This window comes from Pseudomonas sp. Sample_21 (assembly GCF_004307525.1).
Classification (GTDB): domain Bacteria; phylum Pseudomonadota; class Gammaproteobacteria; order Pseudomonadales; family Pseudomonadaceae; genus Aquipseudomonas; species Aquipseudomonas atacamensis.
The window spans coordinates 174,505-226,756 of sequence record NZ_RCNZ01000036.1; the positions used below are offsets into that span (position 1 = coordinate 174,505).

The 52,252-nt window shown below is 61.4% G+C and carries 36 protein-coding genes (1 of these 36 cut by a window edge); 25 read left to right on the top strand and 11 right to left on the bottom strand.

All coding sequences use genetic code 11. The features are described from left to right. From malQ to D8U71_RS05405, 11 genes are all read left to right on the top strand, one after another. Positions 1-1,022 carry the 3' portion of a 4-alpha-glucanotransferase gene (gene malQ, locus D8U71_RS05355; RefSeq protein WP_122692629.1) on the top strand. It extends 1,057 nt beyond the left edge of the window, so only the last 1,022 of its 2,079 coding nucleotides appear in the window; its start codon lies off the left edge, out of view; it ends in the stop codon at positions 1,020-1,022. Beyond that, positions 1,019-3,793 carry a malto-oligosyltrehalose synthase gene (locus D8U71_RS05360; protein WP_130887325.1) on the top strand — a complete coding sequence of 925 codons (2,775 nt, stop codon included), beginning with the start codon at positions 1,019-1,021 and terminating at the stop codon, positions 3,791-3,793. The genes malQ and D8U71_RS05360 overlap by 4 nt, the downstream gene beginning before the upstream one ends. A gap of 21 nt (positions 3,794-3,814) precedes the next feature. Continuing rightward, the gene (locus D8U71_RS05365) at positions 3,815-4,153 is read left to right on the top strand and encodes a DUF2934 domain-containing protein (RefSeq protein ID WP_130887326.1); all 339 of its coding nucleotides are present in this window, start codon (positions 3,815-3,817) and stop codon (positions 4,151-4,153) included. Between the two features lie 239 nt (positions 4,154-4,392). Then, positions 4,393-6,552: a glycogen debranching protein GlgX gene (gene glgX, locus D8U71_RS05370; RefSeq protein WP_041480983.1), complete on the top strand. Its 2,160-nt coding sequence runs from the start codon at positions 4,393-4,395 to the stop codon at positions 6,550-6,552. Position 6,553: 1 nt separating this feature from the next. Then, positions 6,554-7,552, top strand: coding sequence for an acyl-CoA dehydrogenase (locus tag D8U71_RS05375; protein WP_130887327.1), 999 nt, complete (start codon positions 6,554-6,556; stop codon positions 7,550-7,552). Further along, positions 7,549-8,307: a PIG-L family deacetylase gene (locus D8U71_RS05380; protein ID WP_130887328.1), complete on the top strand. Its 759-nt coding sequence runs from the start codon at positions 7,549-7,551 to the stop codon at positions 8,305-8,307. Before D8U71_RS05375 ends, D8U71_RS05380 begins: the two co-directional genes overlap by 4 nt. After that, a complete protein-coding gene (locus tag D8U71_RS05385) occupies positions 8,304-8,903 on the top strand; it encodes an SAM-dependent methyltransferase (protein ID WP_125916202.1) in 600 nt (199 codons plus the stop codon). The genes D8U71_RS05380 and D8U71_RS05385 overlap by 4 nt, the downstream gene beginning before the upstream one ends. Beyond that, a complete protein-coding gene (locus D8U71_RS05390) occupies positions 8,900-9,559 on the top strand; it encodes a glycosyltransferase (RefSeq protein ID WP_130887329.1) in 660 nt (219 codons plus the stop codon). Before D8U71_RS05385 ends, D8U71_RS05390 begins: the two co-directional genes overlap by 4 nt. Positions 9,560-9,737: 178 nt before the next feature. Beyond that, positions 9,738-10,496, top strand: a complete 759-nt coding sequence (locus D8U71_RS05395; RefSeq protein WP_016774638.1) for a PIG-L family deacetylase — start codon at positions 9,738-9,740, stop codon at positions 10,494-10,496. A 198-nt stretch (positions 10,497-10,694) separates the two neighbouring features. Beyond that, a complete protein-coding gene (locus D8U71_RS05400; protein WP_016774637.1) occupies positions 10,695-11,477 on the top strand; it encodes an endonuclease/exonuclease/phosphatase family protein in 783 nt (260 codons plus the stop codon). Between the two features lie 379 nt (positions 11,478-11,856). Then, positions 11,857-12,909, top strand: a complete 1,053-nt coding sequence (locus tag D8U71_RS05405) for an autotransporter outer membrane beta-barrel domain-containing protein (protein ID WP_130887330.1) — start codon at positions 11,857-11,859, stop codon at positions 12,907-12,909. Between the two features lie 129 nt (positions 12,910-13,038). Here D8U71_RS05405 and glgB read toward each other — a convergent pair whose 3' ends face one another. The 3 genes from glgB to D8U71_RS05425 form a co-directional block, all read right to left on the bottom strand. Next, on the bottom strand, positions 13,039-15,270 hold the full coding sequence (glgB, locus tag D8U71_RS05415) for a 1,4-alpha-glucan branching protein GlgB (RefSeq protein WP_016774635.1): 2,232 nt from the start codon (positions 15,268-15,270) through the stop codon (positions 13,039-13,041). Between the two features lie 2 nt (positions 15,271-15,272). Continuing rightward, positions 15,273-18,614, bottom strand: coding sequence for a maltose alpha-D-glucosyltransferase (gene treS, locus D8U71_RS05420; RefSeq protein WP_130887331.1), 3,342 nt, complete (start codon positions 18,612-18,614; stop codon positions 15,273-15,275). A gap of 186 nt (positions 18,615-18,800) precedes the next feature. Continuing rightward, a complete protein-coding gene (locus tag D8U71_RS05425) occupies positions 18,801-20,798 on the bottom strand; it encodes an alpha-1,4-glucan--maltose-1-phosphate maltosyltransferase (protein WP_122704404.1) in 1,998 nt (665 codons plus the stop codon). A gap of 217 nt (positions 20,799-21,015) precedes the next feature. Here D8U71_RS05425 and D8U71_RS28330 point away from each other — a divergent pair, with 217 nt between their 5' ends. Next, positions 21,016-21,174 (top strand): hypothetical protein, encoded by a 159-nt coding sequence (locus tag D8U71_RS28330; RefSeq protein WP_163012245.1) that lies wholly within the window; start codon positions 21,016-21,018, stop codon positions 21,172-21,174. 167 nt (positions 21,175-21,341) lie between these two features. On the opposite strand, the gene D8U71_RS05430 is transcribed toward D8U71_RS28330, so the two are convergent. Then, complete coding sequence (locus tag D8U71_RS05430) at positions 21,342-21,854, bottom strand: MgtC/SapB family protein (protein WP_016774631.1); 513 nt, start codon at positions 21,852-21,854, stop codon at positions 21,342-21,344. 123 nt (positions 21,855-21,977) lie between these two features. On the opposite strand from D8U71_RS05430, the gene D8U71_RS05435 reads away from it, so the two are divergent. From D8U71_RS05435 to mapR, 3 genes are all read left to right on the top strand, one after another. Next, positions 21,978-22,226 (top strand): DUF3203 family protein, encoded by a 249-nt coding sequence (locus D8U71_RS05435; RefSeq protein WP_130887332.1) that lies wholly within the window; start codon positions 21,978-21,980, stop codon positions 22,224-22,226. 195 nt (positions 22,227-22,421) lie between these two features. Next, positions 22,422-23,852: a cytochrome c oxidase accessory protein CcoG gene (ccoG, locus tag D8U71_RS05440; protein WP_130887333.1), complete on the top strand. Its 1,431-nt coding sequence runs from the start codon at positions 22,422-22,424 to the stop codon at positions 23,850-23,852. Positions 23,853-24,090: 238 nt separating this feature from the next. Then, the gene (gene mapR / locus D8U71_RS05445; protein ID WP_130887334.1) at positions 24,091-25,500 is read left to right on the top strand and encodes a GntR family transcriptional regulator MpaR; all 1,410 of its coding nucleotides are present in this window, start codon (positions 24,091-24,093) and stop codon (positions 25,498-25,500) included. Positions 25,501-25,631: 131 nt separating this feature from the next. On the opposite strand, the gene D8U71_RS05455 is transcribed toward mapR, so the two are convergent. The 7 genes from D8U71_RS05455 to tpx all read right to left on the bottom strand — a co-directional run bounded on the left by D8U71_RS05455 (position 25,632) and on the right by tpx (position 38,671). Continuing rightward, the gene (locus D8U71_RS05455) at positions 25,632-26,378 is read right to left on the bottom strand and encodes an SDR family oxidoreductase (RefSeq protein WP_130887336.1); all 747 of its coding nucleotides are present in this window, start codon (positions 26,376-26,378) and stop codon (positions 25,632-25,634) included. Positions 26,379-26,497: 119 nt separating this feature from the next. Beyond that, positions 26,498-28,579 carry an EAL domain-containing protein gene (locus D8U71_RS05460; protein WP_024012869.1) on the bottom strand — a complete coding sequence of 694 codons (2,082 nt, stop codon included), beginning with the start codon at positions 28,577-28,579 and terminating at the stop codon, positions 26,498-26,500. 301 nt (positions 28,580-28,880) lie between these two features. After that, positions 28,881-30,350, bottom strand: a complete 1,470-nt coding sequence (locus tag D8U71_RS05465; protein ID WP_122507276.1) for an efflux transporter outer membrane subunit — start codon at positions 30,348-30,350, stop codon at positions 28,881-28,883. Continuing rightward, entirely contained in the window at positions 30,347-33,454 is a 3,108-nt protein-coding gene (locus D8U71_RS05470) for an efflux RND transporter permease subunit (protein ID WP_130887337.1), read from the bottom strand. The genes D8U71_RS05465 and D8U71_RS05470 overlap by 4 nt, the downstream gene beginning before the upstream one ends. 139 nt (positions 33,455-33,593) lie before the next feature. Further along, positions 33,594-36,695, bottom strand: a complete 3,102-nt coding sequence (locus tag D8U71_RS05475) for an MdtB/MuxB family multidrug efflux RND transporter permease subunit (RefSeq protein WP_122507275.1) — start codon at positions 36,693-36,695, stop codon at positions 33,594-33,596. Then, positions 36,692-37,996: an MdtA/MuxA family multidrug efflux RND transporter periplasmic adaptor subunit gene (locus D8U71_RS05480; RefSeq protein ID WP_130887338.1), complete on the bottom strand. Its 1,305-nt coding sequence runs from the start codon at positions 37,994-37,996 to the stop codon at positions 36,692-36,694. The genes D8U71_RS05475 and D8U71_RS05480 overlap by 4 nt, the downstream gene beginning before the upstream one ends. Positions 37,997-38,170: 174 nt before the next feature. Further along, entirely contained in the window at positions 38,171-38,671 is a 501-nt protein-coding gene (gene tpx, locus D8U71_RS05485) for a thiol peroxidase (protein ID WP_071172346.1), read from the bottom strand. A gap of 513 nt (positions 38,672-39,184) precedes the next feature. Between tpx and D8U71_RS05490 the strand changes: the two genes are divergently transcribed. The 10 genes from D8U71_RS05490 (at position 39,185) to D8U71_RS05535 (ending at position 52,083) form a co-directional block, all read left to right on the top strand. Continuing rightward, the gene (locus D8U71_RS05490) at positions 39,185-40,135 is read left to right on the top strand and encodes a transporter (protein ID WP_130887339.1); all 951 of its coding nucleotides are present in this window, start codon (positions 39,185-39,187) and stop codon (positions 40,133-40,135) included. 22 nt (positions 40,136-40,157) lie between these two features. Beyond that, a complete protein-coding gene (locus tag D8U71_RS05495) occupies positions 40,158-41,138 on the top strand; it encodes a MoxR family ATPase (RefSeq protein ID WP_016774619.1) in 981 nt (326 codons plus the stop codon). After that, positions 41,135-42,070 (top strand): DUF58 domain-containing protein, encoded by a 936-nt coding sequence (locus tag D8U71_RS05500; RefSeq protein ID WP_016774618.1) that lies wholly within the window; start codon positions 41,135-41,137, stop codon positions 42,068-42,070. The genes D8U71_RS05495 and D8U71_RS05500 overlap by 4 nt, the downstream gene beginning before the upstream one ends. Beyond that, complete coding sequence (locus D8U71_RS05505) at positions 42,067-42,666, top strand: DUF4381 domain-containing protein (RefSeq protein ID WP_130887340.1); 600 nt, start codon at positions 42,067-42,069, stop codon at positions 42,664-42,666. Before D8U71_RS05500 ends, D8U71_RS05505 begins: the two co-directional genes overlap by 4 nt. Next, the gene (locus tag D8U71_RS05510; RefSeq protein ID WP_016774616.1) at positions 42,653-43,645 is read left to right on the top strand and encodes a VWA domain-containing protein; all 993 of its coding nucleotides are present in this window, start codon (positions 42,653-42,655) and stop codon (positions 43,643-43,645) included. The genes D8U71_RS05505 and D8U71_RS05510 overlap by 14 nt, the downstream gene beginning before the upstream one ends. Before the next feature lies 1 nt (position 43,646). Then, positions 43,647-45,227, top strand: a complete 1,581-nt coding sequence (locus D8U71_RS05515; RefSeq protein ID WP_130887341.1) for a VWA domain-containing protein — start codon at positions 43,647-43,649, stop codon at positions 45,225-45,227. Then, positions 45,224-46,666 carry a BatD family protein gene (locus D8U71_RS05520; protein ID WP_130887342.1) on the top strand — a complete coding sequence of 481 codons (1,443 nt, stop codon included), beginning with the start codon at positions 45,224-45,226 and terminating at the stop codon, positions 46,664-46,666. The genes D8U71_RS05515 and D8U71_RS05520 overlap by 4 nt, the downstream gene beginning before the upstream one ends. After that, positions 46,663-47,685: an HAD family hydrolase gene (locus D8U71_RS05525; RefSeq protein WP_016774613.1), complete on the top strand. Its 1,023-nt coding sequence runs from the start codon at positions 46,663-46,665 to the stop codon at positions 47,683-47,685. The genes D8U71_RS05520 and D8U71_RS05525 overlap by 4 nt, the downstream gene beginning before the upstream one ends. 70 nt (positions 47,686-47,755) lie before the next feature. Further along, complete coding sequence (locus tag D8U71_RS05530) at positions 47,756-49,330, top strand: arylsulfatase (protein WP_024012862.1); 1,575 nt, start codon at positions 47,756-47,758, stop codon at positions 49,328-49,330. Between the two features lie 248 nt (positions 49,331-49,578). Beyond that, complete coding sequence (locus D8U71_RS05535) at positions 49,579-52,083, top strand: fused MFS/spermidine synthase (RefSeq protein ID WP_130887343.1); 2,505 nt, start codon at positions 49,579-49,581, stop codon at positions 52,081-52,083. Positions 52,084-52,252: the final 169 nt, after the last annotated feature.

Here is a 52,252-nt window from a genome sequence, read left to right on the forward strand (position 1 = left end):
AATGGCTGATCCATCGCTGCCTCGAACGAGCGCAAACTGCTGCGCGCAGTGCCGGCATGGGCATCGGTCTGATCGCCGACCTCGCCGTCGGCGCTGACGGTGCCGGCAGTCAGGCCTGGAGTTTTCAGGATGAATTGCTCGCCTCGCTGACCGTGGGCGCGCCGCCGGACATCCTCAATCGCAGCGGCCAGGGTTGGGGCATTTCCGCGTTCTCGCCTGAAGGGCTGATCCGTAACGGTTTCCGTGCCTTCATCGACATGCTGCGCGCCAACTTCGCCCACGCCGGTGGCTTGCGTATCGACCATGTCATGGGCCTGCAACGCCTGTGGGTGATTCCCAACGGCGCCGCTCCGGCGGATGGCGCCTATCTGTATTACCCGTTCGACGACATGTTGCGCCTGCTGACCCTGGAATCCCATCGGCATCAGGCCATCGTGCTCGGCGAAGACCTCGGCACCGTGCCGGAAGGCCTGCGGGAAAAACTTGCCGCGCGGTCAATCCTGGGCATGCGCGTGCTGTTGTTCGAACAGGATAACACCCGCTTCAAACCGATTCTCGACTGGCCGGATGATGCCCTGGCGACCACCAGCACCCATGACCTGCCGACGCTCAACGGTTGGTGGCATGGCCGCGATATCGACTGGAACGCACGACTTGGGCTGGTCGATGCCAACGGCGAAATCGACTGGCGTCGGCATCGCGAGCGTGAACGCGAAGGCCTGCGCGATGCACTGCGCCAGGATCCGCAGAATTTCCGCGAAGAGTCCCACGAAGCCGATCAAGTGGTCGATGCCAGTGTGCGTTTCCTCGGCCACACCCGCGCGCCGCTGGTGCTGCTGCCGCTGGAAGATGCCTTGGGTATCGATGAACAGCCGAATCTGCCTGGCACCACCGATTCACATCCGAACTGGTCGCGACGTTTGCCCGGTCCCAGCGAAGCGTTGCTGGACGGCCCCGATGCCGCCCGCCGCCTGGAACTGCTGGCCTGCGCGCGCCTTCAAGCCTCTGAGCGTGACCAATGAATCAACAGCAAATCCAGCCACTGCGCGCCACCTTGCGCCTGCAATTTCATAAAGGTTTTACCCTCGAACAAGCGGTGCCATTGGTGCCGTACTTTGCCCGCCTCGGCATCAGCCATATCTATGCCTCGCCATTGCTGGCGGCGCGCGCCGGTTCCATGCATGGCTACGACGTGGTCGACCCGACCCAGGTCAATCCGGAACTGGGCGGCGAGCCGGCGTTGCGCCAACTGGTCAGCACCCTGCGTGAACACAACATGGGCCTGATCCTCGACATCGTTTCCAACCACATGGCCGTGGGCGGCAATGACAACCCGTGGTGGCTCGACTTGCTCGAATGGGGACGCCTGAGCCCGTACGGCGAATTCTTCGACATTCAGTGGCACTCGCCGGACCCGTTGATGGAAGGCCAGTTGCTGCTGCCGTTCCTTGGCAGTGATTACGGCGTGGCGTTGCAGGAAGGCACGCTTAAGCTCAAATTCAACGCGCAGACCGGTACTTTTTACGTTGAGCACTACGATCACCACTTCCCGATCTGCCCGAACAACTATGGCGAGCTGCTCAAGTCCGACGACACGCTGAAGTCTCTGGCAGATCGCTTCAGCACACTCAGCTACCAGACCGACGCACATTCGCTGGCGATGCCGCTCAAGCAGGAGTTGCGCGAGCTGGCCAGCGATCCGCGTGTTCTGGCGACTATCGAAGGCAACCTCGCACAGTACGATTCCACCACCGAGGAAGGCTTCCACAAGCTCCACGAGTTACTGGAACGGCAGAGTTATCGCCTGGCCAGTTGGCGCACGGCGGCGGACGACATCAACTGGCGGCGCTTCTTCGACATCAACGAGCTTGGCGGCCTGCGCGTCGAGCGTCCGGCGGTGTTCGAAGCGACCCACGGCAAAATTTTCCAATTGGTCGAAGAAGGTCTGGTCGACGGCTTGCGCATCGACCACATCGACGGCCTCGCCGACCCGCGTGGCTACTGCCGCAAATTGCGCCGTCGCCTTGATCACTTGGCGCCGGGACGTCACCTGCCGATCTATGTCGAGAAGATCCTCGGCGAGGGCGAAACCCTGCGCCGCGACTGGAGCGTCGACGGCACCACCGGTTACGAGTTCATGAACCAGCTGTCGCTGCTGCAACACGACCCGGACGGCGAACACGTGCTTGGCGAACTCTGGCAGCGCCGCACCGAGCGCCCGGCAGCGTTCATGGAAGAAGCGCAACTGGCCCGCCAGCAGATCCTCAACGGCTCGCTGGCCAGCGACTTTGAAAGTGTCGCGCAGGCCCTGCATCAAGTCGCGCGAGATGACCTGATGACCCGCGACCTGACCTTGGGTGCGATTCGCCGCGTGCTGCATGCGCTGATCGTGCACTTCCCGGTTTATCGCACTTACATCAGCGCCATGGGCCGGTCCGAGCAGGACGAAGCGATTTTCCAGCACGCCATGGACGGTGCGCGGCAAACCCTCAGCGAAGCCGACTGGCCAGTGCTCGACTCGGTCGCCAGCTGGCTCGGCGGCACGCCTTGGCGCCGCAAGCCACGGGGGCGCTCGCGCAAGATCCTCAAGCATGCCTGCGTGCGTTTCCAGCAACTGACTTCGCCGGCAGCAGCCAAAGCCGTGGAAGATACCGCGCTGTATCGTTCGGCGGTGCTGCTGTCGCGCAATGATGTCGGTTACAACACCGAGCAATTCAGCGCGCCGGTCAGCGAGTTCCATGAAGTCAATCAACAGCGCATGGCCGAGTTTCCTGACAACCTGCTCGCGACTGCCACCCATGACCACAAGCGCGGCGAAGACACCCGTGCCCGGCTGGCCGTGCTCAGCGAACGCAGCCATTGGTACGCCGATCAGGTCGAACTGTGGCGCGCCCTCGCCCGCCCGGTGCGCATCGAAGATGACGCGCCTTCCGCTGGCGACGAACTGATCCTCTATCAGGCATTGCTCGGCAGTTGGCCGCTGGACCTGCAGGACGAAGACCAGGCCGGTTTCGCCGATTACGCCAAGCGCATCTGGCAGTGGCAACAGAAAGCCCTGCGCGAAGCCAAGCTGCAAAGCAGCTGGAGCGCGCCGAACGAAGCGTATGAAAACGCGGCCCAGGCTTTCACGGAGAAGCTGCTGACCGGTGAAGAAGGCGAGTTGCTGCGTGCGGCGCTGAGCAAGACCGTCAACAGCATCGCCGCTGCCGGCGCGCTCAACGGGCTGGCGCAAACCTTGCTGCGCATGACCGTGCCGGGTGTGCCGGATCTGTACCAGGGCAACGAGTACTGGGACTTCAGTCTGGTCGACCCGGACAACCGCCGGCCGGTGGATTACGCCGCCCGCGAGCAAGCGTTGCAGGCATCCGTGCCGGGTACCGAACTGCTTAAGGAATGGCGTGACGGGCGCATCAAACAGGCGCTGATCAGTGAGGTGTTGAACCTGCGCAAGGAACACAGCGAGCTGTTCCGTCGAGGCGATTACCAGCCATTGGAGGTGCTGGGCAGTCAGGCGCACAACGTCTTGGCATTCGCGCGTGAACACGACGGCGTGCGGGCCATCGTGGTAGTGCCGGTGCGTTGCGCGACGTTGCTGGAAAACAGTGCCATCCCGCAGGTCGATGCGCTGCGCTGGGGCGATACGCGGGTGGTTTTACCGTCTGCCGCTTCGGATGCAAACCTGAAGGGACTTTTTGCCAGCAGCGTAGTCACACAAAACAGGGAGCTGAATGTCAGCGAAGCGCTGGGGGATGTCCCGGTCAATCTCTTTATCCAACACTTAACACAAGCATGAGTTCAGTTCAGGAGCATTGCGATGAGCACCGACGATAAACGCATTCGCGAATTCGCCTATCAGATCTGGGAGTCGGAAGGGAAACCTGAAGGCCACGAAGAACGTCATTGGGAAATGGCGCGCAAGCTGGCCGAGGCCGAAGCGCTGGCACCCAAGAAGCCACCGAAAGCGGCGGGCAGCAAAGTGGCTGGCAAGACTACAGGCGCAGCAGCGAAAAGCACCGACGGCAAAACACCGGCAACCGCCAAAGCCAAACCGGCAGCGAAAGCCAAGCCGGCGGCCACGCCCAAAGTAGTCCCGCCGGGCGAAAAGGCTACCGAGAAAAAGCCGCGAGCAGCGAAGAAGCCTCCGGCGAACTGACCCGATCCATTTTTGAACTGAATGACTGTGTGGCGAGCGTGCTCGCCACAAGGGGTTCTTGCGCCCCGAAGAAAGTCCCTTATTGGGAACAACACACAACCCTGTGGGAGCGAGCCTGCTCGCGAAAGCGCTAGGTCAGTTGGTGAAAATGTCGAATGTACCGACGCTTTCGCGAGCAGGCTCGCTCCCACAAGGAAATCTCATTGCCTGAACTGTCCCGTTTTTTTGCAGGAGCAATCATGACCCGTCCAAAGAAAGCCGAACCCGCTGCGCACGCCGAGCCGTCGAGAATCAGGGAAGGCCTGCCCTTCCCACTCGGTGCGACCTGGGATGGTCTGGGGGTGAACTTTGCTCTGTTTTCCGCCAACGCCACCAAGGTCGAGCTGTGCATTTTCGACGATGCCGGCGAGGTCGAACTCGAACGCATCGAGCTGCCGGAATACACCGATGAGATCTACCACGGCTACCTGCCGGATGCGCACCCTGGCTTGATCTACGGCTACCGCGTTTATGGTCCTTATGACCCGGCCAATGGTCACCGCTTCAACCACAACAAACTGCTGATCGACCCGTACGCCAAGCAATTGGTCGGCGAACTGAAATGGTCGGAGGCGCTGTTCGGCTACACCATCGGCCACCCCGACGCCGACCTCAGTTTCGACGAGCGTGACAGCGCGCCATTCGTGCCCAAGTGCAAGGTCATCGACCCGGCGCACACCTGGGGCAACGACCATCGCGTCAGCGTGCCGTGGGACAAGACCATCATCTATGAAACCCACGTGCGCGGCATCAGCATGCGTCACCCGTCGGTGCCGGAAAACCTGCGTGGCACTTTCGGCGGTCTGATGGTCGACGACGTGCTCGAGCACATTCGCAAGCTCGGTGTGTCTTCTGTCGAACTGCTGCCGATCCATGCTTTCGTCAACGATCAGCATCTGCTGCAAAAGGGCATGACCAACTACTGGGGCTACAACAGCATTGCGTTCTTCGCCCCGGACCCGCGTTATCTGGCCAGTGGCAAGATTGCCGAATTCAAGGAAATGGTCGCGCATCTGCACGATGCCAACCTCGAAGTCATTCTCGACGTGGTCTACAACCACACCGCCGAAGGCAACGAGCAAGGCCCGACCCTGTCGATGCGCGGTATCGACAACGCCTCCTACTACCGCTTGATGCCGGACGACAAGCGCTACTACATCAACGATTCCGGCACCGGTAACACGCTCGACCTGAGCCACCCGTGCGTGCTGCAAATGGTCACTGACTCGCTGCGCTACTGGGCCAGTGAGATGCACGTCGATGGCTTCCGCTTCGACTTGGCAACCATTCTTGGCCGCTACCACGATGGTTTCGACGAGCGCCACAGCTTCCTCGTCGCCTGCCGTCAGGACCCGGTGCTGCGTCAGGTGAAAATGATCGCCGAACCTTGGGACTGCGGCCCCGGCGGCTATCAGGTCGGCAACTTTCCGCCGGGCTGGGTCGAATGGAACGACAAGTTCCGCGACACCGTGCGTGCGTTCTGGAAAGGTGACGACGCTCAGCTTGCCGATTTCGCCAGCCGCATGACCGCTTCCGGTGAGATGTTCAACCAGCGCGGGCGCCGGCCGTATTCGTCGGTGAACTTCATCACCGCCCACGACGGTTTCACCCTCAACGATCTGGTCTCGTACAACGACAAGCACAACGAAGCCAACGACGAGAACAACCAGGACGGCAGTAACAACAACCTGTCGTGGAACCACGGCGTCGAAGGTCCGACCGACGATCCGGAAATCAACGCTTTGCGCCATCGGCAGATGCGCAACTTCTTCGCCACCCTGCTGCTGGCCCAGGGCACACCGATGATCGTTGCCGGTGACGAGTTCGCCCGCACCCAGGACGGCAACAACAACGCCTATTGCCAGGACAGCGAGATCGGCTGGGTCAATTGGGATCTGAGCGAGGACGGCAAGGCCCTGCTCAAGTTCGTCAAACGCCTGATCAAGCTGCGCCTGACTTATCCGATCCTGCGTCGCGGACGCTTCCTGGTCGGCGAGTACAACGAAGACATCGGCGTCAAGGACGTGACCTGGCTGGCACCGGACGCCACCGAGATGACCACCGAGCACTGGCACGATGCGCACAACCGCTGCCTCGGCATGCTGCTCGACGGACGCGCGCAGGAAACCGGCATCCGCCGCAAAGGTGCCGACGCGACCCTGTTGCTGGTGGTCAACGCACACCACGACATCGTCAACTTCACCCTGCCGGAAGTGCCGGACGGCGGCTTCTGGACCTGCATGATCGACACCAATCAGCCGTCGATTCGCGGCCAGGAGCGCTTTGAATTCGGCCATGAATATTCGGTGACCGGGCGTTCGTTGCTGTTGTTTGAACTGCAACGTGACGAAGAAGATTGATATGGACTTTCAACATTATCTGGCCCGCCGTCCGCCAGATTACCCCGACACCAACGCCCTCGGCCGTTGCCTGAGGGCGATGGTCGAGGCCGGTCTCGACCGCTTGCCGTTACCCGGCAGCGGTCACACGCTGGAGCGCTTTCAGCGTCTCTCGGAAGTCGGTGGACACGATTTAGGCCTGTGCAAACTCTATGAAGGCCACACGGATGCGCTGGCGATCATCGAGCAATTGGGCGGTACGCCAACCCCGGGCAGCACGTGGGGCATGTGGGCCGCCGAACCGCCGCAGGCACGGGTGAAAGTCACGCCGGCCGGGCATATGGTGACGCTGAACGGGCGCAAGGCCTGGTGCTCTGGCGCTGCGGTGCTCAGCCACGCCTTGCTTACCGCATGGGACGCGGACGGTCAGCAGCAATTGGTTGCAGTCGCACTCGATCAACCTGGCGTGACCATCACCGATCAAGGCTGGCAAGCGGTGGGCATGGCGGCCACCGGCAGCGTTGAAGTGCTGTTCGACAACGCCGAAGCGCAGGCCATCGGCAACCCCGGTGATTACCTGCAACGACCGGGGTTCTGGCAGGGCGGGATCGGTATCGCGGCTTGCTGGTACGGCGCTTCACGGCGGATTGCCGAAGGGCTGCGTCAGCATTGCGCGCAACGCGATGAACCGCACGCCCTCGCCCATCTCGGTGCGACTGACACAGCACTGCAAGCGGCAGCCGATGTGTTGCGCTTCAGCGCGCTGCAAATCGATGCGCAGCCCGAGGCCGACGCTGAATTGCTCGCCCGCCGTGCCCGCGCCGTGGTCGAACAGTCTGCCGAACAGGTGATGCGCGAAGTCGGCCGGGCGCTGGGTGCCGGGCCGTTCTGTCAGGATCGGCATTTCGCCAGGTTGAGTGCCGACCTGCCGGTATTTCTGCGCCAGAGTCATGCCGAACGCGACCTTGCTGCATTGGGCCAGCAGATTGCTGGTCAGTCCTGCGAGGTCTGGGCGTTATGAAAGCCAACCCGATCGTTGGCCAGGGCACTTCATTGCAGCAATGGCAGGCTTCGCGGCGTCTGGCCGAGCTGCCCGCCATCGACATTCTTGACTTGGTACCGTTGGGCTCGCGAGCGGTGATCATCGCGCCGCACCCGGATGACGAAGTGCTCGGGTGCGGCGGCATCATGCAGTTGCTGGCGGCAGCCGGACGGCCGTTGCAGTTGATTTCGGTCACCGATGGCAGCGCCAGTCACCCCGGCTCGCAGCGCTGGACAGTCGAGCGATTGAGCGTGGTGCGCCCGCAGGAATCAGCCGAAGCCCTGCGGCGCCTCGGCTTGCCGATGCACAGTCTGAAATGGCTGCGCGGCGGTTTTACCGATACTCAAGTGGCGGCGCAGGAAACCGAGTTGAGCGAATTCATCGCCGGTTATCTGCATGCCAGTGACGTGGTTTTCACGACCTGGCGCCAGGACGGTCACAGCGATCACGAGGCCGTCGGCCGCGCCAGTGTCGAAGCGGCGCGACGCGTTGGTGCGACCTGCCATGAACTTCCGGTCTGGACCTGGCACTGGGCAACCCCGGAAGACGCCACGGTGCCATGGGAGCGGGCGCGCAAGATCCTCCTTTCACCGACGCAAATCGCACGAAAACGCCACGCCGCGCACGCGTTCGCCAGCCAGTTGGAAGGCGACCGCGACGTCGGCCTCGGGCCGGTGCTCGCGCCCTATGTGCTCGATCGTTTGCTGCAACCTTTTGAAGTGGTGTTCCTGTGAGCGTCGATGACCGCTATTTCGACGGCCTGTTCGCGGGCAATGACGACCCATGGGCGTTCCGCCAGCGCTGGTACGAACAGCGCAAGCGCGCGATCACCCTCGCCGCCCTGCCCCGCCCGCGCTACAGGTCGGTGTTCGAACCGGGCTGCGCCAACGGCGAACTGAGTGCAGAGCTGGCCCCGCGCTGCGACCGCCTGTTGTGTTGTGACACGGCGAGCGCGGCGGTGAAGCTGGCGCGCACTCGCTTAAGCATTTTCGAGCATGCCGAAGTCCGTCAGGGCCGCCTTCCGGCTGAATGGCCGGAGGAAAAATTCGACCTGATTGTATTCAGCGAAATCGGCTACTACCTCGACGAAAAAGATCTGACAGAAATGATTCGCCGGATCAGTGAGTCACTGACCGCCGACGGCCAATTGCTGGCCTGCCACTGGCGCCCGCCGATCGAGGGCTGCCCGCTGAATGCACGGCAGGTCCACGATCAGATCCACGATCAATTGGCTTTGCCGCGTCTGGTGCTGCATCAGGAAGCGGATTTCATTCTCGAACTGTGGAGCCGCGAGCCACGCTCGGTGGCGGCCCTGGAGGGCTTGCGTTGATCGGTATTGTGATTCCGGCGCACAACGAAGAGGCGCTGCTTGATGAATGCCTGCGTGCAGCGTTGCGCGCCAGCCAGCATGCACAACTGGGCGGCGAGCCGGTGGAAATACTGGTGGTGCTCGACAGTTGCAGCGATGGCTCGGCGCAGATCGTCAGCGCTTATCCAGTGCTCAGCTTGCAGATCGATGCGCGCAACGTTGGCGAAGCCCGCGCCACCGGTGCGCGCCTGTTGCTCGAGCGCGGTGCCCGCTGGATCGCCTGCACCGACGCCGACAGCCGCGTCGCCGATGACTGGCTGGCGGCGCAACTGGGGCTGGAGGCTGATGCTGTGTGCGGCACGGTCACTGTCGAGCACTGGCACGAATCGATTGATGAGGCGGCGCAGATTCGCTATCACCGCCATTATCAGGCCCGCGATGGCCATCGACACATTCACGGCGCCAACCTCGGTGTCAGCGCCGAGGCTTATCGCCTGGCCGGCGGTTTCAAGCCGCTGACCTGTGACGAGGATGTGCAACTGGTGCGTGCGCTGGAGCGCAGCGGCGCCAATATCGCCTGGAGTCACCGACCGCAGGTGCACACCAGCGCCCGTCTCGACAGTCGGGCCAAGGGCGGGTTCGGTGACTTTCTGCGCAATCTGGCACAGCTGGAATAAAAAATTACGGATCAGATTGATCTGTGACGCGACGAATCGGCTGTCTTGAGCAATACTCTGCCTCGCAGTAATCCAAGGGTTGGAGCACTGCACCGTTGCTATTCATTTGCCTTCACAGGCCGCGATCAGCGTTGGCTGCTCACGACTGAGGGCGAAATACCACAAGGACGTCGCACTCATGAAATCGTCATTGCTCAACGAACACGGCCTGCCGGCACAGATCTGGAACAGCGCGCCGCAACTCGACAATATTCCCGTCATCAACACCCACAGCCTGGTACCCGCCGGCGCCCGCGCCGTGGTCATCGCCCCGCATCCGGGCGATGAAGTAGTCACTTGCGGCGGTCTGCTGCAACTGCTCTCCAGCCTTGGCCATCCTCTGCAATTGCTCTCGATTACCGACGGTAGCGCCAGCCACCCCGGCTCGCGCCAGTGGTCGGAACAACGTCTGAGCGTGTTCCGCCCGCAGGAAAGCGTCGAAGCCCTGCGCCGCCTCGGCCTGCCCATGCACAGCCTGAAGTGGGTGCGCGGCGGCTTTACTGACAATGCTCTGAGTGATCAGCAAAGCCAGCTCACCGAGTTCATCGGCCGTTACCTGCGACCGGGCGACGTAGTGTTCAGTACCTGGCGCAAGGATGGCCCGCCGGACCATGAAGTGGTTGGCCGGGCCAGTTTCGACGCGGCGCAGAAAGCCGGGGCGACCTACCACGATGTGCCGGTGTGGGCCTGGCACTGGCCGGAGCGCGAGCAGCAAATGATTCCCTGGGAACGCGCGCGCAAGCTGCGTCTCGACACCTGGACAGTCGCGCGCAAGAGCCACGCCACCCATGCTTACGCCAGCCAGCTCAAGGGCGAACCGGCCATCGGCATCGCCCCGCTGCTGCCGCCGGTGCTGCTGGAGCGGATGCGCTTGCCGTATGAAATCGTCTTCTTCTGAACGGCGGAAGCTCAACATACCTGTGGGAGCGAGCCTGCTCGCGAAAGCGGTGTGTCATGTGTCAGATGTATTGAATGTGATGAAGTCTTCGCGAGCAGGCTCGCTCCCACATTGGCCCAGCAGTGAATCATCGTAAGGAACTGCCACCCCCTCAAACCAGTCGCATGAACAGGCATGGCCCAATTCAGAGGAGTGAACGTGTCCAGCGATCCCAAGCGTCAAGCGGTCGACGCGCCAGTCATTCATCGCCTGCGGGTACTCACGGTCAACACCCACAAGGGCTTCACCGCGCTGAATCGGCGGTTCGTTCTCCCGGAGCTGCGCGAAGCGATGCGCAGTACCTCGGCCGATCTGGTGTTTCTGCAGGAAGTGGTGGGTGAGCACGAACGCCACTCCAGTCGTTACAACGACTGGCCGCAGACGTCGCAGTACGAATTCCTCGCCGACAGTATGTGGAGCGATTTTGCCTACGGGCGCAACGCCGTTTACCCGGATGGCCACCACGGCAACGCGCTGCTGTCGAAATACCCGATCCGCGAATATCGCAACCTTGACGTGTCGATCACCGGGCCTGAACGGCGCGGGCTGTTGCACTGCATTCTTGATGTCCCCGGGCATGCCGAGGTGCATGCGATCTGTGTGCATTTGAGTCTGCTGGAAAGCCATCGGCAATTGCAGTTGCAACTGCTCTGTCAGCTGCTTGAATCTCTACCCGACGATGCGCCGGTGATCATCGCCGGCGATTTCAATGACTGGCAGTTGCAAGGCAACGCCGCCCTCGCCCGTCGCGATTATCTGCATGAAGCCTTTGAGCGCCATCATGGGCGCCCGGCGAAAACCTATCCCGCGCGGTTTCCCTTGCTGAGGCTTGACCGGATCTACCTGCGCAATGCCAGTAGCCACGATCCAAGGATTCTTGGCAACAAGCCGTGGACGCATCTTTCGGATCACCTGCCGTTAGCAGTTGAAGTACACCTGTAGCTGCGTTTTTGACAGCAATTAAATGACAGGCCTTCCCGGCAACCAACGCTCGGAAGGACCTTTCGTCGGCGGCAAAAAACCGTCAGCCGCCTGCTTCCCAAGCGTTTTTCCATGCAAACAACCACTTAGTTATGTGCAGAAAAACAAACGCTTGCAAAGGCTGATTTAAGCACGCCATTCATCGTGCATTTTCTTGACGCGCAGGCGTCACTCTTCTTATCTCTACCTTACTACCCCCGGAATCACTACTGGGGCTGACCTTCCGGCACTCGCGAAATCGAGCAGCCGCGGTTCGCCCCGCTCTATTCGGTCGCCCCTCGTTCGGGGTAGGAGAGGCGCCAAACACGAGATGACGCATGCGCTTGCAAGGTAGACCTCCATGAAAACTTCACTGACCCCACACGAACTGAAAATCACTCTTTGCACAGTGTCAGGTTCACTGCTGCTGTGCTCGTCCATGGAGGCGCATGCGGGATCTGCGGCGGACGAACCCGCGTGGTATCACGCCGACGTACCGGTGCTGACCCTGCCAGCAACCGTGATAACACCCGGACCGCTGCCATTGAGTCAGCAGAGTTCGCGCCTGATCACTGAGGATCTTGCCCCATCTGCCTGGGACGAGCTGTACGGCAAAAGCGCTCGGCAAGCACAGACCGACGCACTTTCATCCGGTTATGCGATGGCCGCTGGTGAGTTCAAAGGTCCGGCCGTAGTCACGTTGAAAAGCGCTAACGGGACCACTCAGACCCTTGGTCTTATAGGTGGCGACAATCAGGTCCAGCTGAATGCCGATGGTGCGCTGACCCGACGTGCCCTCGCCGACCGCAACACTGACAGCCTCAACCTGCAAGGCCAGAGCCTCGGCGCCTATTACAGTCTGGTGGGTGCGCAAGGCTGGCACGTCGACCTGTCGGCCAGCGGCGGTCGGGTCAGCGGCTTCAGTCGCACTGCGCAAGGTAATCGGCAAGCCACCGAAGGCAATGCGATGACCTTTTCCGTCGAAGGCGGTTACCCGATCGGCTTGAGTGAAAACTGGGTGGTCGAGCCGCAGGCACAACTGATCAACCAGCGCATCAGTCTCGACGCTCCGTACGCCGGCTCGGGCAATGCCTCTTCCATCGACCTGACCGCGTGGAGTGGCCGCGTCGGTGCGCGATTGAAAGGCAGTTATGACTTGAACGGGTTGCCTGTCGAACCCTACGTGCGCACCAACCTTTGGCACACCGTTTACACCGGCAGCACGGTGACGCTCGATCAGGTCGACAAGATCAGCAGCAGCCGCAAGTCTTCAACAGTGGAATTGGGTTTGGGTCTGGTGGCGCGGGTCACACCGGCGGTAAACCTGTACATGAGCGCCGATTACAGCAGCGATGTGGATGACAATGACTTGAACGGGATCATCGGCAGCCTCGGCGTGCGGATGCGCTGGTGATCTGCTGATCACTGAAAAACCTTGTGGGAGCTGGCTTGCCAGCGATGGCGGCATCTCAGTCAACAGAGATGCTGAATGTGACGGCCTCATCGCGGGCAAGCCCGCTCCCACAGTTTTACTGTTCCTGGATCAGCCCTGCGGCTTGAGAATCAACACCGCCAACGGCGGAAGATTCAGTTCCAGCGACAACGATTGACCATGACTCGGTACTTCATCGGTCAATGCCCCGCCGCCATTGCCATAGTTGGAGCCGGCGTAAATGTCGGCGTCACTGTTGAACAGCTCGGTCCAGCGTCCGGCAAACGGCACGCCGACCCGATACGACTGGCGCGGTACCGGTGTGAAGTTGGCGACGACCAAAACCGGCGAGCCGTCCTTGCTCCAGCGTAGCCACGCGTAAACGCTGTTGATCGCATCATCGCCAATCAACCACTGGAAGCCTTGCGGCGCGTCGTCCTGATCGTGCAGCGCCGGCTCTTCGCGATACAGCCGGTTGAGATCGCCCACCAGTTTCTGCACACCTTTGTGCTCGGAGTACTGCAGCAGGTACCAGTCCAGTTGCTGATCGTGGTTCCACTCGCGCCACTGGCCAAACTCGCAGCCCATGAACAACAGCTTCTTGCCCGGATGCGTCCACATGAAGCTCAGATAGGCGCGCAGGTTGGCGAACTTCTGCCAGCGGTCGCCGGGCATCTTGTCGATCAGCGAGTGCTTGCCGTGCACCACTTCGTCGTGGGAAATCGGCAGGATGAAGCGTTCCGACCAGGCATAGACCAGACCAAAGCTCAACTCGTTGTGGTGATGGGCGCGGTACACCGGGTCCTGCTGGATGTAGTGCAGCGAATCGTGCATCCAGCCCATGTTCCATTTGTAGGAAAAGCCCAGGCCGCCCTGCTGGGTGCTCTGGCTGACGCCCGGCCATGCGGTGGACTCTTCGGCAATCACCAGCGCACCCGGCGCTTCCAGTTCAACCACGTCGTTCAAATGACGCAGGAAGTCGATGGCCTCCAGGTTCTCGCGACCACCGTGACGATTCGGTACCCACTCGCCCGCTTTACGTGAATAGTCGCGATATAGCATCGAGGCCACGGCATCGACACGCAGGCCGTCGATGTGGAAGTGTTTCAGCCAGTGCAGCGCCGAGGCCAGCATGTAACCGTGCACTTCCGTGCGACCGAGGTTGTAGATCAGCGTGTCCCAATCCTGATGGAAGCCTTCCAGCGGATTGCCGTATTCGTACAGCGCGGTGCCGTCGAACTGCGCCAGACCGTGGGTATCGGTGGGGAAATGCGCCGGCACCCAGTCGAGAATCACCCCGATGTCGGCCTGGTGACAGGCGTTGACGAACGCGGCGAACTGATCCGGTGTGCCGTAACGTGCGCTCGGCGCGAACTGCGAAAGCAACTGGTAACCCCAGGAACCACCGAACGGGTGCTCCATGATCGGCATCAATTCGATGTGGGTGAATCCCAGCTCTTTCACATAAGGAATCAGCCGCTCGGCCAGTTCCGGCCAGGTGTACTGGCGCGCGACTTCGCCGAGATCATCCAGCTCGCACTGCCAGGAGCCGGCGTGCAACTCGTAGATCGACAGAGGCTTGGATCGCTGCTGGCGATCCTGACGGGAATTCATCCACTCGTGATCCTGCCAGTCGATCTGTAATGGCGAGGCGACTTTCGAGGCGGTATCCGGCGGCAGGCTGGTGGCCAGCGCCATCGGGTCGGCCTTGAGCGGCAGAATGCCGTGGGCGCCAAGGATTTCGTACTTGTACAACTCCCCCGCTTGCAAACGCGGAATGAACAACTCCCACACGCCCGAAGGATGGCGCAGGCGCATCGGGTGACGACGACCGTCCCAGACGTTGAAATCGCCAACCACCGAGACACGGCGGGCATTCGGCGCCCACACGGCAAAGCGCACGCCGTCAACGCCATCAACGGTTTTCAGCTGTGCACCGAGGCAAGCGCTGAGGTCACGATGATTGCCTTCGGCAAACAGATACAAATCCATTTCCCCGAGCAGCTGACCAAAGCTGTACGGATCTTCGGCGACCTGCTCGCCACCGGCCCAACGCGTGCGCAACAGGTACGGTCGCGCCTGATCGAAATGGCCGACAAACAGCCCCGGCGTCTCGGTCATCTCCAGCGGGCCAAGCTCTTCGCCGCTGTCCTTGTCCAGCACCGCCACACTCAGCGCACCCGGCAGATAAGCGCGGATGAATTGCCCACCAGCGCCATCGCCGTGCGGGCCGAGAATGGAAAACGGGTCCTGATGTTCGGCGCGTACCAAGGCATCAATGTCGCGTGCCGAGGGTAACAATGCTTCCTTTACCACACCCTGTTCCTTGTTCGAGAAACTCATGACTACTCTCCACCAAGATCGGAAAAGGGTTTAAGCCCTGTCAATAATCCATACAAGCCGTGCAATGGCACGGGCAGCCACGTTGGGCGGTTTTCCGCCTCGTAGGCCACTTCATAAGCGGCTTTTTCCAGGCCAAACAACGCCAGCGCGGCGTCGGCACCCTGAGGATCCTGCCAGGCATGCTCAAGACTAGCTGCTGCCTCGCGGTATGCCTGGACAAATGCCTCGCGTGCTTCGCGCAGATAACGCTCGGCGACACGTTTACGCGCCGCTTCGGCTTCGACGCTGTTGTCGACGTTGTGCACATTGATGGTCATCGCCGCAGCGTAATCAAACGAACGCAGTACGCCGCTGACATCCTTGTACGGGCTGTGCTTGCCGCGACGCTCACTCAACGGCCGCGCCGGTTCGCCCTCGAAGTCGATCAAGTAGGCATCGCCCTTGATCACCAGCACCTGACCCAAATGCAAGTCGCCATGCACCCGGATGCGCAAGCCGCCAGTGGCTTTCTTCGCCAGATCCTGCACATGGGCAAGAATGGTTTTCTTCTCGTCGAGCAGACGCTTGACCAGTTTCTGGTCCGCCGCGTTCAACTCGCCTTGATGCTGCTTGAGCAGTTTCAAGGCATGTTCGACCTGGGCGGTGACATCCTTGGCCGTCGCGGCCATGTCCTTGCTCGACGATACTTGCGGCGCAAAGTCCGCGTTGTCGGTTGGCGCAGCGAGCACCTGATGCATCTCGCCCAGACGTTGGCCGAGCATGCCGGCGAAGTCCTTCAGCTCGCCGAGCGCGTTGTAATGCTGCTCCTGCTCGGACATGGCGTCGGCCAGTTCATCGCGCAACGCCCGTTCGAGGTTGTTCTGCGTCCATTCCCACGCGTCGCCCTGATTGCTCAGGTAGCCCTGGGCGATCATCAGCAAGTTGTCTTCACCCTGCGCGTCGCGGCGAATCACCGAACCCAGCAGTGGCGAGATATTGGCAAACCCGGCCTCGGTCAGGTAAGCGCTCATCTCCAGTTCCGGGTGTACGCCAGAAGCGACTTTGCGTATCAGCTTAAGCACCAGGCTGTTGCCGACAACCACGGAGCTGTTCGATTGCTCGGCCGACAGGTAGCGCACATCCGACTCGGCGCCGAGGCCGAGCTTTTCCAGATGATCTGTCTGTTCGAAACGGATTTCGCCTTCGATCGACTCCAGTATGGTGTTGTTCTGCATGCCTTGCAGAACGGCGCGGACGAAGGTTTCCAGACTGAACGCATCGGTAATCAGGCCGACCTGACGCACACGGCGTACACGCGATAGCGCCAATTGCTGCGGCAACGGCGGGCCGACATGGTCTTCGGCAATGAAGCCGAACGGCAGTTGATAACGGTTGGTCTGGCCACCGCTGGTGACTTCGATTTCGCTGAGCAGCACTGGATGCTGGGCATCACCGAAACGCACGCCGTAAGCCAGATTGACCTTCTCGATCGCCGCGTCCTTGCCGGCGAACCAGCGACGGTTCTGCAGCCAGCTCGGCAGAATGCTTTGCTCCAGCGTCGTACGCGACGGCGCTTCGAGCAATTCTTCCATGCGTTTTTTCAGCACCAGCGTGGTGAAGTCCGGCAGGCTCTGCGCCGGCTCGACGTGCCAGCTCGGCATCTGGTTCTCCGCTGCCAGCGCGAACCAATAGAAGCCGTACGGCGCCAGGGTCAGAAGGAAATTCAACTGACCGATCGGCGGGAACGCGTTACCGCCGAGCATTTCCACCGGCACCATGCCGACGTACGCCGACAGATCCAGCTCCACCGCTTGCGCACTTCGCGAGACGTTGGCCACGCACAGGATGATTTCGTGCTTGCCATCGACATCGGTGTATTCGCGGGTATAAGCCAGCACGCGACGGTTGGCCGGCGAGAGCATTTTCAACGTGCCACGGCCGAACGCTTTCGATTGCTTGCGCACGGCCAGCAGGCGCCGCGTCCAGTTCAACAGCGAATGCGGATCGCCGGACTGGGTTTCGACGTTGACCGACTGATAGCCATACTGCGGGTCCATGATCGGCGGCAGTACCAGACTGGCCGGATCGGCGCGGGAGAAACCGCCGTTGCGGTCGATCGACCACTGCATCGGCGTACGCACGCCGTCGCGGTCGCCGAGGTAGATGTTGTCGCCCATACCGATTTCGTCGCCGTAATACAGAGTCGGCGTGCCGGGCATCGACAGCAGCAGGCTGTTGAGCAGTTCGATGCGGCGACGGTCGCGTTCCATCAACGGTGCGAGACGACGGCGAATACCGAGGTTGATCCGCGCGCGACGGTCAGCCGCGTAATAATTCCACAGGTAATCGCGCTCACGGTCGGTGACCATTTCCAGGGTCAGCTCATCGTGGTTGCGCAGGAAAATCGCCCACTGGCAATTCGCCGGAATTTCCGGGGTCTGCCGGAGAATGTCGGTAATCGGGAAGCGATCTTCCTGCGCCAGCGCCATGTACATGCGCGGCATCAGCGGGAAGTGGAAGGCCATGTGGCATTCGTCGCCATTGACCCCAGCGGCATCGGTGTCACCGAAATACAGCTGAGTGTCTTCCGGCCACTGATTGGCCTCGGCCAGCAGCATCCGGTCGGGGTAGTTGGCGTCGATCTCGGCACGGATCTGCTTGAGGACGTCGTGGGTCTCGGGCAGGTTTTCGTTGTTGGTGCCGTCGCGCTCGATCAGGTACGGAATCGCGTCAAGGCGCAGGCCGTCGATGCCCATGTCCAGCCAGTAGCGCATCACCGACAACACGGCTTTCATCACTTGCGGGTTATCGAAGTTCAGGTCCGGCTGGTGCGAGTAGAAGCGGTGCCAGAAGTACTGACCGGCGACCGGGTCCCAGGTCCAGTTGGACTTCTCGGTGTCGAGGAAGATGATCCGCGTGCCGTCGTATTTCTGGTCGTCATCGGACCAGACGTAGAAATCCCGCGCCGCCGAACCCGGCTTGGCTTTACGCGCACGCTGAAACCACGGGTGCTGGTCGGAGGTGTGGTTGATGACCAGCTCGGTAATCACCCGCAGACCGCGCTTGTGCGCTTCGGCAATGAAGCGCTTGGCGTCGGCCATGGTCCCGTAGTCGCTGTGCACGCCACGGTATTCGGCGATGTCGTAGCCGTCGTCGCGACGTGGCGAGGGATAGAACGGCAGCAGCCAGATGGTATTGACGCCCAGGTCGGCAATGTAATCGAGTTTGGCGATAAGCCCGGGAAAGTCGCCGATCCCGTCATTGTTGGAGTCGAAAAACGATTTGACGTGAACCTGATAGATCACCGCGTCCTTGTACCAGAGCGGGTCTTTGATGAAGGCGGCTGCCTTGGGTTTCTTCGCCATGTGGAACTCCTGAAAAATTCTCTGATACACCGAGGGACTCGCAGTGGTGAGCCCCTGTGGCGAGGGGATTTATCCCCGTTCGGCTGCGCAGCAGTCGCAAATTGTTAACGCGGTGCAGCTTGAAAAAAGGGGCCGCTGCGCGCCCCAACGGGGATAAATCCCCTCGCCACGGAGGCGGTGCCAATGTTACGAAGCTGAAATCCGCCAAATCCCGAACGGCTGATACGCCGGGTCAATGCGCATGAACTGATATTTGCCGTGCCAGTCCCAGCGATGGCCGTTCATCAAGTCTTCGCCATGGGTGGTGGCGTCGTCCGGCAGGCCCATTTCCCACAGCGGCAATTCGAAATTCGCTTCCTGCACGTTATGCGGATCGAGGCTGACCGCGACCAGAATGAAATTGCTGCCATCGGCGCTGCGCTTGCCGAAGTACAGAATGTTGTCGTTCCAGGCGTTGTAGATTTTCAGCCCCAGATGCGTGTGCAGCGCCGGGTTCTGCCGGCGGATGCGGTTGAGCTGAGCGATCTCGGCAATGATGTTGCCCGGCGCGGTGAAGTCGCGGACACGGATCTCGTATTTCTCGGAATCCAGATACTCCTCTTTGCCCGGCACCGGCGCCGATTCGCACAATTCGAAACCGGAATACATGCCCCACAGGCCCGAGCCCATCGTTGCCAAGGCAGCGCGAATGAGGAAACCGGGACGCCCCGACTCATGCAAAAACGCCGGGTTGATGTCCGGGGTATTGACGAAGAAATTCGGCCGGTAGCATTCGCGCCACGGCGACTGGTTCAGCTCGGTGAAGTATTCCGCCAGCTCGGCCTTGGTATTGCGCCAGGTGAAATAGGTGTAGCTCTGCGAATACCCGACCTTGCCCAGACGCGCCATCATCGCCGGAGTGGTGAAGGCCTCGGCGAGGAAGATCACTTCCGGATACAGCGTGCGAACATCGGCGATCAGCCATTGCCAGAACGGCAGCGGTTTGGTGTGCGGGTTGTCAACGCGGAAGATTTTCACGCCTTCCTTGACCCAGCCGACGACGATGTCGCGCAACTCGACCCACAGGCTCGGAATCGCGTCCGGCGCATAGAAGTCGACGTTGACGATATCCTGGTATTTCTTCGGCGGATTTTCGGCGTATTTGATCGTGCCGTCCGGGCGCCAGTTGAACCAGCCCGGATGCTCCTTGAGCCACGGGTGATCCTGAGAACACTGGATGGCGAAATCGAGAGCGATTTCCAGGCCATGGTCGGCGGCGGCGGCCACCAGGCGGCGGAAATCTTCACGGGTGCCGAGTTGCGAATGTATCGCCTCGTGACCACCCTCCTCGCTGCCGATCGCGTACGGGCTGCCGGGATCGTCCGGGCCAGCGGTCAGGGAATTGTTGCGGCCCTTGCGGTGGGCGCGGCCGATGGGGTGAATCGGCGTGAAGTACAGCACGTCGAAGCCCATGTCCTGAATCATCGGCAGACGCGAGTGCACGTCGTTGAAAGTGCCGTGACGCTGGGGATCGTCGGTGATCGAGCGTGGAAACAGCTCATACCAACTGGCGAACTCGGCGAGTTCGCGCTCGACGTCCATGGGGAATTCGGCGCTGATGCTCAGATAGGCGCGGTGATCGGCCTGAGCCATCAGCTCTGCACTGCGCGAGTGCAGAAACAGCGCAACCTGCTCGGTTTCGAGCAGGCCGGACAATTCATGGTGCAGCGCGGCGAGCTGCTCGCTGAGCTGCCCTTCGCTGCGTTCGGCGGCCTGTTGCACCATCGTGCGGCCTTCCTGCAACTCCAGAGAAACCGGCACAGCCGCGCTGTGCTTCTTTTCCAGTTCGTACTGGAAGCTGGCGAAATGGTCGATCCACGCTTCGATGCAATACAGGTAGCGGCCCTGCTCCTCAGGGCGGAACTGGCCTTGCCAGGTGTTATTGCCCTGATCGGACATGACCTCGGTCTGCCAGGTTTCCTGGCCTTCCTCGCGCCAGCGGATGCGCACGGCGAGCTTGTCATGGCCGTCGGCAAAGACTTTGCTGGTCACCACCACTTCGCGTCCGGCAATCGATTTGGCGGCGAACTGGCCGCCGTCGAGAGTCGGCATGGTGTTTTCGATGACGATACGTGGTAGCAGCAACGCCTGCGACAGCGGCATGTGCGGGTTGTAACTCAGCTCTGAAGGTCTTTCAGCAGTCATTGAGCATCTCTCCTTAACGCCCCAAGGACGCTCTTGTGCCGGAACAGTATTCGCGACAAAGCGCCGGCCCTGTCATGAACTCACTTAGGTTCCGAGCAACCGGCGCGGGGAAAAGTTCAGATGAAATTAACAAGACAAACCTGCGGATCGAATTTGTCGTGGCCGGGTCAACTCACTTAAGCACGTCCCACGCCATGTGCCATACGGAGGTCACCTGATGAGCATCCCGATCCCGGCGGAAACGCCCGATCCGAACATCGACAAACCCACCCTGCCGGATACCGAACCGCCACCGGTGCCCGAGCAAGAGCCGCCAGGCACCACGCCACCACCGAAAGAAGAGCCACCGAGCACGATGCCGCCGGTGATCGTCTGACCCCTGCCCCCTGATCGTTCCCACGCTCCGCGTCTGATCTGATCGTTCCCACGCGCAGCAAAGGAATGCAGCCCGGGACGCTCTGCGTCCCATCCAGAGCCGAACGCGGAGCGTCCGTTGAAGCATTCCCACGCGGAGCGTGGGAACGATCATCAGCCGGCGGGGAGTCAGAGGTGGTCGTTCTTGTCGACATCCTTTTCGAACACCCTCACCACGTACGGCATCACGCTGAAGATCGCCAGTGCCAGAATGGTACTGAGCAATGCCGTCGCTTCCTTGCCCAGCCCCGCCGCCACGCCGATCGCTGCCGTCATCCATAAACCCGCCGCCGTGGTCAGGCCTTTGACATGGGCCTCGTCGCCCTGTTGATTTTTCAGAATGGTGCCGGCGCCGAGAAAGCCGATCCCGGCAATCACGCCCTGCAATACGCGACTCATCGCATCGGATTCTGCGCCCGAGGTCTGTGGCACCAATACGAATAGCGCAGCACCCAATGCCACCAGCATGTGCGTGCGCACGCCCGCTGCCTTGCCTTTATGCTCGCGCTCGAAACCGAGTATCCCGCCGAGAATCGCCGCCATCACCAGGCGTACGGTGATTCGGGTCATTTGCGAGGCATCACCGATATCGGCGAACTCGGCTTGCATCGTGGCCCACACTTCATCCCACCAGTCTTCCATCGTGCCTCCCTTGTTATTGGCTTGATAAGCGATGGACAACAGCGACCATTAATCGGTTGCGCAGAACGATCGGCGCGCTGCGCTTCCTAATATGCAGACCTCCCTGGAACAAGGACTGCCGCCATGCCCGTTCGAATCGATGAATCCAACCCCGAGCAGAAAGTGTGTTTTTTTACCGTCGAGCATGGTGAGGAAATTCGCATCTGCGACACCCTCCAAGTCCTGACCGATAGCGACAAAGCCATGTCGTTCGTGGAAATCGAAGGCAAACGCACTTACATCACCGAAGCAGAAGCCGATGCCTTGACCGTCGCCGGGGCCAAGGACGGGCGCAAACATCTGAAGGCCGATGACAGTGATTCGGTGGTTTGATTGACCTCGATCAACACCCGACGCAGACGCCTGCAATAGGCGTTTGCGCCGCGCCTGGCAGGTTGCTTCAAGTTGTCGCAGGCACTGCGCCAAACCTCATCTGATCCGCTTTTTATTGCCAAACCTGAGTCTGTTCTGCAAACAGATCGCCGCTCATAGTGCATCGGCCTGATGGAGGCTGATGAGCGAACGAACATGAGCGAGCAAATCCCCGTCCGAACCGTAGAAGCATCGCCAACGATAAAAAGCGTACCCGCGCGCCCACTGAAAGCGACCGCCGGATCCACCGACAAGCAGATCCACACTCGCAGTTTCACCGGCCTGTTCCGCAACCTGCGTATGAGCGGTGCCGGACTTCTGTTTGTGCTGTTCTTCGGCACCGTGTGGCTGAACTGGGGCGGTCGGCAGGCCGTACTTTGGGATCTGGCGGAAAGCAAATTCCACATCTTTGGCGCGACGTTCTGGCCGCAGGATTTCATTCTGCTCTCGGCCCTGCTGATCATTGCTGCGTTCGGACTCTTCGCCATCACCGTGTTTGCCGGTCGCGTCTGGTGCGGTTACACCTGCCCGCAGAGTTCGTGGACGTGGATCTTCATGTGGTGCGAGAAGATCACCGAAGGCGAGCGCAACCAGCGGATCAAACTGCAAGCGGCGCCATGGAGCCTGAACAAACTGGCGCGGCGTGCCGCCAAACACACGCTGTGGCTGGCAGTCAGCGTGATCACCGGCCTGACCTTCGTCGGCTATTTCACCCCGATCCGGCCGCTGGCCGAAGAACTGCTGACCCTGCAGATCGGTGGGGTCAGCCTGTTCTGGGTGCTGTTTTTCGCCGCCGCCACCTACATCAACGCCGGTTGGCTGCGTGAGGCGGTGTGCATGCACATGTGCCCGTATGCGCGGTTCCAGAGTGTGATGTTCGACAAGGACACGCTGACCATTGCCTACGACGCCGGCCGCGGCGAAAACCGCGGCCCGCGCAAGCGTGACGTGCGCCCGGTCGAAGCCGGCCTGGGTGATTGCATCGACTGCCAGTTGTGCGTGCAGGTCTGCCCGACCGGCATCGATATCCGCGATGGTTTGCAAATGGAATGCATCGGCTGCGCAGCATGCATCGACGCCTGCGATTCGATCATGGACAAAATGCATTACCCGCGCGGTCTGATCCGCTACAGTTCCGAGCGCGAATTGCAGGGCGGCAAGACCAACCTGCTGCGTCCGCGTTTGATTGGCTACACGGCGGTGTTGTTGTTGATGATCGGCGCGTTGGCGCTGGCATTGATCGAGCGACCGATGGTGTCGCTGGACGTGACCAAGGATCGCGGGTTGTTCCGCGAGAACGCTCAAGGCCAGATCGAGAATATTTATTCGCTGAAAGTGATCAACAAGACTCAGCAACGGCAGGATTACCGGTTGAGTCTGGTTGATGGCGACGGGTTTGCGTTGCAGGGCAAAACGGCATTGAGCCTGGCGCCCGGGGAGATTGTCGATGTGCCGGTGTCGGTGGCGATGACCACCGAGCGCCCGGCGAGCAGTTCGCAGACATTGAGTTTCAGGATTGAAGACAGTGACGAGCCGCAGGTATACAGCGTGGCGAACAGCCGGTTTGTGGCGCCGATGAATCGTTGAGGAGCTGGCATTGCTGCCCTCACCCCAGCCCTCTCCCGGAGGGAGAGGGAGCCGACCGAGGTGTCTGTCGCTATGCATCGACCTGAAAGACCGAGTCGATTATGGATTCGGCAAAGCACTGTCAGGTCGGCGTATTTCATCAGCATCCCCCAATCAGTCCCCTCTCCCTCTGGGAGAGGGCTAGGGTGAGGGCTCCTTCCCTGACACCCCACAAAATCAAGTCCACCAAGGCCCACCGATGAAACGCTACGAAAAATTCGCCGACGACATCGCTGAACTGATCCGCTCCGGCGTCCTCGGCCCTGGCCAGCGGGTACCGTCGGTGCGCTATGCCAGCCAGGCTTACGGGGTTAGCCCGTCGACAGTATTCCAGGCCTATTACCTGCTCGAACGCCGCGGCCTGATCCGCGCCCGGCCGCGCTCCGGTTACTTCGTCAACGCCCATACACCGAGCACATTTTCCGAGCCGGTGATCAGCAGCCAGGTCAACGAATCCACCGAGGTTGACGTCAGCGAACTGGTGTTCTCGGTACTCGATTCGATCAAAGATCCCAATACCGTACCGTTCGGCTCGGCCTTCCCCAGCCCGACCCTGTTCCCGCTGCAACGCCTGTCGCGCTCCCTGGCCAGCGCCGCGCGGGAGATGGATCCGCGCATGGTCGTCACCGATATGTCGCCGGGCAACCCGCAACTGCGCCGACAGATTGCCCTGCGCTACATGGTCGGCGGGCTGATGCTGCCGATGGAAGAATTGCTCATCACCAACGGCGCTCTCGAAGCGCTGAACCTGTGCCTGCAAGCAGTGACCGAGCCCGGCGATCTGGTGGCCATCGAGGCCCCGGCGTTTTATGCCTGCCTGCAAGTGCTGGAGCGCCTGAAGCTCAAAGCCGTGGAAATCCCCGTGCACCCGCGTGACGGCATCGACCTCGGCGTGCTCGCGCAAACTCTGGAACGCCATCCGATCAAGGCCTGCTGGTGCATGACCAGTTTCCACAACCCGATGGGCGCGACCGTGCCCGAGGTGAAGAAACAGGAACTGGTCGAACTGCTGCGTCAGCATCAGGTGCCGTTGATCGAGGACGACGTCTACGCCGAGCTTTATTACGGGCAACAGGCGCCAAAACCGGCCAAGGCTTTTGATACCGAAGGATTGGTCATGCATTGCGGCTCGTTCGCCAAAAGTCTCGCCCCCGGCTACCGCATCGGCTGGGTGGCGGCCGGGCGTTTCGCGCAGAAGATCGAGCGACTGAAGCTGATGACCTCGCTGTGCGCTTCGATGCCGGCGCAAGCGGCGATTGCCGATTATCTGCAACACGGCGGCTACGATCGGCATCTGCGCAAACTGCGTTATGCCCTGGAAGAACAGCAGAGCGCGATGCTCGCGGCGATTGCCCGTTACTTTCCGGCACAGACCCGCGTCAGCCAGCCGGCGGGCGGCTACTTTCTGTGGCTGGAATTGCCGGAGCAGATGGATTCGCTGAAGCTGTTTCAAATGGCATTGGCGCAAGGCATCAGCATCGCGCCGGGGCCGATATTCTCACCGACCCAGCGTTTCAGAAATTGCATTCGCTTGAATTACGGCAGCCCGTGGACCGAGGAATCGGAAAAGGCCATGGAGACGTTGGGGCGGATTGTGCGGTCGTTCTGAGGGATAGATGTTGTCTGGACTGTCCCCTTCGCGAGCAGGCTCGCTCCCACAGTTGATTTGTGAATACAGAACCAATGTGGGAGCGAGCCTGCTCGCGAAGAGTCCGGCATTAACACTGCAAATCCACTGGTTTACCGCCCACCCCCCAAATCAACAAACGTCCCGGTCGCATACGACGCCTTGTCCGACAGCAACCAGACAATCGCCTCCGCCACTTCATCCGGCCGCCCGCCCCGGGCCATGGGAATCGCCGATTCGAGCTTGCTGACCCGATCCGGGTCGCCGCTCAGGGCATGGAAGTCGGTGTAGATGTAGCCCGGACGCACGGCATTGACGCGAATGCCCTCACCTGCGACTTCTTTCGACAGACCGATGGTGAACGTGTCGAGCGCACCCTTGGATGCGGCGTAATCAACGTACTCGTTCGGCGAACCGAGGCGTGCCGCGACCGAGGAGACGTTGACGATGCTGCCGCCCTGCCCGCCGTGTTTGGGCGACATGCGCAGGATCGCGTGCTTGGCGCAGAGGATCGGCGCCAGCACGTTGGTTTTCATGATTTTGAGGATGCGGAATTCGGACATTTCATCGACTCGCGACTTCTGCCCGACGGTGCCGGCGTTGTTGACCAGCGCGGTAACCCGGCCCAGTTCATTGTCGACGCGCTGAAACATCGCGATCACTTCGTCTTCGATACTGACATCGGCGCGAACCGCGATGGCCTGGGCGCCCAAGGCGCGAACCTGCTCGAGTACGCTGTGTGCGGCCTGTTCATCCGACTGATAGTTGATGCAGATCCGGTAGCCCTGTTCGGCTGCCAACAATGCCGTAGCCGCGCCGATTCCACGCCCGCCACCGGTGATGACAATGACTTTATCCATGCTGGCCTTCCCCCACGTGCACACGTAACAGTCGGGGGAAGAATAACTGCGATTGGCGGGTTTTGCATGTGGCGCCTATTCGGGCGCCTTCGCGAGCAAGCCCGCTCCCACAGGGTCTCTCAGACCACCGCCAGCCGTTGCCCGCGCACGATGTCCTGCATGAAGCGCTCCGCCGGCATCGGGTGGCCGAGCAGATAGCCCTGCAGCGAGTCACAGCCCAGTTTGGTGAGGAAATCCTGTTGCGCGCCGGTCTCGACACCCTCGGCGACAATCCGCAGATCCAGGGCCTGCCCCAGCGCAACAATCGCCGAGACGATCGCCGCATCATCGCTGTCGTGCTCCAGATCACGGACGAAACCGCGGTCGATCTTCAATTCATTGGCCGGCAGGCGCTTGAGGTACATCAGGCTGGAATAACCGGTGCCGAAGTCGTCGATCGACAGGTCGACGCCCATGTCCGATAGCTCTTGCAGCACAGTCATGCTCGCATCAGCGTCGCTCATCGCTGTGGTTTCAGTGATTTCCAGGGTCAGGCTGTTGGCCGGCAAGTGGTGGGTCGCCAGCGCCTTGGCCACGCTTTGCACCAGCCCGGCATGACAAAACTGCAAGGCAGAGAGGTTTACGGCAATGCGCCAGTCGGTGTAACCGAGCACGTACCATTCGCGCATCTGCCGGCAGGCTTCGTTGAGCACCCATTCGCCCATCGGAATGATCAGCCCGGTTTTTTCCGCCAGATCGATGAACTTGTCCGGCATCAGCATGCCGTGCAGCGGATGCTTCCAACGCAGCAGTGCTTCGGCACCGACCGGACGGCCATTGGCGGCGTCGAATTTGGGCTGGTAATGCAGGCAGAACTGGTTGTGCTCGATGGCCGCGCGCAGGTCCTGCAACAGTTGCAGTTGTTTGCGCGCGTTGGTGTTCATCGACGCATCGAAGAAGCTGTAGCCGTTTTTGCCGCCGCCCTTGGCGTGGTACATCGCGGCGTCGGCGTTCATCAGCAGTTCCTGGGCGTTGGCGCCGTTGCCCGGATACAGGGCAATGCCGACGCTGGCGGAAATCTGCAGATCATGCTCGGCGACGCGGAACGTGCGACCGATCAGGCCGACCTGACGCGCAGCCAGGCTCAAGGCGTCATTGGGCTCGCTCAAGCGCACCAGCAGAACGAACTCATCACCACCGATCCGCGCCAGGGTGTCCTGGCTGCGCAAGTCTTCACGCAGACGCGCGCCGACCTCGCGCAGCAATTGGTCACCCATGTGATGGCCGAATGCGTCGTTGACCGGCTTGAAGCCATCAAGGTCGATGAACATCAAGGCAAAGCAGCCACCCTGCTCTTCAACTTTTCTGATCGCCTGATTGATGCGGTCGTCGAGCAACATGCGATTGGGCAGACTGGTCAGTGGATCGTGCAAGGCCAGTTGGGTGAGTTCGCGGTTGGCGACGGTCAGCGAGTGCGCCAGATCGGCGGTGCGCGCTTCGAGGCGGGCATCGAGAATCGAGGTCAACAGGGCAATCGACAGCACCGCCAGCGTGGTCACCACGACCAGACTGTCGAGGCCATTGCCCTTCAAGCCATTGAGCGTCGCGCCGCAGAAACTGCCGTCAGGAAATTGCGCCGCCGCCATGCCGGTGTAGTGCATGCCGACAATCGCCACCCCCATGATCACCGCCGCGCCGGCACGAATCAGCCGCACATAGGGCGAATGCTGGCGCAGGCGAAAGGCAATCCACAATGCCGCTGCCGAGGCGCCGACGGCAATCAGCAGGGAGGCACTGAACAGCGTCGGGTCGTAATCGATGCCCGGGGTCATGCGCAGCGCGGCCATGCCGGTGTAGTGCATGGCGCTGATGCCCGCTCCCATGATCAACGCACCGAAGGCCAGTTGCGCCAGTGGCAGTTTCGGTTGGCTGACCAGCCACAACGCAAAACCGCAGGACAGCACCGCGATCAGCAGCGACAGCGCAGTCAGGGTGAAGTCATAGCCCAGGTCGATCGGCAATTTGAAGGCGAGCATGCCGATGAAATGCATCGACCAGACGCCAACGCCCATCGCCAACGCCCCGCCCGCCGTCCAGAAATGCACGGCCCGGCCTTTCGCCGTGGCGATGCGCCCAGTGAGATCGAGCGCCGTGTAGGAAGCCAGAATGGCCACGCACAACGAGATGAAAACCAAAGTGAAGGAATAGCTGCCGATGAGCATGGACGTTCTCGTGACAAGCCGAAACCGTACTGCTTCCATTCTCGGTCGGGCAAATGCGGCGATTGTACTGATTGCGCGGAAGAACGCACTGACAAAGTAACCAAAATGCCATCAAGCCGATGAAACGCTTGTTCGATCGTCCTACAAGGCTCTGCGGTGGGCTTTAAGCACAACTTGTGAAAGCTATCTCACGCCGGCCACAAATCCCTGTGGGAGCGAGCCTGCTCGCGAAGGCGTCGGCACAGCCACCATCGTAGTTGCCTGACCCACCGCTTTCGCGAGCAAGCTCGCTCCCACAGGTTCAGCGGTTGTCGCTGACGTCCAGTTGGCCGTCCCAGCCGCCGCCCAGTGCGGCGATCAGTTGCACGCTGGCAATCAATCGACTCTGCAGAATATTCAGCACACTACGTTCGTTACTCAGCGCCGTGGCCTGCACCACTACCACATCGATATAGGCAATCAGCCCGGCCTTGTACTGGTTTTCCGTCAGGCGCAGGGAATCGCGGGCGGCATCCAGCGCTTCCTGGCGCACTGCCGCTTCGTCTTCATACACCTTGAGCTGGACCAGGTAGTTTTCCACTTCGCGGAAACCGTCGAGCACAGTCTGGCGGTAGCGCGCGACGGTTTCGTCATAGGCCGCCTCGCTGCGGTCGACCTCGGCCGAACGAATGCCACCGTCGAACAGCGGCAAGGAAAGCTGCGGGCCGACCGACCAGAAACGGTTCGGCAGGCTGATCAGGTTTTTCGAGGTACTGCTGCTGTAGCCGCCGCTCAGGCTCAGGGTCAGGTCCGGGTAATACGCGGCTTTCGCCACGCCGATGTTGGCATTGGCGGCAATCACCGAGCGTTCGGCCGAAGCGATGTCAGGACGGCGTTCCAGCAGTTGTGAAGGCAAGCTCAGCGGTACCTGCGGCAGATTCGGGATGCTCTGGCTTTCGGCAATGCTGAAGTTGGCCGGTGCTTCGCCGGTCAGTACGGCAATAGCGTTTTCGAACTGTGCGCGCTGCCAGATCAGGTCGACGAGATCGGCCTGGGTGCTTTTCAACTGGGTTTGCGCCTGCGCCACCGCATCGCGCCCGGAAACCCCGGCACGATACTGGTTCTGGGTCATTTTCAGCGACCGTTCATAAGCGGCAACGGTGGCCTCGAGCAAACGCTTCTGCTGATCGATGACGCGCAGTTGCAGGTAGTTCTGCACCAGCTCCGATTGCTGACTCAGACGCATCGCTGCCAGATCGGCAAAGCTCGCCTGGGCGTTGGCCTCGTCGGCCTCCAGGCCACGGCGCAGCTTGCCCCAGACGTCGGCTTCCCAACTGACGCCCAACTGCGCGTTATAAGTGTCGCGGATGCCGCTTGAGGAACTGCTCAGGCTCGAACTGCTGCTACCGGTGCCCTGACTCGAACGGGTCTTGCCCAGACTCAGGTCGACGCTCGGGTAAAACGCCCCGCGTGCACTGCGCACCAAAGCCTGCGCCTGACGAAACTGCGCTTCGGACTGGGCAACGGTCTGGTTGGAGCTGTTGAGTTTTTCGATCAAGGCGTTGAGCTGTTGGTCGCCGTACAACTCCCACCAGGCGCCACGGGCCAGCGAGTCGCTGGGATTGGCCTGACGCCAGCCTTCGGCTTCCTTGAACTGAGCGATTTCGGCGGTTTGCGGGCGCTGGTAGTCCGGGCCGACTGCGCAAGCGCTGAGCAGCGCCACGCACAGTGACAGGCTCAACAGGCGCGAGCCGCGAACGGTGGCCAATTGGAGAAGCGAACGGTCAGTCATAGCGGAGTTTCCAGAGCGGCATCAGTGCGCACGCCACGCCATTTGTTGAAGCGATGGCGCAGCTTGTCGAGATAAAGGTAAACCACCGGGGTGGTGTAAAGGGTCAGGACCTGGCTGAACACCAGGCCGCCAATGATGGTCAGGCCCAGCGGCTGGCGCATTTCCGCACCCTCGGCACGGCCGAGCAGCAACGGCAAGGCGCCGAGGATCGCCGCCAGCGTGGTCATCAGGATCGGCCGCAAGCGTTGCAGGCAGGCGCTGCGGATCGACTCCAGCGGCGACAGGCCCTGATGACGCTCCAATTGCAGCGCCAGATCGATCATCAGAATGGCGTTCTTTTTCACCACGCCGATCAGCAGGAATATCCCCAGCAGGGAAATCAGGCTGAACTCGCCCCCCAATGCATAGATCGACAGCAACGCGCCAACCCCGGCCGAGGGCAACGTCGAAAGAATGGTCAGCGGATGGATGTAGCTTTCATACAGCACACCGAGCACCAGATACACGGCCAGCAACGCACCGAGGATCATGAACGGCTGGCTCTTCTGCGTGGCCGCGAAGGCGTCAGCGGTGCCGGCCATTTTCGCAATTACATCCTCCGGCAGGCCGACCTTGGCGATCGCCCGTTCAATGGCGGCACTGCCCTGCTCTACGGTCACGCCTTCGGCCATGTCAAAGGAAATGCTTTCGGACGCGAACTGGCCTTCATGACTGACCCGGTCGTTTTCCAGGCTGTTTTCGTAATGGGCGAACGTCGACAGCGGCACCCGCGCACCGTCAGCGGTGATCACTTCGACCTGCTTGAGCGTCACCGGATCCTGGGCGTATTTCGGATTGACCTCCATCACCACCTGATACTGGTTGAGGCTGTCGTAGATCGTCGAAATCTGCCGCTGGCTGTAGGCGTTATTGAGCACGGCGGTGACCATGTTCATGTCGACCCCCAGGCGCTTGGCCTGATCCCGGTCGACAATCAGCGTCACCTGTTGCGCCCCGGCACCTTCGCGGGCATCGATGGCGGTCAGCTCGGGCAAGGCACGCAACGCGGTGACCACTTTCGGGAACCACTTGCGCAGCTCGGCGAGGTCGCCGCTTTGCAGGATGTAGGTGTATTGCGAACTGGTCTGCTCGCGGCCGCCGCCAAATTGCAGATCCTGGTCGGCCATCAGCATCAACTGCGCCCCTGGCACCTTGGGCATTTCCTTGCGCAGGCGTTCTATGACCTTCTGCGCTGAAAGCTGGCGCTCCTTGATCGGCTTCAGGCGCACGATCATGAAGGCGTTGTTGGTGCCGTTGTTGCCGCCGATGAACCCGGCCACGCTTTCCACCGCTTCGTCCTTGAGCACGGCGCGGCGGAAGGTTTCCATTTTTGGCTGCATGACGTTGAACGACAGACCGTCGTCGCCACGCACGAAACCGATCAACTGGCCGGTGTCCTGTTGCGGCAGGAAGGTTTTCGGCACCACCACATAGAGCGCAATGTTGACGCCAACGGTGAGCAGCAGACTGAACAAGGTCAGACGGCGATGACGCAATACCCAGTCGAGGCTAGTGGCGTATTTGCCGACCATCCAGTCGTTGGTCTTCTGGCTCCAGCGTTGCAGGCGGTTTTCCTGGCCCGGCGTGTGCGGCTTGAGCCAGCGCGCGCAGAGCATCGGTGTCAGCGTCAGGGAAACCACCAGCGACACCACGATTGCCGCCGCCAGGGTGATGGAAAATTCGCGGAACAGGCTTTCGACCAACCCGCCCATGAACAGGATCGACAGGAACACCGCCACCAGCGAGACGTTCATCGACAGCAGGGTAAAGCCGACTTCCTTGGCGCCGAGGTACGCGGCCTGCATCGGCTTGACGCCTTCGTCGATGTGCCGGGAAATGTTTTCCAGCACCACGATGGCGTCGTCCACCACCAGACCTGTGGCGAGAATCAGCGCCATCAGCGACAGGTTGTTCAGCGAGAACCCGTAGAGGTACATCACCGCAAAGGTACCGACCAGCGACACCGGCACCGCCAGGGTCGGGATCAGCGAGGCGCGGAAGTTACCCAGAAACAGGTACACCACCAGCACCACCAGGGCGACGGCGATCAGCAAGGTCATCTCGGCTTCATGCAGCGTAGCCTTGATCACTGGCGAGCGATCCATGGCCAGATTGAGTTTGACGCTGGCCGGCAGCACCGCTTGCAGCGCGGGCAACTGCGCCTTGATCTCGTTGACCGTCTCGATGATGTTGGCGCCGGCCTGACGGTTGATCACCAGCAGCACCGCCGCATCGTCGTTGAAGAAACCGCTGTTGTAACGGTCTTCGACGCCATCGCTGACTTTCGCCACATCCTTGAGACGCAATGCGGCGCCGTCGGCGTAGTGAATGATCAGCGACTCATAATCCTTGGCTTTCTCCAACTGGTCGTTGGCCTGGATCTGCCACAAGCGCTCGCCGTCCTCGACCGAACCCTTGGGGCGGCGCACGTTGGCGTCGGCAATGGTCTTGCGCACATCGTCGAGGGCCACGCCATATTGGTTCAGCGCCTGCGGTTCGAGCTCGATGCGCACCGCCGGCAGCGAACTGCCACCGATCTGCACTTCACCGACGCCCTGCACTTGCGACAGGCTTTGCGAGAGGATGGTCGAGGCCAAGTCGTAGAGCTGGCCTTTTTCCAGCACATCCGAAGTCAGCGACAGCACCATGATCGGCGCCTGCGACGGGTTGACCTTTTTATAGGTCGGCATGCTGCGCATCCCGCTTGGCAGCAGATTGCGCGAGGCGTTGATCGCCGCCTGCACTTCCCGCGCCGCGCCGTTAATGTCGCGGTCGAGGTCAAATTGCAGAATCACCCGCGTCGAACCCTGACTGGAACGGCTGCTCATGGTATTGACGCCGGCAATTGCACCGAACGACCGCTCCAGCGGCGTCGCCACCGTCGAAGCCATCACCTCGGGACTGGCGCCCGGCAGACTGGCCTGAACCACGATCACCGGGAAGTCCATCTGCGGCAGCGGCGATACCGGCAACAGACCGAAGCTGACCCCGCCGAGCAACATGATTGCCAGGGAGAGCAGCATGGTTGCTACGGGGCGTTTGATGAAGGGACCTGAAAGATTCATGCGCTCCAGCCCCTACCGCCGAACCCTGTGGGAGCGAGCTTGCTCGCGAATGCGGTATTACATTCAACATTGAAAGTGACTGACCCACCGCTTTCGCGAGCAAGCTCGCTCCCACAAGGGATATGTGCTGATTGAGGGGTCATACCGCGACCTCGTCACCTTCGGCTTTGGCTTTGCCAAAGCGCCTTCCGAGGCGGTCGAAGTACAGGTAAATCACCGGCGTGGTGAACAGCGTCAACACCTGGCTCACCAGCAAACCGCCGACCATCACCAGACCCAACGGCTGACGCAGTTCCGCGCCAGACCCCGTGGCCAGCATCAGCGGCACCGCGCCGAACAACGCGGCCAGTGTGGTCATCAGAATCGGCCTGAAGCGCAGCAGCGCCGCTTGATAGATCGCCTCTGCCGGGGCCATGCCCTGGGTGCGTTCGGCGTCGAGGGCGAAGTCGATCATCATGATCGCGTTCTTCTTGACGATACCGATCAGCAGGATGATGCCGATGATCGCGATCATGCCCAAATCGTTGCCACTGAGCAGCAACGCCAGCAAGGCACCGACCGCTGCCGACGGCAAGGTCGAAAGAATGGTGATCGGGTGGATGTAGCTCTCGTAGAGCACGCCCAGCACGATGTACATGGTCACCACCGCCGCCAGAATCAGCAGCAAGGTGCTCGACAGCGAAGCCTGGAACGCTTGCGCCGCGCCCTGGAACTGAGTCTGCACGCCGACCGGCATGCCGATGTCCTGCTGCACTTGCTCGATGATGTCCACGGCATGCCCCAACGCCACGCCCGGCGCGAGGTTGAACGACATCATCACTGCCGGAAACTGGCCGATGTGGGTGATCGCCAATTGCGCCTGACGTTCTTCGACATGCGCCAGACTCGACAGGCGTACCTGCGCGCCGTCGGTGGTCTTGACGTGAATCTGATCCAGCGCCTGCGGGCCGATCTTCTCCCCGGCCTGGGCTTGCAGCACCACGCGGTACTGGCTGGCCTGGGTGTAAATGGTCGAAATCTGCCGCTGGCCGAACGCGTCGTAAAGCGCATCGGTGATATTCGCCACCGACACGCCAAGGCGCGATGCGGCGTCGCGGTCGATCACCAAATAGACCTGCAAGCCTTTGTCCTGCAAATCACTGGCCACGTCGGTCAACTCCGGACGCTGCGCCAGGGCTTCGACCAGACGTCCGCTCCACTGGCTGAGCAATTCGGAGTCCGGCGAAGACATGCTGAACTGATACTGCGTGCGGCTGACCCGATCCTCGATGGTCAGGTCCTGCACCGGCTGCATGAACAAACGAATGCCGACCAGTTTGTCCAGTTGCGGTTGCAGGCGCGCGATCACTTCGCTGGCCGTCAGATCGCGCTCGCCGTGGGGCTTGAGGTTGATCAGCAAACGGCCGCTGTTGAGCGTGGCGTTGTCGCCGTCGACGCCAATGTAGGACGACAGGCTCTGCACCGCCGGATCTTCGAGAATGATCTTCGCCAGTTGCTGCTGCCGTTCGCCCATCGCCGCGAAGGAGATCGACTGCGGCGCTTCGGAAATGCCCTGAATCACGCCGGTGTCCTGCACCGGAAAGAAACCCTTCGGCACGATCACGTACAGGAACACGGTCAACGCCAGTGTGCCGATGGCGACCAGCAAGGTCAGCGGCTGATGCTTGAGCACCCAGCGCAGCATCCGCCCGTATTCCTTGATCATCCAGTCGATGAACGCACCGCTGGCGCGGTAGAAACGGCCTTGCTCGTGTTCCTGCGGTTCACGCTTGAGCAGGCGCGCGCACATCATCGGCGTCAGGGTCAGCGACACCACCAGGGAAATCAGGATTGCCACCGCCAGGGTAATGGCGAATTCCCGGAACAGGCGCCCCACCACGTCGGCCATGAACAGCAGCGGAATGAGTACGGCGATCAGCGACAGGGTCAGGGAAATCAGGGTGAAGCCGATCTGTTTCGCGCCCTTAAGCGCGGCCTGCATCGGGCTGTCACCCTCTTCGATGAAGCGTGAAATGTTCTCGAGCATGACGATGGCATCGTCGACCACGAAGCCAGTGGCGATGGTCAGCGCCATCAACGTCAGATTGTTCACCGAGAAACCGGCGAGGTACATCACGCCAAAGGTGCCGATCAGCGACAGCGGCACGGCCACCGAGGGAATGATCGTCGCACTGGCGCGGCGTAGAAACAGGAACGTGACCATGACCACCAATGCGATAGCGATCAGCAGTTCGTGTTGCACGTCGGTGACCGAGGCGCGGATGGTCTGGGTGCGATCCGTCAGCACAGTGACGTCGAGGCCGGCCGGCAGGTTGTCGGTGATACTCGGCAGCAAGGCCTTGATGCGGTCGACCACTTCGATGACGTTGGCGCCCGGCTGACGCTGGATGTTCAGCAGCACCGCCTGATTCTGGTTGGCCCACGCGGCCAGACGCTCGTTCTCGGCGCCATCGACGATTTCCGCGACGTCCTTGAGCCGCAACGGCGCGCCGTTCTTGTAGGTCAGGATCAGATTCGCGTAGTCCTCGGGCGAGGTCAGTTGGTCGTTGGCATCGAGCATCGACACCCGGGTCGGGCCATCGAAGTTGCCTTTCGGCTGGTTGACGTTGGAGGCGCCGATCAGCGTGCGCACGTCCGACAAATTGAGGCTGTTGGCCGCGAGCGCTTCGGGGTTGACCTTGATTCGTACCGCCTGACGCTGGCCACCAGCGATGCTGACCATGCCGACGCCGCTGATCTGGGCGATTTTCTGCGCCATGCGCGTATCGACCAAGTCATTGAGCTTGGGCAGCAGCATGGTTTTCGAAGTGATGGCCAGGGTCAGCACCGGGGTGTCCGCCGGATTGACCTTGTTGTACACCGGCGGTGCCGGCAGGTCGGTCGGCAGCAGGTTGGTCGCGGCGTTGATCGCGGCTTGCACCTGCTGCTCGGCGACGTCCATATTGATGTCGAGGCTGAAACGCAGGGTCAGCACCGAAGCGCCGCCGGAGCTGGTCGAAGCCATTTGCGTCAGGCCCGGCATCTGCCCGAACTGGCGCTCAAGCGGCGCGGTGACGGCGCTGGTCATTACGTCCGGACTGGCGCCGGGGTACAGGGTCATGACGCGGATGGTCGGGTAATCGACCTGCGGCAAGGCCGAAACCGGCAGCAGGCGATAAGCGATCAGGCCGGCCAGGACAATGGCCAGCATGCTCAGGGTGGTGGCAACCGGACGGAGGATGAACAGCCGCGAAATGTTCATGCGCCCTTCTTGGCCTTTTCAGCGGTGGTCGCATCGGGATTGGCGGCGGATTTGCCTTGCAGGTGTTCGGTCGGCGAGGTCGGCACTTCGCTGCTGTCATTGACCACTTCGACTTCGCTGCCCTCCTTCAGTCGATCGGTGCCTTCAAGCACAACGCGATCGCCCGCGGCGAGGCCTTCGGTGACCACGGTGTTGTCACCGTCGCTGGCACCGATTTTTAGCTGGCGAATGGTGACTTTCTTGTCGCCGTCCAGCGCATAGACGAAGGTGCCGTTGGTACCGAACTGGATCGCTGCCGACGGCGCCAGCACTACACCTTTCAGCGTGTCTGCCAGTAAATGGACGTTGACGAACTGATTGGGAAACAGCGACTGGTCGCGGTTGTCGTAGCGAGCCTTGAATTTCAAAGTGCCGGTAGCGACGTCGATCTGGTTGTCGAGGCTTTGCAGTACGCCGGTGGCTTGCAGCTTGGTGTCGCCGCGATCCCACGCTTCGGCAGGCAACTTGGCGCCACTGCGGTAACGGGCCAGCACGGTGTCGAGGCTGTTCTCCGGCAAGGTGAAGGCCACGCTGATCGGTTGCGTCTGGGTGATCACCGCGAGGAACGTGGTGTCGTTGGCGGCGACGAGGTTGCCGACGTCGACCTGACGCAGACCGACGCGACCGGCAATCGGCGCGCGGATCTTGGTGAATTCGAGATTGAGCTTGGCATCGTTGACCGCTGCCTGATTGGTCTTGACCGTGCCCAGATACTGGCCAACCAGCGCTTCGGCGGTGTCGAGGGTCTGTTTGGCGATGCTGTCTTCTTTATACAGCCCACGATAACGCTCGACGTCGACCTGGGCGTTTTTCAGTTGCGCCTGATTCTGCAGCAACGTGCCTTCGGCCTGGAGCAGAGCATTCTGGTAAGGACGCGGATCGATCTCGGCCAGCAGGTCGCCCGCCTTGACCATCTGCCCTTCTTCGAAATGAATCTTCACCAGTTCGCCGCCCACCCGGCTGCGCACGTTGATGGTATTGAGCGCGGTGACCGTGCCCAGTGCCTTGTAATACAGCGGGAAGTCGCCCTTCACCGCCGGCGCCACACGCACCGGAATCGGCCCGGTACCGCCGCCGAAGCCCGGCCGCATCATTCCCGAGCGCCCGGTATGGCCGGCGGCCGCTTTGTCGCCGCCCGCCTTGTCAGCAGAGCCGGTGGGCCAGAATTTCCAGCACAGGACAGCGATGACCAACAGGACCAGCAGGCTGATCAGCCAGCGACGGGATTTGCGGGGGGACGATTGCATGGAGTTATTGACCATTGGGCGCGTGGGCTTCTATTACGGGAGGCTGAACGATAAGCACTGAGTGGATTTAAGCAAAGCAGCTTTACCGGCAATTTACCTTCCACTTACGTTTCAAGGTGTGAGGCAAAACCCTGATACACAAATGAAAACGGCCTGGACAGGGCCAGGCCGTTAACAATTGTAAAAGCCTTACTTGAGAACGGACAGTGCCGCTTCGTAGTTAGGCTCTTCGGCGATTTCCTTGACCAGTTCGCTGTGCAGGACGTTGTCGTTTTCGTCCAGCACCACAACAGCGCGCGCGGTCAGGCCTTTCAATGGGCCGTCAGCGATGGCCACGCCGTAGTTTTCGATGAACTCGCTGCCGCGCAGGGTCGACAGGTTCTGTACGTTTTCCAGACCTTCGGCGCCGCAGAAGCGCGCCTGGGCGAACGGCAGGTCAGCGGAGATGCACAGCACCACGGTGTTGCTGATGTCGTTGGCCTGGGCGTTGAACTTGCGCACGGAGGTGGCGCAGGTCGGGGTGTCGACGCTTGGGAAGATGTTCAGGACTTTGCGCTTGCCGGCGAAGTCTTTCAGGGTGACGTCGGACAGATTGCCGGCTACCAGGGAAAAGGCTGGCGCCTTGGAACCGGCTTGTGGCAACTGGCCATTGACTTGAACCGGATTGCCTTTGAGGGTGACTTGAGCCATGACTTGAGTCCTTCTGTTTTTTGATTGGAAAGCATGCAAGAGGCGGAAGTTAACCACGAAATCGGCTGACGACCTATGCCCCGTTGGAAATTGTTGGGCGCTCGGCGGCGAGATTGTATACAAGTCCTGTGGGAGCGAGCCCGCTCGCGAAATCAGGTATCGATATCAGAAACGTGTGTCAACTGGACTACCGCTTTCGCGAGCAGGCTCGCTCCCACAGAAGTTTGCAGTGCTGCCCCAACCACCTTCGATTCAGCCCGGCTCCGACCATTAGAGGTGTGATGTGTGCACCCCGCCGCCCGCACCAACGAATTAATTCCTTCGACTGGCTAACCCCCGATTAGCTGCTAGTTTCAGAAGGACGTGTCCTACAGGCTTGATAAGCAAAGGGATAACGCAGTAGCGGCGCGACAGTGCTCAGTTGTCCGGAAAAACACCATGGAATCGGGAATGATCTGCAGTCGAGCCGGGAATAGAGGATTTCTGCCGCGGCCGGGTGGCGCGGCGTTTACCATGCTCAAGCCACGGAGCGGGCGTCTCCTCGTCTTGCTGTGCCTGGGCGTCAGTCCATCGCTGTTCGCCGCGGAAGGTGGCGTCGGCCGGCCGATCACGGGCCAGCAAGTGTTCGCCAATGCTGGCATCGTGCCGCCGGAGCCGGGCTGGGTAATGTCGTTGACCAGCATCTGGTACGACGGCTCGCTCAAGGGCAGCGACGGCGCACCGATTTCCGGCGCGATCAGTGGCGGGATCGACGTGAAAGTCTCCTACACCATGGCCAACTTCACCCATGTCTGGAACACCGGCAAGGGCCGCTGGAATTTCGCTTCGGCAATGGGCCTGCCGGTGCAATACACCGACATCAAGGCGAGCATCACCGGCCCGCGCGGGCGCACTTTGGGTGACAGTGATTCCGGCACGCAGTTTGCCGATGCGCTGATCACCCCGCTCGCCGCCGGTTATCACTTCGACGAACTCAATCATCTCTCGCTGTCGCTACCGATCTACGTGCCGACCGGCGCCTATAACAAGGATCGCCTGGCCAATCCCGGACAGAACAATTACACGTTCATGCCGACCGTGGCCTTTACCCATCTCGACGGCAAGGGCGGCGAGTTCACTTTGTCCAGCGGGCTGGAGTTCTACACCGAGAACGACGCCACCGATTATCGCAACGGCAACATCTTCACACTCGACGCCCTCTGGACTCACGGCTTGGGCAATGGCTGGAACGCCGGACTTGCCGCTGGCTACGTGCAGCAACTGACTGACGACAAAGGCCAGACCGCCGATGTCTTCAACGGCTATCGCGGCCGTTCGGTCGGCGCCGGCCCGGTGGTTGGCTGGGCCGGAAAGTTCGCCGATGCCCAGGCCAATATCAGCGCGCGCTGGGTGCCGGAGTTCGACACCAAAAACCGCCCCGAAGGCAACGGCTTCAGCGTCAATCTGACCCTGGCGTTTTTCTAGACCCGGACACAAAGGACTGCCCATGACAGCGCTCACCGACCTCAACGCCCTGCAAGCCAGCATCGCCGAAGCGGTGCTCGGCCAGGATCAAGTCATCCGGCAGATTCTGCTCGGGCTGTTGGCCAATGGTCATTTGCTCCTGGAGAGCCTGCCCGGGCTGGCCAAGACACGCACGGTCAAGGCACTGGCCAAACACCTTGATGCCAAGATGAGCCGCATCCAGTTCACCCCCGACCTGTTGCCCTCGGACATCACTGGCGCCGAGGTGCTGCACCAGGTCGAGGGCAAAAACGAAATCCGATTCCAGCCCGGCCCGCTGTTCGGCAATCTGATCCTCGCCGACGAAATCAACCGCGCCCCGGCCAAGGTCCAGGCGGCGCTGCTCGAAGCCATGGAGGAACGCCAGATCACGGTGGCCGGCAACAGCCATGCGCTACCGGAGCTGTTCATCGTGGTGGCGACGCAGAACCCGATCGAGCAGGAAGGCACCTACCCACTGCCGGAAGCGCAGATGGACCGTTTTCTGATGAAGGTGCTGCTCGATTACCCCAGCGCCGAAAACGAAAGCCAGGTGCTGCGCCTGCTGCGCAACGAAGAGTTTGCCCAAGGTGCGAGCACCACGCCGGTGAAGAATTTCACCTTGCCGCAAGAGGTGATTTTTGCTGCGCGCAAGGAAGTCAGCGCGGTGCACGTTTCACCGGCCATCGACACTTACCTGATTGACCTGATCAACGCTACCCGCCACCCCGCCGACTACGACGAAGACCTCGCACGCTGGATCGCCATTGGTGCCAGTCCCCGTGGCGGCATTGGCCTGGACCGCTGCGCCCGTGCCGATGCGTGGCTGCAGGGGCAGGATTTCGTTTCGCCGGACAACGTCCGCGCCGTGGTCCATCCGGTGTTGCGCCATCGTTTGCAGCTGAGTTACGACGCCGTTGCCGATGGTGTCAGCGCCGATCAGGTGCTTGACCGGATTCTCGACAAAGTGGCGATTCCCGCATGAATGACGAAGGCTTGGTCTACGTCTCTCTGGCGCAATTGATGGCGCTGGAGTTCAAGGCCCGTGACCTGAGCTTTCTTGCCCGGCAGCCGCAGGGCAGCATCCTCGCCGGCAACCACGCCTCGCGGCTGCGCGGTCGCGGGCTGAATTTCGACGAGTTGCGCCGCTATCAACCGGGCGATGACCTGCGCCACCTCGACTGGCGCGCTTCGTTGCGTACCGGCAAACCGGTGGTGCGCACTTTCACCGAAGAACGCGACCGCCCGGCCCTGATCGTGGTCGACCAGCGCATGTCGATGTTCTTCGGCTCGCAGCGCAGCTTCAAATCGGCAGTCGCCGCTGAACTCGCCGCGCTGGCGGCGTGGATGGTTTTTCACGCCGGGGATCGGGTCGGCGGTCTGGTCTTCAACGACCAGCGTATCGACAGCATCGCGCCGTTGCGCAGTCGCAAGCGTGTTGAGGCACTGCTCAGCCGCGTGGTGCAGCAAAACCGCGCGCTGAATGCCGGTAATCCCGACGCCGAAGATGAGGACCAATTGGACAAGGCCTTGCAGCGCTGCCTCGGTGTGGCCGGGCACGACCACTTGATCTGCATCGTCAGCGACTTTGCCGGTGCCGGTGAACGCACCTTGCAATTGATGCGGCAGCTGTCAGCGCACAACGATGTGATTGCCTTGCAGGTCTATGATCCGCTGGCGCTGAAACTGCCGAACAACGGTCGCCTGCTGGTCACCCAGGGCGAGTTGCAGGTCGAACTGGCGATCGAGAAACGTAACGTGCATCAGCCGCTGGGGGATTTTCTCAGCGGGCGGCTCAAGGACGTCGCCAGCCTGCTGCGCCGCAGTCAGGTGCCGCTGATGATGATCAGCACCGCCGAGGACGCCCATGGGCAACTGCGCGCCGAACTGGGCAAAAGCGCCGGGGGCGCGCGATGAACCCGAATATCCCCAGCATCGATCAGCTCAAGGAGTTGGCCCTGCCCGCGCCCGTCAGCTATGCGCCGCAAACGTGGGGCTGGTGGCTGTTGCTGGCGGTGCTGATACTCGCCGCGCTGTTGCTCGGCCTGCGCAGATACTGGCAATGGCGCCGCGACCGCTATCGCCGTGAAGCCCTTGCCCGACTGGCACAGTTGCGCAGCCGCAGTGACGACCTCAACGCCCTGCGCGAATTGCCTGAGCTGCTCAAACGCACGGCCCTGTCCATGCCCACTCGATCGCGGCGCTGGAATGCATTCCCTGTGGGAGCGAGCCTGCTCGCGAAGACGTCAGCGCATGCAATACCTCGATCCACTGACACGGCGCTTTCGCCAGCAGGCTCGCTCCCACAAGGGCCGGCGGCGCTTGGCAGAGATGACTGGCAGGAGTTTCTGCAACGGCATTGCAAAAACAGAATGCCCGCCGACTTCAGCACGCAACTGGCCCAACTTGCCTACGCGCCGGACCCCGTATTGCGCGCCCTCCCCGCAGCGCAACGGCAAATGCTCTTCGACAGCTGCCAATACTGGGTGGAGCATCACCATGTGGCAGCTTGATTACCCCTGGCTGTTACTCCTGCTGCCGCTGCCGTGGCTGGCTTACCGCTTTTTGCCCGCTTACAACGAAGCCCGCAGTGCCGTGCGCGTACCGTTTTTCGGCGCGATGAGCCGCGCGGTCGGCGAAGCGCCAGGCACTGCGGGCAGTCGGCGCAATCGCTGGCAACTGCTGCTCAATGTGCTGGTGTGGGCGCTGATTCTGCTGGCCGTGTCGCGTCCGGTGTATGTCGAAAAGCCGATCGAACGCCAGCAACCGGTGCGCGACCTGATGCTCGCCATCGACCTTTCGCAGTCGATGGAAACCGAGGATTTCACTAACGCCCAAGGCGAAAAAATCAATCGCCTGGCGGCGGTCAAAGGCGTGGTGCAAGGCTTCATCGACAAACGCAAGGACGACCGCATCGGCCTGATCGTGTTTGGCAGCGGTGCCTATCCACAGGCCCCGCTAACCCTCGATCACGCCAGCCTGTCGTTGTTGCTGGCGGATACCGGGATCGGCATGGCCGGCCCCAACACGGCGATCGGCGATGCAATCGGGCTCAGCCTGAAATTGCTCGACAAGGCCCATGAGCAGGAAAAAGTCCTGATTCTGCTGACCGATGGCAATGACACCAGCAGCGCGATCACCCCGGATCACGCCGCCGAAATGGCGGCCAACAAAGGCGTGGTCATTCATACCATCGGCATCGGCGACCCCGACGCTTCCGGCGAAGCGAAGGTCAATCTGCAAGGCCTCGAACAGATCGCCAATACCACCGGCGGCCGCTTCTTCCGCGCCGAAGACCGCGCGGCACTGGATCAGGTCTACACCACCCTCGACCAGCTCACCCCGCATCAGGTGAAAACCCTCAGCCATCAACCGCAGCGGGAACTGTTCTACTGGCCGCTGGGTGCAGCATTGCTGTTGTTGGCGCTGTATCAGCTCGGCGCCCTTTTACGCCCGAACCTGACGGTTGCGCGGCAGCGGCAGGAGGCCTGAAATGGAGATCAACCTGAGCGATTTCCACTTTCTGCGCCCGCTGTGGCTGTTGCTTGCGCTGTTCGGCGCAATGCTGCCACTGATCTGGCGTCGCAGCCGCGACCTGCAAAAGCGCCTGCGCGGCAATATCGCCGAACACTTGCTGCCGCACTTGTTGATCACCCCGCAGGATCACCAGCGCTGGCGCCCGGTGCACCTGCTCTGTGCGCTGCTGATCCTCGGCGCACTCGCCGCGGCCGGGCCGACGTGGGAACAGGATCGCCCGGACTTTCTCGAGAACCGCGCACCACTGATCGTTGCCGTCGACCTTTCGCCGTCGATGGACGCCAACGACGTGCAGCCGACGCGGCTGGAGGCGGTCAAGCACAAGCTGCATGATCTGCTGCAACGTCGCGCCGCTGCGCGGACCGCACTGATCGCCTATGCCGGCAGCGCGCATCTGGTGTTGCCACCGACCGACGATCCGGCGCTGCTCGACAGTTTCATCCAGGCCCTGGGCACGGGCTTGATCGACAAACCCGGCAAGAACGTCGCCGCCGTGATCGATCAAGCGAAACGCTTGCTCAGCGCCGAGAACACCCCGGGCAGTCTGCTGCTGATGACTGATGGGGCCGATACCACGCAACTCGATGATCTGCAAAAACACCTCGACGGCAGTGCCTTGCAGGTTCTGGTTCTGGCGGTGGGCAGCGAAGACGCGGGCGTCATCACTACCGCCAGCGGCCAGCCGAAAATCGACAGCAGCGGACGACCAGTGCTCGGCAGTTTCGATCAAGCGGCCCTCAAGCAATTGGCCTCGGCCGTCGACGCGCCGCTCGGCAGCCTGACCCTCAATAACGATGACCTGGAGTGGATCGAGTTGCACGCACGGCAACACTTCCAGAGCGCCAGCGCCGAACAGCGCGAATTGCACTGGAAGGACGCCGGTTACTGGCTCTGCTGGCCGTTGCTGTTACTGGCGCTGTTCAGCGTACGCAAAGGCTGGAGCGTCAACTGGATGCCGGCGCTGTTTTTGGCCGTAGGGTTGGGCTGGCCTGCGGCGCCGGCGCAGGCCAACGCCCTCACCGATGCGTTTTTCACCCGCGACCAACAAGGCCGCTGGGCGTTTGAGCATGATCGTTTGCCCGAAGCCGCAGCGCTGTTCGTCGACCCGTACTGGAAAGGTATCGCGGCCTATCACGCTGCCGATTACGACTTGGCAATGGCGACCTTCGCCCGCCTGGACACGCCGCAGGCGTACTTCTACCTGGGCAACATTTACGTGCGCCGCTTCAAGTTCGATCAGGCGATTGCCGCCTACAGCCAGGCGTTGAAACTGCAGCCGCAATTTCCCGAAGCGACCGCCAATCTGGCCTTGGCTCAGGCACTGCTCAAGGACACCGAAAGCGCAGAGAAAAACGCTCCGCAAACCAAACCCGATGAAGTCAAATTCGACAAGGCACCCGGTAAAGGTCAGAGCAAAAAGGTCGAGACCCAGCAAGCGGCGTCCGACGCGCTGTGGCTGGAGAACCTGACCACCTCGCCGGCGAAGTTTCTAAGGCAGAAATTCAGTCTGCAGGATCAGCAGGGAGACCGGCCATGAACCTCCGGCACCTGAGCGCCGCCATCGCTGGCAAGCCAGCTCCCACAGGGAATTTCTGTGTAGTTGCAAACTTTGTGAAGATTGCTGTGATTTGTGGGAGCTGGCTTGCCAGCGATGGCGGCAGAACAATCAGCGCAAAACTCAGCGCCCTGCTGCTGACCAGCCTGCTCTCTCTGAATGTTTTTGCAGCCCCAGCGCAACTGAAGGTCGAGGCTCACCTCAACCCTAGCGAAGGCGCGATGGTCGGCGGGCTGGTTGAACTGCAACTCGACGTGCTCACCGACACCTGGTTCACCAGCGCCGCCACCCTGCCCGATCTGCAACTCGACGGTGCGCTGGTAATGCCGCCGAACGGCCAGGCGCAGCATCTGAACCAGACCATCGATGGCCAATCGTTCAATGGCTTGCGCTATAGCTATCTGATCACGCCCAACGTCGCGCGCAGTTTCGATATCCCGGCGCTGACCGTACGCGCCACACTGGGCCAGGCCACTGAAGAAATCAGCGCACAGAGCCAGCCGCTGAGTTTCAGCGCCGCCCAGCCGCCCGGTTTCGCGCCCGGGGAGACGCCTTTGGTCGCCAGTGGGTTGCGCTTGAAACAGATCGTTACCAATTCGGCCACGCCGCTGAAAGTCGGCGACAGCATCACCCGTGAGCTCACCCTGCAAGCCGATGGCGCGCTGGCGATGGCCCTGCCGATTCCGACCTTCCGTGATGTCGACGGATTGAGTCGCTACGCGAAGACGCCACAAGTCACTGCTCTGGATGACGGTCGCGGCAATATCCTCGGCGGCCAACGTGTCGACAGCGCCAGCTATCGCATCGACAGTGCCGGTACTTACACGCTGCCGGCGATCCGCGTGAAATGGTGGGACGCCTCTGCGAAGCAGATACGTAGCGCTGAGGTGCCGGCCGTGAGCTTCGAGGCCGCGGCCAACAACGCCTATAAACCGGTGTTTTCGCTCGCCGAAGACCTCAGGCAACTGCAACAGAATCACTTGCACTTCTCCAGCCGCTGGCTGCTCTGGCTGGCGCTGGCGGTCGGCCTCGCCGTCGGTGTGTACTTGCTGCGGCCCGTCGCCGTTCACGCCCATCAACGCTGGCTCGCACATAAACGGGCGAAGCAATTGGCCTGGCAGCATTCGCCCGCTTTCGCCTGGCAACAGATCGCCCCGCAACTGCAAGCCAGACCCGCGCAACTGACCGCGCTGTACCTGTGGCTGCGGCGTAGTCGTCTGGGCTTGAAACTCACGGGCGCCGGGCCACGTTTGCAGGGATTGTTACGCGGGCTTTACGGCCGTCAGTCTGCCGCCGATCAAACACTTGTTCAGCTTCGCCAATCGTTGTCTACGCTTCAAAGTCAGGTCGCCCGCCAACAGGCGAAACCCGCACCGGCCCTGCGCCCGCTCAACCCTGTGCATGAGAAGGATTTCACATGATCAACCCGTTGCTGCGTCGCCAACGTTTCGGTCTTGCCCTGCTGTTGACACTGGTTCTGCCCCTGCTGGCACAGGCGAATGAACCGCTGCCGTCGTGGAATGACGGCCCGGCCAAAAAGAGCATTATCGAGTTCGTCCAGGCCGTGACCGACCAGAGCAGCAAGGACTTCGTCAAACCGGCCGATCGCATCGCCGTGTTCGACAATGACGGTACCTTGTGGAGCGAGCAACCGGCGTACTTCGAATTGCTGTTTGCCTTCGACGAGGTCAAGCGCACCGCCGCACAACACCCGGAATGGAAAACCACACAGCCGTTCAAAGCGGTGCTGGAAAATGATCACAAGGCCCTCGCCGCGTCGGGCATGGAGGGTTTGCTGCAGATCGTCGGCGCCACTCACGGCGGCATGACCACCGAAGCCTTCGATGACTACGCGAAAACCTGGTTCAGCCAGGCACGCCACCCGAAAACCGGCAAGCCCTACACGGAAATGATCTTCCAGCCGATGCTGGAAATGCTCGACTACCTGCGCAGCCAGAACTTCAAGACCTACATCGTTTCCGGCGGCGATACCGGCTTCATGCGCGCCTTTGCCGAGAAGGTCTACGGCATCCCGCCGGAACAGGTGATCGGTACCACGTTCGTCACCTCTTATCAGTTCAAGGACGGCAAAGCGTCGATCGTGCGCACGCCGAAAGTCGCGCACAACGACGACGGGCCGGGCAAACCGGTCAGCATCGATGCGGTCATCGGTCGGCGGCCGATCCTCGCCTTTGGCAACTCCGACGGCGACCTGCAGATGCTGCAGTGGACTGCCGCCGGACCGGGCAAGCGCCTGATGGGGCTGGTGCATCACACCGATGCCAAGCGCGAGTGGGCTTATGACCGGCAATCGAATATCGGCCGACTCGACAAAGCCCTCGATGAAGCGAATTCACGTGGCTGGACGGTGGTGGACATGGCGTCGGAATGGCGCCGGATCTATCCGTTCGATCCGCCGGCAACCGAGCAGGTGCAATAAGAAAGCGTAATGCAGGAGAGCAGTAAACGTTTGTCGCAAAAAACGACCCCCGCGCAAAGGAGCAAGTCATATGACTCGCATACGCAAGTGGCTACCGAAACTCGCCCTGGTGGCAACCTCGGTGATGGCGCTGTCGGCAACCGCCACAGCGGCTGAAAAACCCAACATTCTCGTGATCTTCGGCGACGACATCGGCCAGACCAACATCAGTGCCTATTCCATGGGCGTGGTCGGATACAAGACGCCGAATATCGACCGTATCGCCAAAGAAGGCATGATCTTCACCGATTACTATGCCGAAAACAGTTGCACGGCCGGACGCTCGTCGTTCATCACCGGGCAGACACCGTTGCGGACCGGCTTGTCCAAGGTTGGCATGCCGGGGGTCCCGGTGGGCTTGCAGGCACGCGATGTGACCATTGCCCAAGCGTTGAAAGCCCAGGGCTATGCCACGGGTCAATTCGGCAAGAACCACTTGGGCGACAAAGACGAATATCTGCCGACCAATCATGGTTTCGACGAGTTTTTCGGCAACCTGTATCACCTCAACGCCGAAGAGGAGCCGGAGCGTCCGTACTGGCCCAAGGATGATGCCGAGTTCGTCAAGGCCGCCTCGCCTCGCGGCGTGATCCACAGTTTTGCCGACGGCAAGATTGAAGACACCGGCGCGCTGACCAAGAAACGCATGGAGACCATCGACGACGAAACCACTGCGGCAGCGCAAGCGTTCATCGAGAAACAGGCCAAGGCGGACAAACCGTTCTTTGTCTGGATGAACACCACACGCATGCATGCCTTCACTCACGTGCGCGAATCCATGCAAGGCCAAAGCGGCATGGTCGGCAACGAATATGCCGATGGCATGCTCGAGCATGACGGCGACGTCGGCAAGCTGCTCAAGACACTGGATGACTTGAAGCTGACCGAGAACACCATCGTTGTCTACACCACGGATAACGGCCCGAACCAATGGTCGTGGCCCGACGCTGCAACGACGCCGTTCCGCAACGAGAAAAACTCGAACTGGGAAGGCGCGTACCGTGTACCGGCGATGATTCGCTGGCCGGGCAAAGTCAAGGCAGGCGAAGTCTCCACGCAGATGTTCTCCGGTCTGGACTGGTTCCCGACACTGTTGGCCGCCGTGGGCGACACCGACATCAAGGACCGCTTGCTCAAGGGCGCCGACATCGGCGGCAAGAACTTCAAAGTGCACCTGGACGGCTATAACCAACTGGACTACCTGACGGGTAAAACCGACAAGAGCGCGCGCAAGGAGTTCTACTACTTCAACGATGACGGTGCGTTGGTCAGCATGCGTTTCAATGATTGGAAATTGGTGTTCTGTGAGCAGCGCGCGCCCGGCGGACTGCAGGTGTGGAGCGAACCGTTCACCTGCCTGCGTGTGCCGAAAATGTTCAACCTGCGCATGGACCCGTACGAACGCGCCGATGTCGTGTCTGACCAGTACTATGACTGGCTGACGAAAAACGACTATCTGATTTTCGACGGTACCCGCCGCGCGGCGAAGTTCCTGCAGACCTTCGTCGACTATCCACCTAGCCAGCGTCCGGCGAGCTTCAGCATCGACCAGATCCGCGAGGACGTGGATCGCCGTATCGAAGAAAAAATGAAGAAAGCCCAGTAACACCGCTGTACCGCCGCTCGCCTTCATCGGCGGGCGGCCCTGTTTTGAACAAGCGACCGGGTCGGTTTCGTTTGCTAGCAGGCTCGCTCCCAAAAGGTTTTCTGCGATCGATCCCACGCTCTGCGTGGTAACGCAGCCCGGGACGCTCGGCGTCCAATGCCGAAGCGGACGCGGAGCGTCCAGTGAGGCATTCCCACGCAGAGCGTGGGAACGATCAACATCAGCCAATCCATAACAAGGCTCACCGCATGTCCTCACGTATCGCCAGCAAGCCGTCGGCCATACCCGTTCCGCAAGCCGCGTCCACCATCTCAATGATCCCTGCCCTGCTGCTATGCATCTCCGGCGCGGCAGCGTTGGTCTATCAGGTGTTGTGGATCAAACAGCTGTCGCTGGTGGTCGGCGTCGAGGTCTATGCAATCACCACCGGCATCAGCGCGTTTTTCGCCGGGCTCGCGCTCGGCGGCTGGCTATTCGGGCGCTGGGCCGATCGCTTGCAACAGCCGGTTCTGCTGTATGCCGGGCTGGAAGTACTGGTGGCGATACTCGGCGTTGGCGCGACAGTGGCCATGAGTCTGGCGGGCAGTGCGTTTGCCTGGTTGCAAGGTCATGTCGGCGTGCTTGCGTGGTTGCTGCCGTTTGCGCTGGTGGGCATTCCGGCGGTGTTGATGGGCGGGACGCTGCCGGTGCTGGTGCGCTCACTGGCGGCTGAGCCGGGCAAGGCCGGCGGTCAGTTGTATGCGGCGAATACGCTGGGCGCGATCGTCGGCACTTTGCTCGCCGCGTTCGTACTGATCGCCAGCCTCGGCGTGCGCGGCAGTGCGCTGTTCGCCGCGATGCTCAATCTGCTCGCCGCGGCCGGTGCGCTGTGGTTGCAGCGCCAGCAGCCAGTGGCGCTGGCCGCGCCGGTCAAACACGGCAACGCCAAAGCACCCGACCGCACTGCGCTGTGGCTCTACGCAGTCGCCGGGGGCGTGGCGTTGGGCTATGAGGTGGTCTGGTCACAATCGATCGTGCAATTCATGAGCACGCGCACCTATGCGTTTGCTGTGGTGCTGGCGACTTACCTGACCGGGCTGTTTATCGGCAGCGCCCTGCTCGCCCGTCGCGTCGAGCGCATTCGCGACCCATGGGGCGTATTCGGCTTGTTGATTGCCGGTGCAGGTCTGATTGCGCTGCTGGAGATCGCCGTGCTCGGCCGCTGGCTGGTGCTCGCGCAGAGCCATGCGGAAACCTGGCTGCTGAGTCTGGGCGTCAGCGAGCTGGCCGGTATGAGTGCGCGCTTTGCCGTGGCGGCGCTGAGCATCGTGTTTGTGCCGACCCTGCTGCTCGGCGCGGCGTTTCCTCTGGCGCTGCGCCTGAGTGTCGGCAGCGAACGTGTGGGCCGCGATGTCGGCGCCGTTGTCGCGTTCAACACCCTGGGCGGGATCATCGGTGTGATGCTTTGCGGCTTCGTATTGATTCCCTTGCTGGGACTTGTGCGCACCCTCGGTCTACTGGCGCTCGTCGCAGCGACAATCGGTTATCTGGCGGTGCGCAAGGGCCATGGCGTGGCGAAAGGTCGGCGCCAGGCCGTGGTCGCACTAGGTCTGGTTTGCGTTGCAGTGGCGGTACTGACGCCCGTCGACAAACTGGCCAGCCTGTTGCCCGGCGCACGCAACGGCACGCTGGCCTTCTACGAGGAAGGACGCGGCGGCACGGTCGCGGTGGTCACTCAGGGACGTGGCGAAAACAGCTTCCACCGTTTGTACATCCAGGGCGTGTCGAACACCGGCGATGCCATGCCGTCGCTGCGCTACATGCGCATTCAGGCGCTGCTGCCGCTGCTGATCCACAACGGTGAACCGCGCTCGACCCTGGTGATCGGCTTCGGCACCGGCATCACCGCAGGCGCCATGCTGCGCTATCCGGGGCTGGAACATCGCGTGGTTGCCGAATTGCTGCCATCGGTGGTGAAAGCGGCGCCCCTGTTCAAGGGCAACTTCAATGCCGCCAGCGATCCCGGCGTCGACGTTCGCCTGCGCGACGGTCGCCAGGAACTGCTGCGCAGTGCACAGACCTACGACGTGATCACCCTGGAACCGCCACCGCCCTCCGCTGCCGGCGTTGTCAATTTGTATTCGCGGGACTTCTACCAGCTGGCCGCCAGTCGCTTGCAGGATCAGGGCATCGTTGCGCAGTGGCTGCCGCTGCCGACGCAGAATATCGACGACTCGCGCTCACTGGTGCGCAGCTTCCTCGACGTGTTCCCGCATGCCTCGCTGTGGACCAGCGAGTTTCACGAAATGCTGCTGGTTGGCTCAATGAAACCGATGCAACTGGACGCCGCGAAAATCACCGCGCGCTTCCAACAGGACAGCGTACGCAACACCTTGCAGGACGTCGGCATCGGCTCGGCGGCGGCGCTGCTGGCCACCTGGGTCACCGATCGCACCGGCCTGGAGCGCTTCGCCGCCGATGCACCGGCAGTGACTGATGATCAGCCGCGCATCGAATACGCGCCGTGGGTACGCAGCAAGGAAATCACCCGCGTGCTACCGGCGCTGCTTGACTTGTATCAGCCACCTACACTGGTCAATGCCGATGCCGGGTTCAGTGAACGCATGGAAACGCATCGGCAGCGGTTGATGCAGTTTTATCGGGCAAGCCTGCACGCCTACGACGGCGATCGGGACGCCTGGGGGCGGGATATCCGGGAAGTGATGCAAGGGGATCGGGCGAACCCATATTTTCGCTGGTTTGTCGGGCAGTAAGGCGGGGACTGACAGGATGCCTTCGCGAGCAGGCTCGCTCCCACAGAAAAGCAGAGCAGCGCAGCTGCCCGCGGCGAAGCCGCCCCACTCAACAATGAGCGTTAGCTCGAGTGCTTTTGATCTTGATCCACCGGCGACGTCGGAAGGCTGAGCGGAGGGATTGATCCGG

Excerpts from the sequence above, each read along its gene's own strand:
- D8U71_RS05380 (WP_130887328.1), top strand. The coding sequence starts at position 7,549 with ATGAAAGCCAACCCGATCGTTGGCCAGGGCACTTCATTGCAGCAATGG.
- D8U71_RS05460 (WP_024012869.1), bottom strand. The coding sequence starts at position 28,579 with ATGCTCATCGGCAGCTATTCCTTCACTTTGGTTTTCATCTCGTTGTGC.
- D8U71_RS05365 (WP_130887326.1), top strand. The coding sequence starts at position 3,815 with ATGAGCACCGACGATAAACGCATTCGCGAATTCGCCTATCAGATCTGG.
- D8U71_RS05430 (WP_016774631.1), bottom strand. The coding sequence starts at position 21,854 with ATGGAAGACTGGTGGGATGAAGTGTGGGCCACGATGCAAGCCGAGTTC.
- D8U71_RS05535 (WP_130887343.1), top strand. The coding sequence starts at position 49,579 with ATGTCCTCACGTATCGCCAGCAAGCCGTCGGCCATACCCGTTCCGCAA.
- glgX (WP_041480983.1), top strand. The coding sequence starts at position 4,393 with ATGACCCGTCCAAAGAAAGCCGAACCCGCTGCGCACGCCGAGCCGTCG.
- D8U71_RS05510 (WP_016774616.1), top strand. The coding sequence starts at position 42,653 with ATGTGGCAGCTTGATTACCCCTGGCTGTTACTCCTGCTGCCGCTGCCG.
- D8U71_RS28330 (WP_163012245.1), top strand. The coding sequence starts at position 21,016 with ATGAGCATCCCGATCCCGGCGGAAACGCCCGATCCGAACATCGACAAA.
- D8U71_RS05405 (WP_130887330.1), top strand. The coding sequence starts at position 11,857 with ATGAAAACTTCACTGACCCCACACGAACTGAAAATCACTCTTTGCACA.
- D8U71_RS05480 (WP_130887338.1), bottom strand. The coding sequence starts at position 37,996 with ATGGTCAATAACTCCATGCAATCGTCCCCCCGCAAATCCCGTCGCTGG.
- D8U71_RS05530 (WP_024012862.1), top strand. The coding sequence starts at position 47,756 with ATGACTCGCATACGCAAGTGGCTACCGAAACTCGCCCTGGTGGCAACC.
- tpx (WP_071172346.1), bottom strand. The coding sequence starts at position 38,671 with ATGGCTCAAGTCACCCTCAAAGGCAATCCGGTTCAAGTCAATGGCCAG.
- D8U71_RS05435 (WP_130887332.1), top strand. The coding sequence starts at position 21,978 with ATGCCCGTTCGAATCGATGAATCCAACCCCGAGCAGAAAGTGTGTTTT.
- D8U71_RS05465 (WP_122507276.1), bottom strand. The coding sequence starts at position 30,350 with ATGACTGACCGTTCGCTTCTCCAATTGGCCACCGTTCGCGGCTCGCGC.
- D8U71_RS05500 (WP_016774618.1), top strand. The coding sequence starts at position 41,135 with ATGAATGACGAAGGCTTGGTCTACGTCTCTCTGGCGCAATTGATGGCG.
- D8U71_RS05375 (WP_130887327.1), top strand. The coding sequence starts at position 6,554 with ATGGACTTTCAACATTATCTGGCCCGCCGTCCGCCAGATTACCCCGAC.
- D8U71_RS05425 (WP_122704404.1), bottom strand. The coding sequence starts at position 20,798 with ATGACTGCTGAAAGACCTTCAGAGCTGAGTTACAACCCGCACATGCCG.
- D8U71_RS05395 (WP_016774638.1), top strand. The coding sequence starts at position 9,738 with ATGAAATCGTCATTGCTCAACGAACACGGCCTGCCGGCACAGATCTGG.
- D8U71_RS05455 (WP_130887336.1), bottom strand. The coding sequence starts at position 26,378 with ATGGATAAAGTCATTGTCATCACCGGTGGCGGGCGTGGAATCGGCGCG.
- glgB (WP_016774635.1), bottom strand. The coding sequence starts at position 15,270 with ATGAGTTTCTCGAACAAGGAACAGGGTGTGGTAAAGGAAGCATTGTTA.
- D8U71_RS05505 (WP_130887340.1), top strand. The coding sequence starts at position 42,067 with ATGAACCCGAATATCCCCAGCATCGATCAGCTCAAGGAGTTGGCCCTG.
- D8U71_RS05490 (WP_130887339.1), top strand. The coding sequence starts at position 39,185 with ATGCTCAAGCCACGGAGCGGGCGTCTCCTCGTCTTGCTGTGCCTGGGC.
- mapR (WP_130887334.1), top strand. The coding sequence starts at position 24,091 with ATGAAACGCTACGAAAAATTCGCCGACGACATCGCTGAACTGATCCGC.
- D8U71_RS05475 (WP_122507275.1), bottom strand. The coding sequence starts at position 36,695 with ATGAACATTTCGCGGCTGTTCATCCTCCGTCCGGTTGCCACCACCCTG.
- D8U71_RS05515 (WP_130887341.1), top strand. The coding sequence starts at position 43,647 with ATGGAGATCAACCTGAGCGATTTCCACTTTCTGCGCCCGCTGTGGCTG.
- D8U71_RS05520 (WP_130887342.1), top strand. The coding sequence starts at position 45,224 with ATGAACCTCCGGCACCTGAGCGCCGCCATCGCTGGCAAGCCAGCTCCC.
- ccoG (WP_130887333.1), top strand. The coding sequence starts at position 22,422 with ATGAGCGAGCAAATCCCCGTCCGAACCGTAGAAGCATCGCCAACGATA.
- D8U71_RS05360 (WP_130887325.1), top strand. The coding sequence starts at position 1,019 with ATGAATCAACAGCAAATCCAGCCACTGCGCGCCACCTTGCGCCTGCAA.
- D8U71_RS05525 (WP_016774613.1), top strand. The coding sequence starts at position 46,663 with ATGATCAACCCGTTGCTGCGTCGCCAACGTTTCGGTCTTGCCCTGCTG.
- D8U71_RS05495 (WP_016774619.1), top strand. The coding sequence starts at position 40,158 with ATGACAGCGCTCACCGACCTCAACGCCCTGCAAGCCAGCATCGCCGAA.
- D8U71_RS05470 (WP_130887337.1), bottom strand. The coding sequence starts at position 33,454 with ATGAATCTTTCAGGTCCCTTCATCAAACGCCCCGTAGCAACCATGCTG.
- treS (WP_130887331.1), bottom strand. The coding sequence starts at position 18,614 with ATGGCGAAGAAACCCAAGGCAGCCGCCTTCATCAAAGACCCGCTCTGG.